Consider the following 57671-nt stretch of genomic DNA (forward strand, 5'->3'; position numbering starts at 1 on the left):
ATCGTCGTAACGTTGTCGATATCTGCTGTGAGTTTCACGAACTCGCCCTCATAGTTGTAACCCTCGTTAACAATCTCGGCAAACTTATTCCAGTCAGCAGTGGTAGCAATGGTGTAAGGCTCAGCCTCGGTACCTGCACCACTCAGCTGAAGACCCACACGGAAACTGTGGGTCAGTGTGCCGCTGTAGCCGTTGGCATTACCTGTCACCATCATGGTGTAATTGCCAGAAGCCTGTACGGGGCTGGGCGAGAAAACTACACCATAGTTCTCGGCAGCAACAGTGTTGCCTTCCGCATCCTTAACGATAGGTGTCACTGCAATCTCTGAGCCGGTGTAAGGATAGAAATTAGGACATTCAATGCTGCCTGTAGTGAGGTTCCTGATGTCAATGATGGGCACAACCTTGTTGCCACTGATTTCCCAGTTACTTCCAAGAGCAGCCTGCAATTGGGTATTGGTCATATCGCCAACGGCTGTACCCTGAACAGTACCGTAGGCTTTTACATAATAGCTGTTATTAACTATAATATTGAATCTCGCATTATTATTACTACCACGCATAAAGGTAGCGCCATTCTGGGTGTCGGTGTTGATGGTTCCTGCCATCAAACAGTTGTTGATGTTGGTAGTATAATTACCTGTCCAACCCACAAAACCTCCATTGGCATAGGTATCAGCACCAGAGATAGTACCATCGAAAAGACAATTGTTAAGGGTAAGTGTGCCACCATTGACAACACCTACGAATCCACCGTGAGTACCATCACCAGCGATTTCGCTAGTAATGGTGACGCTGCTCCAGCAGTTGCTAATAGTGGTAGTACCTTTGCTTTCACCAACAAGACCGGTGCGGTACTTGTCATCGGAAGTATTAGAACCTGCAACGACCGTTCCTGTAGTGTGGAGGCGCTTAATGGTTGCACCATCGACATAACGGAATGGAGCACAGAACTCGCCAGAAGAAGATAAGTTGTCGAGTGTCATCGTATGGCCACAGCCATCGAAGGTACCCATAAACTTGTAAGAGCTGGTTCCCGCCATCGAAGAGATGGTGATGTCGGCACCCAGTTTGTAGCACTTACTGCCATAAGTGCCATTACTGTTGTTAATCCAGCCAACGAAGGTTGTCCAGTCGTCGGCATCAGCAATCACATAGGGGTCGCTGCTAGTTCCACTACCAGCAGGCGTACCTCCTGTTGCCCACGTCCCCACGGACGCGAGCAATGCGAGCAGGAATGTCATCACTACTCGCATTGAAGCTTTTGTTTGTAAATAATTAAACATCTGAATATATATATTTAAAAAATTAAGGTCGTGGTCGTAGCTCTACCAAAAAGGGTTAAGGTTTATGGTTGCTCATTCACGGGTGCAAAAGTACGATGAATTGGGGAAAAAAAAGGTATCAAATGATACAAATACCTATCAAATTGTACACTGTACCGAAAAATTTGGTGTTAAATTTTCGTGAAAGTGTTTGATTTTCCGTAATTTTGCACTCTGATATGATGTGTACAGATAATTTCTACTGGTATGGCGTGTCGGCAACGGCCTATTTGGTGACTTGCTGGGTGTTTGCTGGTGTGAGATGGTTTCACACTTGCAGGGCACCAAAGGAGCGTCATAGTTATATTTGGCCAGACAGGAAGATGCAAGTTTTTTTCTATCTGCTGGGCACCTGTTTGCTACCCTATGTGCTGAATCCCGGGAGCGAGTCGGCATGGATGCTGTGGAAGTCGTACTTCCCCTGTACCTATTATTTCTATTGCGGCGCACTGCTGTTTTGTTTCTTCGGTTCGGTGAAGCAATGGAATGAATGGAAGAAGGTCAGCACGCTTGCCGGTGCTATCACCATGGTGGCCATGGTGCCGCTGGTACTGGATGCATGGATTCCGGGGGGTATGCTGAAAGGAAGCTGTGCTAAGATATGGGGCAGTGTCATCGTGGCGGTGAGCATCCTGATGATGGGATATGCCGTCATGGCCATGGTCCAGATATGGAAATGGATGAAGGAGACGCGCGACCAGAACTACTCTAACCCTGAGGACTTCCCTGCAGACTATGCCCATCGTGTGTGGCTGGCCCCGGTACTGTTCACACCATGGCTCTGGGTGAGCTTTATCACAGACTCGCCCGATGTGATGATTGTGGCGAACCTGGTGCTGGCAGTCCTGAATATCATCCTGCTGATTAATGTGATGCCTGCATGGCGACGTGTAGTGATCCTGTCGCTCTCAGAGGAGGACGAGGAGCATGATGAGGAGCACGACGAGCTGGTAGAGGAGCGTACGAGGAAGATAGCCGAGGAGATAGTGCAGTTCGTGGAGAAGGACAAGGGCTATATGGATGCGCACCTGAAGCTGGAGCATGTGGTGGAGCATTGCAGCTACGGCCGTTCGTATGTTTCCGGGGTGCTGTCGGATCGTTTCGGTGGCTTCTCGGACTATGTGAACACGCTGCGCCTGAAGCAGTATGACGCGTATATGAAGGAGAACCCGCTGGCCACGACGGAGGCGGCAGCGGAAGCCAGTGGCTTCACGTCGTACCTGGCCTACCACAGGGCTAAGGAGAGACTGGAGAAAAAGAAATAAAAAACTCCGCAGATCGTCTTGGTCTGCGGAGTTTCTTTTTTCTTAGGATTCTATTTGGTCTACGGACTTAAAGGACCTTTTGGACTATAAAGCCCTTTGCGTTATCGGGTCATCTTCTGTACGAAGGTCTGACCGTTCTGGAAGAGGCGTGTGCCTGAATGCCACACAAAAGCAGTGGCAGACAGGCAAGCAACACACGGAAGGTAAAGAATCTGTTTTGTTTCATCATTATTATTGTTTATTCTTTATTCATAGCTTCTCGGCATCTTCTGTGGCATAGGTGGCCGCATCGATCACATTGCCATACTCCGACAGGGAGTAGAATATATAGCAATAGACCGCGATGCCCATGCAGAGCAACACGGTATAGGGGGTTATTTGGTGAGGGAATACGGCGGTGACCACTATCCCGCCAAGCCCAAAAAGTACGATGAGATGGCAGGATATCACAAACGAGTGGTGACCGCTGAGTACGGTACGCTTGGCTTCGGGTGTCCACCATTTTGGCGCCATTTCATCGGCTGGCATGCTTATCAGGTTGCGCCGTACAAGGAAATAGGTGCGGTAGAAAATGAAAGCAATATAACTGGCATGAGCGAAGAAAATGATAAAGGAAAAGTGGATAACGAAAAGTGAATAATTTGCTACCGCTGTCCAATAGGATGCGAGACCGACCAGGAGGATGGTGAGGTCGCGAAGGACGACTTTCTTCTTGAGATAGTCGGGACGCATCAGTGAGGTGTGGCTCCATCCGAAGAGGACACCGCCGATATGGAAATAACTGACTGAAAGGGCAGAGGCAGCTGCCGGCCATGAGGTGCGCCACTCGAAATAGGCATGCATGGCAAAACCGATGGCAAAGATGACGTAGCAAAGGGCTACCAGCATACGCGCACGACAGTAAACACCATAATTGCGGTACCAGATATTATTATACAGCAGCACGAAGGCTATCAGGAAATTGATGCCGGCTGCCATCAGAAGAACAATATGGTATAACTCGTGTGCCATTAAAGTTTATGGTTGACTAATTCCATTTTTCGGCTGCAAAAGTAATGTTTTTATATAAAAGAAGGTGTTAAAAATTCCACAATGGTGTTAGAAATTCCACAATAAGGTGTTTAAATTCCGCGAATTTTAACACCTAAATCGTCGTTTTTCCGCATTTTTTCGTAATTTTGCACTCCGAAATGGAATTGATGCAATTTTCTGCCGTCGTATTGCTGACGCTACTTGCGCTGAAGCTGCTGCTCCTGCCAAAGAAGGTGGGAGTGAATCCTGTGGTGGGAAATGCACGCTGGCTGATGACTGCCGGTATCGTTTTACTGGATATTCAGTTCCTGTTGCAATATACATTAGGATTGCGCGCCATGGGTGTGACCCAGGCAGTGATGGTCAACCTGTTATTGTTCATCCCCTGCAGTTGGAATATCTCACTGTCAATACTCTTCCTGCAGCGCAGAGGTCATGTCAGCACACTGGATAGATGGCTGGGAGGCATCGTATGGCTCATCGCACTGCTGCTGATAGGCACTGCCGCCTATATTGACGGACAGCCGCTATTCAGCGACACACCGGAACTGCACTGGGCGGAGGTAGCGTCATCCGTGCTATACCTGTTGCTACAGGGCCATTACAGTTGGCGACACCTGAAGAACCTGCGCTCTATGCGCAATACCTTGCAGAACTACTACGACCGCGATATGGACGGCATGCTGCTATGGATGCAGCTCAGCATCCTGGTGCTGATGGTACTGGCCTTGATGGTGCCACTGCTCATCTTTGTGGAGAGTAAAGGACTGGCCATATTCGGCATCCTGTTCTTTGCGGGAATATTCTACCTGGTAGACAGTTTCTCGAACTATGTGGTCAGTTCGGCTCCTAAACGAATGCTGGAGGCTGAGGAGAGTGAAGATGAAAAGGAGGAGGACACCGACCAAGCCGACTTCAGTGCCCAACTAATCACGAAATGGATTAATAATGGCGGATACCTGCAGATAGGAATGAAGTTGCCTACTACCGCCGAAGCCATCGGTATACCGCAATACCAGCTCTCTGCATGGGTCAAACAGCAGGGACTCACCTATGCCGGTTGGATAACCAGCCTGCGCATCGAAGAGGCCAAGCGTATGCTATGCGAGCATCCTGACTGGAACAATGAGACGGTGGCACAGCATTGCGGATTCAGTGACCGCAGCTATTTCCAGACGGTGTTTAAAAAGGAGACTGGCATGACACCTTCTGATTTCCAGGAAATGAAGAATCAATAAAAACGAACTACATACCATATACAAGAAAAGGCTCCCAAGACGAATCTTCGGGAGCCTTTATCATTTATATACGAAAAACAATGTGTATTAATTCTTGTTGGCCTTCTTGCGCTGGTCGTGGTCGAGGATGGCCTTACGGATACGCATAGACTTGGGCGTAACCTCTACCAGCTCGTCTTCCTTGATATACTCAAGGCACTCCTCAAGCGACATGATGACCTTAGGAATGATACGGGCCTTGTCATCGGTACCAGAGGCACGCACGTTGGTAAGCTGCTTAGCTTTGCAGACATTGACCACGAGGTCGTTGTCGTGGACATGTTCACCTACGACCTGACCCATATAGACATCTTCACCTGGATCGATGAAGAACTTACCACGGTCCTGCAACTTATCAATAGCGTAGGCAAAGGCATTACCGGTCTCAAGGGCAATCATAGAACCGTTGGCACGGCGCTCGATATCTCCCTTATAGGGCTGATACTCCTTGAAACGGTGGGCCATGATAGCCTCACCCTGAGAAGCGGTCAGCACATTGGTGCGCAGACCGATGATACCACGTGAGGGGATATCGAACTCGATATTGGTGCGCTCGCCCTGAGCCTCCATAGAGGTCATCTCACCCTTACGGCGGGTAACCATATCAATCATCTTGGAAGCGAACTCCTCGGGCACGTTGATGGTGAGTTCCTCGATAGGCTCGTTCTTCACACCGTCAATCTCCTTATAGATAACCTGGGGCTGGCCAACCTGCAGCTCGTAGCCCTCGCGACGCATGGTCTCGATAAGCACAGAGAGATGGAGCACACCACGGCCACTGACAATCCACTTGTCGGTAGAGTCCTCGAACTGCTCTACATGGAGGGCGAGGTTCTTCTCAAGCTCTTTCTGCAGACGGTCGTTGATATGACGAGAGGTAACGAACTTACCCTCCTTACCGAAGAAGGGAGAGTCGTTGATCTGGAAGAGCATAGACATGGTAGGCTCATCGATAGCAATAGGAGGCAGGGGCTCGGGATTCTCGAGGTCGCAGATAGTGTCGCCAATCTCGAACTTCTCCAGGCCGATTACTGCACAGATATCACCGCACTCAACCTCGTCAGTGCGCTGGTGACCCATACCATCAAAGGTGTGGAGCTCCCTAATCTTGGTCTTCTCCATAGAACCATCACGATGGGCAATGGTGACCTGCATACCGTCCTTGAGGGTGCCGCGATGTACGCGACCCACGGCGATACGGCCTGTGTAAGAGCTATAGTCGAGAGAGGTGATCAGCATCTGAGGGGTACCCTCGAGCTTCTGAGGAGCAGGAATCACCTCTACAATCTTATCAAGAAGATAGGTAATGTCAGTGGTGGGGTTGTTGTAGTCCTCACCCATCCATCCGTTCTTGGCAGAGCCATAGACAACGGGGAAGTCGAGCTGGTCCTCGGTAGCATTCAGCGAGAACATCAGGTCGAATACCATCTCGTAGACCTCCTCAGGACGGCAGTTGGGCTTATCTACCTTATTAACTACCACGATAGGCTTCAGACCAATCTGGAGTGCCTTCTGCAGCACGAAACGGGTCTGAGGCATGGGGCCCTCAAAAGCGTCGACGAGCAACAGACAGCCGTCGGCCATATTAAGTACACGCTCTACCTCGCCACCGAAGTCGCTGTGTCCCGGAGTATCGATGATATTGATTTTGGTGCCTTTCCAATTGATAGAAACGTTCTTGGAAAGAATGGTGATACCGCGCTCGCGCTCCAGGTCATTGGCGTCAAGTACCTGGTTGCTCAGGTTCTGTCCCTCACGGAAAAGATTTCCTGCCAGCATCATTTTGTCGACCAGTGTTGTCTTACCGTGGTCTACGTGTGCAATAATTGCAATGTTCCTAATGTCTTGCATAATACTAATACCTTAAAAAAAAATGCCGAGAAAGTATCCTCGGCACAATCCAGCATTTCGCCTCTTTCAGTAGCGGGAGCCGGGATTGAACCGGCGACCTCATGATTATGAATCATGCGCTCTAACCAGCTGAGCTATCCCGCCATCTGCTTGTAAGCGGGTGCAAAGGTACTGCTAAAAATTAAGAATTAAGAATTAAGAATTAAGAATTTTCTTCTACTTAACATTTTTTATGAAACAACACGTATTTTTTCCGTATCTATGGCGGTTTTTTCCGTCTTTTTTTGTACTTTTGTACCCGAATAACTAATCTTGTGATAAAGTAAAAACTTACCAGTAACGATATGCTGAAACAACGATTAAACTTGGAATATCCCCTTGCCGCAGGAAAACCCGACCTGCTTTGGCAGTTACTGAGCACAGATCATGGATTGGAGCGTTGGTTGGCCGACCGCGTTGTAGAAGACAACGGCGTGATGCAGCTGACGTGGGGCAGTCCTTACGGTGAACATCACACACTAAGTGCCAACATAGTAGAGCGACAGAAAAACAGTCATATACGTCTGCAATGGGTAGACGAAGAAGAACCGGAAGCTTATTGGGAAATGAGAATTGGCAAGAGCGAACTGACGGAAGAACTTTGTCTGTGCGTAGTGGACTTTGCCCCAGCAGAAGATATTGAAGACCTGCACGAACTGTGGGACGACAATCTGGACCGACTGCATCAGTCGAGCGGATTTTAAGATTCAAGGATTAAGGTTTGAGGTTTAAGGTTTTTGTATCCCTCCGGTAACAAGCGAGCGGAGGTTTATTGTTAAAAAATAACAAGGTACACGAGAAATCTCAAACCTCAAACCCCAAACCTCAAAAAAAATGAGTACCTTTGCAGCCTGAATTATGTTTAGGATAAAGAAATTAGATATATTTATCGCGAAACAGTTTGGACTGCTTTTCGTAGGAACCTTCTTCATTTGCCTCTTTGTGCTGATGATGCAGTTCCTATGGCGTTATGTTGACGAACTTATCGGAAAGGGACTGTCCATGGAAATCCTGGCACAGTTCTTTTGGTATATGGCCCTGGGACTGATGCCGCAGGCCTTCCCCCTGGCTATCCTGCTGTCATCACTGATTGCCTACGGAAACCTGGGCGAAAGCAGTGAGCTGACTGCCATTAAGGCGGCAGGCATCTCGCTGATGCAGTCTATGCGTTCACTCATTTTCATTGTACTCTGCATCGCAGGTATCTCATTCTACTTCCAAAACGTCGTGGTGCCCAGTGCTAACATGCAGCTGAAGCAACTGCTGGTATCCATGAAACAGAAGAGTCCGGAACTGGAGATTCCTGAAGGTACATTCTACGACGGAATTCCCAATTCAAACCTATACGTTGAGAAGAAGGACCTGAAAACCGGTCACCTGTACGGCATCATGATTTACCGTCAGACAGGCTCGTATGAGGATCAGACCATTATCCTTGCCGACTCAGGCATGTTGCAGTCTACAGCGGAGAAAAAGCACCTGCTGCTGACGCTATGGAATGGCGAATGGTTTGAGAACATGCGCTCACAGGATATGGGTGGCACGGCCGAGGTGCCTTATCGCCGCGAGTCATTCGGACATAAACAGATTCTGCTGGACTTTGACGGTGATTTCAATCTGGCCGATGCCAGCAACTTCACAAATGATGCCAGTGCGAAGAGTGTCATGCGCATCCTGCACGACCTGGACTCTATCAAGTTATCCAACGATTCTATAGGACGTTCCTTCTTCGAGGAGGCCAGGAACTATACCTTCAGGACAGAGGAGCTGACCCCGCAGGACTCGGTTAAGCTCCAGTCACTGACCGCCGAGGACATCCCCGTCATGGACAGCGTCTATGCGAAGATGAACCAGGACAAGCAACGCGAAGTGGCACGACAGGCCGCACGTCAGGCACAAAACGCACTGAGCGATGTGGAGATGAAGAGCGACTACGCAAAATACCAGAACCGCCTGGAGCGTGTGCACCTGCTGGAGGCCATCGGGAAATTCACCCTGGCACTTTCATGTATCATCTTCTTCTTTATCGGTGCACCACTGGGAGCTATTATCCGAAAAGGCGGACTGGGTGTGCCTGTCATCGTGTCGGTCATTGTGTTCCTGGTATTCTACCTATTGGATATGACAGGCATGCGTATGGCCCGTGATGACAACTGGACCGTATGGTTCGGGCGCAGCATATCCACGGTAGTACTGGCACCGCTGGCAGTCTTCTTCACGTATAAGGCCAACCGCGACTCTACGGTCTTCAACATTGACGCCTACCGCCTCTTCCTCATGCGCATACTGGGTCTGCGCATGAAGCGCAACATCACACGCAAGGAGGTGATTATCGAGGAGCCGAAATACCGCATGGATGCCAATATGCTCCAGACTATCAACGAGGATATCGCCATCTATTCGGAAACACACAAGCTATTACGCTGGCCGTCCCCCATCAAGGTATTCTTCCGTGCCGGTGACGATCATGAGATAGAACATATCAACGAGGTGCTGGAGACGACTATCGAGGACCTGGGATACGCACGCGACAAGCATGTACTATATACACTCAACGAGTATCCTATCATAGCCACGCATGCACACACGCGTCCGTTTGAAAAGAAATGGCTGAATATCGTCAGCGGTCTGTTCCTGCCCCTGGGTATCTTCTTCTATTGCCGCATGATACGCTTCCGCCTGCGCCTGTACCGCGACCTGCGCGACATCAGCAATACTAGCAACAAGTTGATGCCAATTATCCAGGAGCTGGCCGACAAGCAAAAGGACAAGTTGCTGGACGAGACTTATAAAGATTATACAAAACTTGAAATACAACAAAATGATGGAGACATTCAAGCTGAACAAGATAAGTGAGGCCATCGATGATTTTCGTGATGGTAAGTTTGTAATCGTGGTAGACGACGAAGACCGCGAGAACGAGGGTGACCTGATCTGTGCCGCAGAGAAGATTACACCTGAGATGGTGAACTTCATGCTGAAATATGCACGTGGCGTATTGTGCGCACCTATCACAATCAGTCGCAGTGAGGAACTGGACCTGCCCCATCAGGTCAGTGAGAACACCTCTGTGCTGGGTACGCCCTTCACAGTGACGGTGGACAAGCTGGAAGGATGTACCACCGGTGTGTCGGCTCACGACCGCGCCGCTACCATCCAGGCATTGGCCGACCCTGCATCAACCCCTCAGACGTTTGGACGTCCAGGTCATATCAACCCGCTTTATGCACAGGACAACGGCGTACTGCGCAGGAGTGGACACACGGAGGCTGCAGTAGACCTGTGCCGTCTGGCAGGACTCTACCCCGCAGGTGCACTGATGGAAATCATGAATGATGATGGTACGATGGCCCGTATGCCGGAGCTGCAGGCCTTTGCCCAGGAGCACAACCTGAAGATTATCACCATCAAGGACCTGATTGCCTACCGCCTGCAGCAGGAGTCACTGATTGAGGTGGGCGAAGAGGTGGATATGCCTACAGAATACGGTCATTTCCGTATCATCCCCTTCCGTCAGAAGAGCAACGGACAGGAGCACTTCGCCCTGATAAAGGGTGAATGGAAAGAGGATGAACCCATCCTCGTACGCGTACATTCTTCATGTATGACGGGCGACATCCTGGGAAGCCGACGCTGCGATTGTGGCGAACAGCTCCACAAGGCCATGCAGAAGATAGAGAAAGAGGGCAAGGGTGTCATCGTATATATGCAGCAGGAAGGCCGCGGCATAGGACTGATGAATAAGTTGGCCGCCTACAAACTGCAGGAGGAAGGCTACGACACGGTAGATGCCAACCTCTGTCTGGGATTCAAGGCTGATGAGCGCGACTATGGTTGCGGTGCACAGATGTTGCGCCACATAGGCGTACACAAGATGCGTCTGATGACCAACAACCCCGTGAAACGCGTAGGACTGGAGGCCTACGGACTGGAAATCACGGAGAATGTGCCCATCGAGGTAACACCGAACGAATACAACCTCCGCTATCTGAGAACAAAACAAGAGCGCATGGGACACACACTACACCTGTAGTCCACCACGCTGACGAAAACCTAAGACCAAACACCAATAACACTAACCCAAATGAAAAAAATTATACCGATAGCACTATGGCTGGGCGCACTATCACTGATAGCTTGCGCCCTGCTGTGTTTTGAGTCCGACCTGCTTTGGAAGGTACAGCAACAGAACCTGTTCCTCTGTTCATCACTGTTCTTTAAGCAAATGATGGTGACGTCAGGTGGTATGCTCTCCTATCTTGGCACATTCTTTACACAGTTTTTCTACCATCCATGGATAGGCGTCGTGATGCTATGCGGCTGGTGGTGGCTGCTTATGTGGCTGGTGAAACGAGCGTTCCAGATACCCGACAGGTGGATGCTGCTGACGCTCATACCGGTGGGGTTCCTGCTGATAGCCGACACGAGTCTGGACTACTGGATTTACATCCTGAAGCTGAAGGGGTATTTTTTCTCGGCAACCATCGGCACCACAGTTGGCGTGGCATTATTATGGCTGTTCCGCATCCTGCCACATAACATTTGGTTACGCATGGGGCTTGTCGTGCTGACCGTGGCAACAGGCTATCCCCTGATGGGTGCCTATGCCCTGGCCACAGCCTTGCTGATGGGGATTTGGACATGGCGGCTGACAAACGCAAGAAAAGAAAACATCTGCGTGTCTGTCATTGCCCTACTGAGCATCATCGTCATCCCCCTGGCCTGTTATCGCTATGTGTACTATCAGACTCACATCAGCGATATCTACCTGACGGCACTTCCCGTCTTCACAGAAACAGAGACGCTATACGCCTACTATATCCCGTACTATCTGTTGGCGTTGTACTTTCTCGTCATGGCGGTTGTCCGCCTGAACCCCACAAAACCCATTAAGCCCACTAAGCCCATTAAACCCATCCTCCTCCAAGCCCTGCTCCTAGTCGCCCTCATCGCCTGCATCTGGCATTTCTGGTATAAGGACGACAACTACCACCACGAGCTACGCATGCAGCGCTGCATAGAACAGGCCGACTGGCAAGGCGTGATTGACGAGGGAAAGAAGCAGGAAGGGGAGCCCACACGTGCTATTGTGATGATGCACAACCTGGCGCTGAGCCGGTTGGGACTACAGTGCGACATGATGTACAGCTTTCCTAAAGGATCGAAAAAGCCCAACACACCTTTGCATGTATTCATGTATAACACGGCCGGACGGCTGATATACTATCATTACGGCATGATGAACGAGTGCCACCGTATATGCATGGAAGAAGGCGTAGAGTATGGATGGAGCGTAGAACGGTTGCAATATATGGCAAGGAATGCGCTGTTCAACAATGAAGCACGGGCCACGATGAAGTTCCTGAACCTGCTCAGGCAGACCTGTTATTATGGCGACTGGGCCGACCACTTTGAGGGTCTTATCAACCGGCCTGACCTGATGGCCAGTGATACGGAGACGGGGCCCATCACACACATGATGCATTATCCTGATGTGCAAAGCGCTGGTGACGGTTTCGTAGAGAAGAACCTCATGGAGGTGCTCTCAAAGACAGACGCCAACGAACCTTATTTCCAGGAACAGGCTGTGCTGGCTGCGATGTGGACCAGGAACACAGCTGATTTCTGGGCACGCTTTGAACATTATGTCAACATGCATCCCAACAGGCCTGTGCCACGTATCTTCCAGGAGGCAGCCTACCTCTTTGGCAATATGGAGAACCTGTCATTCACAGAAGAACTGCCTGTCAACAAGGACGTGAAGGAAAATCTCCACGGCTTCATACAGGTCATGCAGCAATGCAACTGGAAACCTAATGCGCAGGTACGCAACTATCTGTACCAGAGATACGGTACAACCTATTATTTTGAATTCTTCTTCCTAAAGGATATTACTTATTTTTGATATGAAGAAACTGTTTGCTATCATTATCGTCGCACTGTCACTGACGGCCTGCGGCAACCAGATACCCACCACATACGCCGAGTCAGAGGAGTCGCCGGCCATCTATCCCGACTACACCGGTGTCACGGTACCCATCAACATCGCACCTTTAACCTTCGAACCTGACGGGAAAAGCGATGGCATCGTGGCACGACTGACTGCTGGTGACAAGGAGATTATCTGCGGAGGCACAAAGGTACAACCGGACTTCGACGACTGGCACCGTCTTACAGAATGTGCGAAAGGACAGGCCATCAAGGTGGAGGTTTATATCCAGAAGGATGGTCAGTGGACTAAGTTCAAGCCATTTGACATCTATGTATCTCCCGACTCCATCGACCCGTATATCAGTTACCGACTGATAGCGCCATCGTATATTACCTACGAGGAGCTAACCATCAACCAACGGTGCCTGGAGAACTATGACGAGGAGGTGATCTACGATAACATGCTCTGTCAGAATCCCGCAGACGGACAGTGTGTCAACTGCCATAGCTATCAGCAGTACAACCCTGAGCGGATGCAGTTTCATGCGCGTCAGTATCAGGGAGGAACCGTCATCGCCTACGACGGAAAGATACGTAAGATTAACATGACGTCCGACTCTATCCTTTCGGCCGGTGTCTATCCTGCCTGGCATCCATGGCTGCCGCTGATAGTCTATTCCACGAACAAGACGATGCAGACCTTCCACATCACCAATCCAGACAAGATTGAAGTGTTTGACACGGAGAGCGACTTGATAGCCTACGACGTGGAACGCAACGAGGTGACGAATATTGAAAAGGAAGCAACAGAGTTTGAGGTGTTCCCGACCTGGGCTCCTGACGGCAAGGCACTCTACTACTGCAGTGCACATTTCGAGTTCAAGGATACGGTGTCACCTGGCGTAGAACTCATTCAGCGCTTCAAGGAGGTGAAATATAATATCTACAGGAAGCGTTTTGACCTGGGAACCAAGACATTCGGGCCGCGCGAACTGGTGTTCCGTGCAGATACCCTAGACATGAGCACCACCCTGCCCCGTGTCTCACCCGATGGCCGTTATCTGATGTTTACAATGGGCAAATATGGAGTATTCCATATCTGGCATAAGGACGCTGACCTGTATATGCTGGATCTTGCCAATGGAAAGGTTCGCTGCATGGACGAAATCAACTCGCCCGACGTGGAGAGCTATCACTCATGGTCAAGCAACGGTCGCTGGGTGGTCTTCAGCAGCCGTCGTGACGATGGGAATTTCACGCGTCCGTTCATTGCTCACATCGATAAAAACGGGCATGGAGGAAAACCGTTCGAATTGCCCTGTGCCGATCCCGATTATCACCGCCAGTTCATGAAGAGTTACAATATCCCTGAATTGATGAAAGGTGCAGTCAAAATCACCCCACAGTCATTTGCCGACGCACTCAAGAAAGACGGAGAACAGGTGAAGTATGTACAACATCTTAACAAATAGCAGGAGATAGTGCATAAAAAACAAAAATTAGAAATTTTTTCTTTGCGAAGAGAAACTTTTTGATTAATTTTGCACGCCGAAAGAAACATTTTGAAAACATATGGCACAATTATCTAACCGTTTGCAGCGACTTGCACCTTCAGCTACACTGGCTATGTCGCAAAAGAGCTCTGAGATGAAGGCTCAGGGTATTGACGTGATTAACTTGAGCGTCGGAGAACCCGACTTCAACACGCCCGACCACATAAAGGAGGCTGCCAAACGAGCCGTAGACGAAAACTTTTCGCGCTACTCGCCCGTACCAGGCTATCCCGAACTGCGTAAGGCTATCGTAGAGAAGTTGAAGCGTGAGAACGGACTGGACTATCAGATGAGCGAGATTCTGGTAAGTAATGGTGCCAAGCAGAGTGTCTGCAACACCGTAATGGCATTGGTGAACCCCGGCGAAGAGGTCATCATACCCGCTCCCTACTGGGTCAGCTATCCACAGATGGCTCTGCTGGCTGGTGGTACCCCTGTATTTGTAGAGGCAACCTTCGAGCAGAACTTCAAGATGACTCCCGAACAGCTGGAGGCTGCCATCACCCCAAAGACCAGACTGCTGATTCTCTGTTCACCCAGCAACCCAACTGGTTCGGTTTATAATAAAGAGGAATTGCGTGCGCTCGCGAACATTATATTAAAACACGAGGATCTGTACGTCCTGGCTGACGAGATCTATGAGCATATCAACTACGTGGGTCATCATGAGTCTATCGCTCAGTTCCCTGGTATGAAGGAGCGCACCATCATCGTCAACGGTGTCAGCAAGGCATATGCCATGACCGGCTGGCGCATTGGCTACATCGCCGGTCCTGAGTGGATTGTAAAGGGTTGTAACAAACTGCAAGGCCAGTACACCAGTGGTCCCTGCTCTGTAAGCCAGAAGGCTGCAGAGTTTGCCTACACACAGAGTCAGCAGTGCGTGGAAGAGATGCGTCAGGCCTTTGAGCGTCGTCGCAACCTCATCGTGGAACTTGCCAAGCAGATTCCCGGACTGGAAGTGAATGTTCCCGAGGGCGCGTTCTATCTGTTCCCCAAATGCTCAAGTTTCTATGGCAAGACAACGCCCGACGGCCAGAAAATTGAGAACAGTACAGATTTGGCCATGTATCTGCTCGAAGTAGGACATGTGGCTACCGTGGGAGGTGATGCCTTCGGTGACCCCGACTGCTTCCGCATGAGTTATGCCACCAGCGACGACAATATCCGTGAGGCAATGCGCCGTATAGGAGAGGCACTAAAATCCTTAAAATAAGCGTTAAATGTAGTTAATTAAAGCGGAAGTACGCATTTATTTGCTACCTTTGCGAGGTGATTGCGCCCAGAGGCTAATAGCCTATGGGCATTCGTCGGCTAAATAATACTTAATCGAACAATTACAATTTAATAAATTCTTATAACTTAAAAACAAAACAAAACAATTATGGCAACAACACAGAAAGCCGCTGCTCCTGCAGCAAAAAAAACTAGTAGCGTCGGTATCAAGGATGCTATCTGGGTAATCGTACTTTGTGCAGCTATTGCATTCTGCAACTTCTTCTTCAACTTCGGTCAGGCCGCTAACTTCGAAGGTGGTGACGCCGCTGGTGCTCCTCTGAACATCTGGGGTACTATCTATAAAGGTGGTGTTATCGTGCCTGTGATCCACACACTGTTGCTTACTGTGCTCTTCATGGCTATCGAGCGCGTATTCGCTCTGAGCAAGTGTATCGGTAAGGAGAAGCTCGCTACATTCCTGGCTAAGATCAAGGCTGACCTGAAGGCTCTGAACTTCGACGCTGCTCTGCAGCACTGCGCACAGCAGGGTGGTTCTGTAGCTAACGTGGTTCGCGCTACTATCACTGCCTACAAAGAGGCTGACGCCGCTCAGGGTGTTAAGAAGGAAGTGAAGATCGCTCGCATCCAGGCTGCTCACGAGGAGGCTATCGCAGTAGAGATGCCTACTCTGACAATGAACCTTCCTCTGATTGCAACCATCGTTACTCTGGGTACTCTGACTGGTCTGCTCGGTACTGTGGTTGGTATGATCAAGTCATTCCAGGCTCTGGCACAAGGTGGTGGCGGTGACTCTGTTGAGCTGTCAACCGGTATTTCTGAGGCTCTGATCAACACCGCATTCGGTATCGGTACATCATGGCTCGCCGTTGTATCTTATAACTTCTTCACCAACCGCATCGATAAGATTTCGTTTGCATTGGACGAGATTGGTTATTCACTTGCTCAGACCTACAACGCTACACACGCAGACGAGGCTTAATTTTGTCTAACCCTTTAATCAATTTACTACTATGGGTAAGATAAAAATTAAGAAAAACGATGTCTGGATCGACATGACGCCTATGTCGGACGTGATGGTGCTGCTGCTGACATTCTTTATGTTGTCAGTAAACTTCACGAAGAACGAGGTGGTGAAGGTCATAACGCCAGGTTCTACAACCATGGCCAAGGTATCTTCATCAGCCATTCTTGATATCACGATCGACCCCGAAGGCCGCGTGTTGATGAGCACTGACAAGACGGTGACGATGCAGAAGGCACTCGATCAGATGCTCAAGGACCGTGAGACCAATCTCACGCCAGACCAGAAGCAAGAGATTATCAACTTCAATCAGATTGGTATTCCCGTGAAGAGCATGCCCGAATTCCTGAGCAAGAGCCACGAGGATCAGATCAAACTGATGAAGGTGACAGGTATTCCAACCGATAGTCTGCAGAATCGCGAAGACAAGATGAGTGAATTCCAGCTTTGGGTAAAAGCTATGAAGAATGGCTACAAAGAGTGGTACAACGATCTGTCTGACGCAGAGAAGACCGAGGTTTCAAGCGCTAAGCTCGAAATCAATATCAAGGCCGACAAGGATACTCCTTACAGTGCTGTCAAATTGGTCATCGCTGAATTGCAGGACATCAATGAGAGCCGCTACAAGTTGGTTACACAAGCTAAGAAATTGGAGGAATAAGATATGGCTAAGAAAAAAGAAAGCAAGCAGAAGAAAATGACCACCCGCGTGGACTTCACGCCTATGGTGGATATGATGATGCTTCTTATTACCTTCTTCATGCTGGTGGGTTCACTGCAGAAGCCTCAGGCCATGCACCTTACCATGCCTGCAAAGGATGATAACATGACCGCTGAGGATAAGGATAAGTCAAAGACAGAGAACACGATCACACTGTATCTGGCTGCAGACAACAAGCTCTATTACTACATCGTGGACAAGAAGGAAGATTTCGGTAAACCCGAATACCTGAAAGAGACCACATGGGGGAAGGAAGGTATCCGTGAAGTACTGCGCAACCACCGTCACGCTCCTACCAAGGTGCTGATGGATGCCAAGAAGCAGCTTGACACTTGGTTCAACACACTGCCAAAGTCTCAGCAGGAGACTAACGACTCTATCTACAACCGTGCTTTGATTATGATTAAGAAAGGTCACGTGGATATTGTTGAAAATGGTCAGCTGAACAAGGCCAGGTATGATAAGGTTGACAAGGACATGAGGAATTACGAAGAGACAAACATGGTACCCACGCTGGCCGTGAATATCAAGCCTCTGGACAATTCTAATTATGACAACCTGGTAACAATACTGGACGAAATGCAGATTTGTTGTATCGGTAAGTACGTAATCGATAAGGTTAACGAAAAAGATATGCCAATTCTGGAAGAGAATGGTATTAAACTCCAATAACCCATTAAAACGAAAGAACTATGTCAAAGATAGATCTGTTAGACCAAAAATGGATTGACCTCGTATTCGAAGGTAAAAACGAGGCATATGGTGCTTATACTATTCGTCAGGACACCAGCAGACGTAACCTTTATGCCATGTTGGCATTGGTTGGCGGTCTTGCCTTTATCGTTATCGCATTCCTGGGTGTTAACGTAGCACAGAATGCTATCGCAGCTGCTCAGGCAGAGCACGAAACCGAAGTTGCTCTTGAGGCAATTGAGGAAGAGCTGGAGGAAGATAAGGACGATGAAGAGATCGTTTACGAACTTGAAGAATTGGAACAGCTCGTTGCTGAGGAGACTGTGATGAACTCTGAGAAGTTTACCGCCTATGAAATGGAAGACGATGCTCCCGAGCAGGTTACCAAGACACAGGATGAGGTTGCCCAGAGTGATGTTGCAATCGGTGCTATCGACTACGATCAGGGTAGCAACGAGGCTGAGCACGTTCTGAAGGTAAATGAGAAGGTTGTGGACGAGGTTCCACCAAAGGTAGAAGAAACAAAGGTCTTCGATGTTGTAGAACAGATGCCTCAGTTCAAAGGCGGTGATGCTGCCCTGATGGCTTACCTGAACAGCCACATCAAGTACCCCGTTATTGCTGAGGAGAACGGTATTCAGGGCCGTGTTGTTACCACATTCGTGGTTGAGCGCGACGGTTCTATCACCGATGTCAAGATTATCAAATCTGTTGACCCCTCACTCGACAAGGAAGCCGTTCGCGTTGTGAAGTCAATGCCGAAGTGGAATCCTGGTAAGCAGAACGGTTCTGCCGTACGTGTGAAGTTCACACTCCCTGTAACCTTCCGTTTGCAGTAAGCACATTTTCAACATGAAACGAACTCAATTCAACAATTTTATTATTGGATTGGCACTCTCAATAGGCTTGTTCCCCTCTTGTGGGGACAAGCCTTCTGATAATGCATACAAGGAGCAAGCCCGCTACTTTGCTGCCGATGAAAGTCTGAGTCCCGTCATTGACGAGGAACTGGACATCTTCAATATGAAGAATAAACGTGACTCTATCTACCCACTCTATATCAATGAGCAGGAGGCAATAGAGAAACTGATGAACCGTGAGATTCTGCTCGTCTTTACAACCAGAGCGCTCACCCCCAAAGAAGAAAATTTCCTCAAAGAACAACAATATAAGCCACGCTGCATACCCTTGGCCTATGATGCATTGGCACTCATTGTAAACAAGGCCAATCCGGACTCATTAATGACAGTGGAGAATTTCCGCAAGATTATGGCCGGAGAGATTACTACATGGAAAGAACTGAACCCCGACTCTAAACTAGGCAAGATAAAAGTCGCTTTCGATAATCCAAAGTCAGGCACCCTGCGTTTCGTTGTCGACTCTATCATGAAAGACAAGAAGGTAAAGACAGACGGTAACGTGAAAGCAGTTATGACCAGTGCTGAAGTGGTAGAGTATGTGGAGAACCACGAGAATGCCATTGGTGTGGTGGGCAGCATCTGGCTGAACGACCAACGTGACACCACCAATCTGATTTATAACCGCACCATTAAGGTGATGCGCGTCAGTAAGGCTGCAGAGGCTACGCGGGCTAATAGTTATACACCAGACCAGTACAACATCGCCTACGCCTATTACCCCTTCATCCGCACGCTCTATGCCATCTGCATTGACCCACGCTCAACAGGTGTGCCTCGTGCTTTTTCAAACTTCTGCTGGCTGCCTAACCCTGGTCAGCTCATCTTCTTCAACGCAGGACTGTTCCCTGCCCGTGCCGACTACTCCGTACGTGACGTCGTTATAGACTGATTAAACCAACATGGAAAAGAAACATCAAATAAACAACAGAAGTTTAACACTATAATGAGAATGATTATGAAAACTATGAAATATTTTATGATGGGTGCCCTGCTGTTTGGATGCAGCCTTGGCACAATGGCCCAGGACGGCACACCTGCCGATGTGGAGGCCGCAAGAAACTTAGTGAAGAACAAGCCTGCCGACTATGAGAAACAGATGAAGAACTTCATCAAGGCTAACAAGAAGAATGCCGACAATCTCGTAGCCATTGGTCGTGCTCTCTTTGAGGAGGGTGACACGGCTCAGGCTGCAGTATTTGCCAATCAGGCACTGAGCATTAAGAAATACAGTTTCGCTCCTGCTTACATCCTGCTGGGCGACATCGCTTCAAAGATGGATAATGGTGGTGCTGCTGCATCAAACTACGAGCAGGCTATCTTTGCCAATCCCAAGGATCCAGAGCCCTACCGTAAGTATGCTATCGTGTATAGCCGCATCTCTCCGGAGGGTGCTACCCAGAAACTTGAAGAGCTTCGCAACGAGCGTCCTGACTACCCCGTAGATGCCCTGATTGGTAATATCAACTACAACGTACAGCGTTATAGCACCGCCATCGAGGCTTATAGCAAGGTGCCCCTCGACAAGATGGAGCGTATCGACTACATCAACTATGCGCGTGCCCTGCAGCTCGGCAGAAAGTTCGAGGAGTCACAGCGTGTTGTAGAAGCTGGTCTGGCTAAAGAGCCCCTGAACGGTACACTGAACCGTTTTGCCCTGATGAACAATAACGATATGAAGAAGTTCCCCGAAGCCATCAAATACGCTGAGGTGCTGTTCACCAAAGTTGACAAGGATAGCGTCAAACTGAAGGATATCGACTACCAGAACTATGGTAATGCACTCGCAGGCAACAACCAGTTCGAGGAGGCTATTGCCAAGTTCAAAGAGGCACTGGCACTGCCCGCAGAAGACAACACACTTCACGCCGACCTTTATAAGAGCATCTCTGATGCCTATAAGGGCATGAAGGACTATCCCAAGGCTATTGACAGCTACAAGCAGTTCCTGGAGGCTAACGCCAATGCTGATGCTACCGACTGGGCTGGACTGGGTATTCTCCAGAACGCCTACGCACGTACCCTCGAGGGTGAAGCAAAGGTAGAAGCCCTGAAGACAGCCGATCAGACCTACGCTTCACTTACAGAGAAATTTGCTGATGCCGAGGAGTATGCACTGTGGCAGCGTGGACGTATCAACGCCCAGATTGACGGTGACCTCTCAAAGGGTCTTGCAAAGCCCTATTTCGAACGCCTGGCAGAGCTCATCAACGCACACGAGACCATCGACGACACCGACAAGGCCCGTCTCTTCGATGCCTACTCTTTCCTGATGCGTTACTACGTCAAGCAGAAGACTCACAAGATAGCCTACGACTATGCAAAGAAATTGCAGGAGTTACAGCCTGAGGATGCAGAAATCCGCAAAGTGGTAGAAGCCCTGGCTAAGGCTGCCAACTAATAAAGAAGAAGGTTAATACCAAAATAAATCCTCATACTCTGCATAGGGTATGAGGATTTATTTTATTCGAAGTATAATGTAAAGAGGAACATCTTCGTACGGCAATCGTTGATACTCGTAGCAAAAGGCCGCTTATTCACATCATCAAGGTCATTGACATGATTATTGTCCAGCGCATTTGTCAGGCCATAGCAAAACTTTATCTCGGGTATCAACTTAAAAAACCGGAGATAGAAATCACAACCCATGCCGACGTTAATCATGCTGTCGAAACGTTTCAGTCGTACATATTCCTGATCCTTTCCTGCAAGATTGATAATAGGACTCACTCCAGCCACCACATAAGGACGATAGTTATTGAATCGGGGGGCAGAGAACTTTAAGTCAACAGGTACGGCCATATAGGAACTCTTCAAATCCTGAGTGCTGTGAACAGGCAGTCCGGCATCATTCAGGTTATCAAAATCCAGGAATGTAAGACGACGTGAGCCAAAATGCATCGTAGGTGATACGCGAAGGTTAAAGTTATCGCTGAGACGCATATCCCCCACTACACCGACACTAAAGCCAGGGTTCCAATTATCCACATCGCAGGCAATCGTACGAGTCATGCCTTCCTCCAGAACCTGTGTTCCCACATTGGTAAATTCTGCGTCCATCAGATTCAGCCCCAGACTAATACCAAAATGGAGTGGTCGCAAGTCTATATAAGGCTTGTTCTGCACCTTGCGCATCTGTGCCGACGACACCAATGCTACAAGAACCATTACAACTGTTATGGTGAATCTTTTCATCTACTATGAATAATAACGGCAAATTACGCAGGATATTATATCGGAATCTATTTCGATAATGTATAAATTAGAAAAATAAATACCAAAAAGTTGGTAGGACAGAAAAAAGTTGTTACCTTTGCATCACAATAAATTATTAACAATTTAAATTTATATCATTATGGCATATGTAATTGGTGACGATTGTATCTCTTGCGGTACATGTCAGGGTGAGTGCCCCGTAGAGGCTATCTCAGAGGGTGCAGATAAGTATGTAATCGATGCTGATGCTTGCACAGAGTGTGGTACTTGCGCTAGCGTTTGTCCTTCAGAGGCTATCAGCTTGGGCTAATATCCTATTAGCTTCATAAACCCATAAGCGGGTGAGTCAAATTGTTGACTCACCCGCTTTTCTTTCAGCAGCATTGAGTTCAAAAATGTCAAGATGAAGCTCTGTTTTTGTAACCTCATTTAATATTACTTTAACCAATAACTCTATGAGAAAAATAAGCTGTAATCAGCAAATGGATGCGGGGCTAACTGTTTATTGGTGCAAGGTAGAAAACAGCATGGCTTCTACTTGTCTAACGTTATCTCTATTTTGCCCACATAGACCCCACTCTTTCCTTCATGGTCTACAGGCACCATGTGTCCGGACTTGTCCTTTACATAAGAGAGCCGTTCCATATAGGTATGTGTATGGCCACCCAGAACCAGATCTATACCAGAGGTATTCTGGATAACCTGGTTGTCTGTATAGTCAGAGATTTCCCAACCTAAGTGAGACAGACAGATGACAACGTCACATTTCTTTTTATTCCGCAAGAAAGGAACCATCTTTTCCGTTACTTCTATAGGATCCAGGAAACGGAGAGGTTCGTAGTTTTTGGGAGAGACAAGTCCCTTCATCTCAGGACAGAGGGCAAAGACGCCAATCTTCACACCCTTACGCTTCAGAACCAGGTAAGGCTTCACGATATCTTTCAGTTCTGTGTCACCGAAATCATAGTTTGAGCAGACAACAGGAAAATTAGCCATCTTGAAAAGACGCGCCATATTATCCAGGCCGAAGTCAAACTCATGGTTGCCGATGGTCACAGCATCATAGTGCATCTGATTCATCAGCCCCACTTCCACATCACCTTTAAACATCGTATAATAGCTGGAGCCTTGCGAGAAGTCGCCACAATCAAAGAGCAGCAAATCTGGATTCTGTAGGCGCTCCTGCTGAAGCATCGAGATACGACGCACAAAACCGCCACGACCCGCTATCCGCTTATCTTCCAGATTACTCTTTAGAGGCAGAATACACGAATGTGTGTCACTGGTATGAAGCACGGTAATCTTCTTAGGTTCTTTCGCACCGGCAACCGTAGCCAGCATCAACACTATAATAATCAATACATTTTTCATATACTTCATTGCAGTAGCATGTTTCATATTCCACTTCATCTTACCACGATACGCCCCTCAACCTTAGCATCTACCGTTTCTCCCTTCATCAGCATCTCATGAAAGTAGTCGCGGATTATAAAACGGGCATTATTCTTCTTGTCCTTAGGAGTATTCAGATTAAAGCCACTTGCAAGAGCCGGCATACCATCATTACCCTGTATCAGATAATCAATGGTAGCTATACGATAGTCGGCCTGGGGATCTATCTCCTTGCCATGCAGGCGAGCCGACACGAGTTCACCTTCACGGGTAATCACCAATTGTACACCCCTGCTCACACCTTCGCCACCACGTTTCGCTATCTGAGAAAACAGTTCCATCACCTTCTCACCCGTCAAGGTCAGAAAGCAGATCTTATTCTCAAAAGGAGCCACATCCAGCACATCACCATAGGTCACTTCACCCTTGGTCAGAGCAGCACGAATACCGCCCATGTTATACACAGAGAAATCTGGTGTCTCCTGATAGTATTTCGCCATATAGACAAAGATATCAGGAAGCAGGTTTGACAGATTACCCTCCGGACGATTAGCCGCCATATCACAAGCCGCTATTCCTACTACAGGTCCCATCACAGAATCCACCTGATGCTTATAAGGAGCCAGGAAAGCAACTGCAGTCTCGTCGGGATGAGCATCATAAACAGTATCGACCAAAATCCTTGTAAGGCTCACGCCAGTCACCTGATAATGGAATGCACAAGCCGAGAATAACATGGTTGTTACTATAACAAAAAAGAGTAGAAACTTTCTCATACTTAGATTTATTTGGTGCAAAATTAGGAAAAATCCTTCATTCTCTGCGACTTACGCGCCCACTTTTATCCTAAAAAAAGTTAATTAAAGTCACAATTATCAATTATCAACTATCAGTTATCAATTAATTATCGTACCTTTGCACCCGCTTTCCGCGTAATCGCTGGCAGGAAGATAGGAGAGTTGCCTGTTATGTTGCGTAGGAACGATACAACAAATTTAATTATCAAAAGAAAAATGGATTTAATTAAAGTTGCTGAAGAAGCATTTGCAACCGGCAAGCAGCATCCCACCTTCAAGGCTGGTGATACTGTTACTGTCGCTTACAAAATTATCGAGGGTACCAAGGAGCGTATTCAGCTCTATCGTGGCGTAGTGATCAAGATCGTAGGTCATGGTGAGAAGAAGCGTTTCACTGTTCGCAAAATGTCTGGCACCGTAGGTGTTGAGCGTATCTTCCCCATTGAGTCGCCCAATATCGACAGCATTGAAGTGAACAAGGTTGGTAAGGTTCGCCGCGCTAAGCTGTACTACCTGCGCAAACTCACTGGTAAGGCAGCCCGCATCAAGGAGAAGCGTTCGGCTATCATCGCTAACAACGAGGATTAAGAATCACCTTCAACAAAAGAATAAAGCACCGCTATTCCACAAAGGGACAGCGGTGCTTTTTTATGCTTGAGCGTCTCATTTCCTATCATTCTGGATAAGCGACAACAGGTGGTCAACAGCCTCCTCTTCGGGGATATTCTTCTCAACACACTGTTTGCCTTTATACAGACTAATCTTTCCGCGACCAGCACCTACATAACCATAGTCGGCATCAGCCATCTCACCAGGACCATTGACGATACATCCCATGATACCAATTTTCAGACCAACCAAGTGACTGGTTGCCGCCTTAATCCTGGCAATCGTTTCCTGCAGGTTATAGAGCGTACGTCCGCAACCAGGGCACGAGATATACTCCGTCTTGGTAAATTTGATGCGAGCAGCCTGAAGAATGCTGTCTGCAAGACTCGTCAGACTGTCAGGACTGGTATAACCAGCAGAACTGGTTATCACCAGCTTCGTGGCCTTCCTGTCAATGAGCAGAGCTCCCACAGCCATTGCAGCTTTCAGCTGGAAGGTTTCCCAATCAGGAGCATCAAGGTTTAGCGTAATCGTATCATCCTTGATACTGGTCTCAGCCTCAGCACGCAAGCGACTACATTCAGGAATAAGGTCCACCAGTTTGCGGGCTACAGGAATCTCACACTCAGGCTCTTCAGAAAGTGACACACGGATGGTATCACCAATACCTTCAGTGAGCAGAGCGCCAATACCCAAGGCCGACTTAATACGTCCGTCTTCACCCTCACCGGCTTCGGTCACACCCAGATGCAAGGGATAATGCATATCCTCCGCATCCATCGTCTTCACCAGGAGACGTACCGTTGTTACCATCACCACGGTGTTTGAAGCCTTGATACTGATAACCACATCATTGAAGTTCTCGCGACGGAAAATACGGAGGAACTCCATACAACTCTCTACGATACCCTCGGGCGTGTCGCCATAGCGGCTCATGATACGGTCAGACAGGGAACCGTGGTTCACGCCAATACGTACAGCCGTATGATGCTCCTTACATATATTAATAAAAGGTACGAGCTTAGCATCGATCTTCTTCAGCTCCTCAGCATACTCCTCATCGGTATATTCCAGATGCTTAAAGGTACGTCCTGGGTCCACATAGTTACCAGGATTGATACGTACCTTCTCGCAATACTGTGCAGCCACATCAGCCGTATGTGCTGTAAAGTGGACGTCAGCCACGAGGGGAGTATCATAACCATCAGCCTTCAGACGTGCTGAGATATTCTTCATATTCTCAGCCTCACGAATACCCTGAGTGGTAAAACGCACCAGTTCGCCACCAGCATCAATGATACGCTTCGCCTGGGCCACACTACCCTCGGTATCATTCGTATCCGTGGTTGCCATTGACTGGACACGGATGGGGTTGTCGCCACCAATGGCAACTTTACCCACGTGGGTCACACTACTAATTCGTCTTGTACTCATATTTCACCTCAGCCAATTCCTTGTTAGCCTTCTCAATCTTAGTCTTCAGACCACTCTTATAGTCACTCAGACGCTGCGCCAATGCCTCATCACTCAAAGCCAGCATCTCAACAGCAAGGATGGCAGCATTCTGTGCTCCATTCACGCCCACGGTAGCTACAGGGATGCCTGGGGGCATCTGGATGATAGAAAGCATGGCATCAAGACCATCGAGCATACCCTTGATAGGCACACCAATTACAGGCAGTGTAGTACTGGCAGCAATCACCCCAGGCAAGGCTGCTGCCATACCAGCACCAGCAATAATCACCTTCAGGCCGCGGTCCTTTGCCGTACGGGCAAACTCTTCCACAGCATCAGGCGTACGATGAGCCGAGAGGGCATTCACTTCAAACGGTACCTGCATCTCATCAAGCAGCTTGCAGGCTTTTTCCATAACGGGCAGATCACTGGTACTGCCCATGATAATACTGACAATAGGTTTCATATTATGATATTTTTCAATACTTACAAAAAGATAATACCGAGGGTGGCGCAAACGAAACCGACACCAAAACCGCCTACGACCTGCGACAGACTATGCTGACGCAGAATCATACGCGCAGACCCCAGCACACCAGCCACGGCAAAAACCAGGCAAAACCACCATACGGGATTGAAACCAAAGATGTCGGCAAAGACAAACAAGGCTCCAGCCACGCCACCGATAGCAGCTGTATGGGTTGATATCTTCCACCATATATTAATAAAGGCACACATCACCTGAACGACCAGCGCACCAATAACAATACTCGAAACGAAATGATAGATATGCAGTGACTCCAATACATACAGACATGTCAGATAACACACGATACTCAACACATAAGGTATGATACGACGACGCTTGTGTCCCAGCTCCATTCGTGTCCAACCCTGCACCCGTCGATACAGATGTATCAGAAACGTAGGCAATAAAATGGTAAAGAAATAGACCAGTGTCAAAACCATCAGCCGATACTCCCATGGAAGCAGGTTCATGTAGCTGAACAGGAACATGATGACAAGACCCACAAGAGGCAAATAGAACGGGGTGAATATCAAACTGACGACCCTGGCGGTATAGATAATACTTTTCTCTCTGCTTATCATGATTATTTCACTTTCTCAACCTTGCAATAGGTATTCCCAACTGCTCACGATATTTTGCCACCGTACGACGGGCTATGGGATAACCTTTCTCCTTTAATGCCTCACTCAGAGCATCATCGCTCATGGGTCTCCGCTTATCCTCTGCGTCAATAAGCTCACGCAACGTAGCTTTTATCTCGCGAGTAGACAACTCTTCCCCACTCTCTGTGACATAACCGTCACTAAAGAAATATTTCAGGGGGAAGATACCCCATCGTGTCTGTACGTATTTGGAATTTGACACACGCGATACCGTGCTCAGATCCAACCCGGTTCGCTCGGCCACATCCTTCAGTATCATTGGACGCAGCAAGGCTTCGTCACCTTCCTCAAAGAAACGGTGTTGCAATTGAATAATAGCCTTCATGGTCAGGGTCAACGTGCGACGACGAACCTGTACTGCATCAATAAAACTCTGAGCTGCATCAACCTTCTGTTTGGTATAAAGGAGAGCCTCCTTCATCTGACGACTCAGGCCATCCTTGTTAGACTGATACTCCTTGAGCAGGTCAGCAAACGATTGTGACACTTGCAACTGGGGCACATCCCCATTATTCAGTGAGAAGGTCACAGTGCCATCATCCTGAGTGTCAACCACAAAATCGGGCGTTATCTGCTGCATGGAGCGTCCTATCGTCTCGCCCATGGCCGCACCAGGCTTCGGATTCAGTCTTCGTAATTCATGGAATACTGTCTCTGCCTGCAGCTCATCCATCGTCATCTGCTGGGCAATCTTTTCCCAGTGCTTTTTGGTGAACTCATCAAAATAGTCGGTCAGCACCTTCTCCATCGACAGAGTTATCGCAGATTTCTCCCTGCGGTTTACTTGTAGCAACAGACATTCCTGTAATGTACGCGCACCAATACCTGGCGGATCCAAACGCTGTAACTTCTTCAGCACAGTTTCCAACTGCCCTGTCGACAAGTCAATGTTATGATAGATAGCCAGTTCATCGGCTATATTCTCAAGAGGCGTACGGAGGAAACCGTCATCATCCAGGGAACGGATAAGGTATTCCATCACATAACGTTCCTGATCAGAGAGTTCCATTTCACCCACCTGTTCCAGCAACTCATCATAGAAAGATACCGACTGTCCATAGACCATCTCCTCGCGCTCTTCCACCGATGACTGTCCTCCATGATAGACAGGCAGGTCTTCATCGTCGCGTCCAATATTCTCCAAGGCGGCATCAAGAGCATCACTGCGCTCCTCACGCTCACGCTGGACATCAAAGTCGTCAGTTGCCTCAGGACTGTCCGGATAGTCAGGATATTCCTGTAAATCGGGATTCTCCGAATCACTCTCCAGTGCAGGATTATCGTGCATCTCAGTCTCTATGCGCTCAGCAAACTGCTGGATAGGCAATTCGATAAGATGCGACTGTAACAACTGCTGCTGCGATACGGCCTGCTGCAACCGTTGTTCCTGTTTCTGTTCCTGTATCTGACTCTGTGCCACCTTAACTCTTAATTCTTCGCTCGGCTTCGCCGCTTGGCTCCGCCAAGAACTCTTAACTCCTAATTCTTAACTCTTAACTCCTAAAGTACTCTTTCAACTCCTCCGCATAAGCTGCCAGCACATGCGGTTCCATATTACCATAACGCTGCCATATCTGCTGACACGGAAGCAACAGGGCAGAATCGACCGATGCCTCACGATTCAGATATGGATCACATGTCTGGAAGACATCGAGTACCATCACGATATCAGATGATTTCAGCTTCAGCAGTTTGGCCAACTCCTGTACTTCCGGTGTCTCCTCAACCATTGTGATTGTAGACAGGCAAAAATAAAGATCAAGTATCAGGATGAGCATTACAGGCGTAAAACGTTCATCCTCTGCTAACGGACGGAAATCCTTCTCGAAGGTTTCCTGTATCTCTACACCCTGGAAGAAGTCGCCGGCAGAGCCAAAGCCCTTCATCTCGCGCAACAGTTTCACAGCACGTGCCAGTTTCCGGGGATTATCCGCATACGTACGCCATATACGCTCTATACGAGGTGTCTCAAGCGTAGCTATCTGTTGCATACGCGAGCGTAATATCTGCGGAGCGATGTGCAACTCCACGCTCAAATCAATCATCTCACGACTATACAGTGGCTTCACACCAACAGGCTTGTGCAGATAAATCTGCATCAGCATCAGCCAATAGTCATCTTGCCAAACAGTACTCTTTGCCATGTCCTCATATATTTTGTCGCAAAATTACAAAAAAATCTGAAATATCGCTCTTCTATCAGAATCTTTTTGTAACTTTGGCGCACGATTTTGACATGAATTCTATGAAACGTATTATTTCTATACTATGGATAGCCTGTCTGAGCATGATGATGACAGCGCAGACACCTAAGCAGGATATCAAAAACGACTTCAGGTTTTCAGGTGGTTCTTTTCTGAACTATCCTGGGCCAAAACAGCATAAACTGACACCAGCACCAAAGGGCAAGAAACCTTTCTACATCAGCCACTATGGTCGCCACGGCTCGCGCAACATCACCAAGCCAGAGGTATTCCAGAACCTGCTGCAGATCATGGCGCAGGCAGAAGAGCAGAAAGCTCTGACGCCATTAGGTATCGACGTCATGAAGCGCATCATGATGATAGAAGCCGATGCCCATGAGCGTATGGGCGAACTGACAGCAATTGGTGCCCGGCAACATATGGATATCATGCGTCGCATGGTAGAGCGCTTTCCAGAGGTCTTTAATGGTAAGGTAACCATCACAGCCAGAAGCACCACATCCATACGCAGCATCCTGTCTATGTGTAACGCGATGGCACAACTGAAGGCGATGCGTCCTAACCTCGTCATCAACCAGGATGCCAGCCTGCGTGATATGCACCACTTGTTTCATATTGACACGGTACTTACGGCCAGGTCCCTGTCTGAGGAGAACAAGGCCTATTATGATGCCTTCTGCCAGAAATACCCTACGGCAGACAGACTTATCACATCCCTTTTCTCAGACACAGCTTTCATTAGCAAGCACGTCAACAAGGAGCGCATTGTAGGCAACCTGTTTCAACTGGCTTCTGACTTACAAGATACGGATATCAGCAACAAGCTGACACTCTACGACATATTTACAGAAGAAGAACTCTACCTGAACTGGAAGAAAAAGAACACAGAATGGTATCTTGGCTGGAGTTTCTGCCCTACCAACGGTGGAAAAATGCCATACTCCCAGCGTTTCCTGCTCAGCAATATCATAGAGCGTGCAGACAGCTGCATCCAATTAGCTCATCCTGGTGCCAACCTGCGTTATGGTCACGACACCGCCCTCCTGCCATTAATCTGTCTGCTGGGCGTCAATGGCTATGACCTTAACACAACCGACTTGGAACAGTTAGAACGGCGGGGGTGGGTTGACTACCATATGATTCCGATGGCCGGCAACCTGCAGATTGTATTCTATCGCAAGAACCCTGCCGACAAAGACGTGCTTATCAAGGTACTGCTCAACGAAAACGAGGCCACCCTGCCCTTGCAGACAGATGTAGCCCCGTATTACCATTGGAATGATTTCCGGAATTACTACTTACAACGCATCAACAATTACAAAGAGTGATCTTAACGCTGGGAGAAAGCCAGCGCATACATGCGTATCTGTTTCACCATGGCCAGCAGACCATTGCTGCGTGTTGGCGACAGATGTTCCTTCAAGCCAATCTGCTCAATAAAATAGAGGTCGGCATCCAGAATCTCCTGAGGTGTCGAATCATTGAGCACGCGGATAAGCAGTGCCACAATACCCTTCACGATAAGAGCATCACTCTCTGCCTGGAAATGAATTTTTCCGTCCTCATAGTCGGCCTGCAGCCATACTCGGCTCTGACAACCGTCAATCAGGTTGCTCTCCACTTTATATTTCTCATCAAGAGGCGCCTGTTCATTGCCCAGATCGATAAGTAACTGATACTTATCCATCCAGTCATCAAACCCCTGGAATTCCTCTATAACCTCGTCTTGTCGTTCGTTAATTGTCATTGTTCTTTATTATCTTAAATAGTTTATCGCTTGGGCGCACCTTCTCGGGCACCTTGATGCTGACACGTGTGCCCTGTTGGGCTGTCTGCACACTGCTGGTATCATCATGAATCTCATCAACGGTGACGTAAAGCGCTCCCGTCGTAGGACCAGTGATAAGCATTTTGTCACCCACGCTGAAGGTGCCAGCCTCTACAGCAAACTCAGCCACGCCCAGTTTTGAGAAATATTTCACGCCCTTGCCAATATACTTCTTGCGCTCCGTAGCATTAGAACCGTAGTTTGAGTTCCACTCACCCAGCGTCTGTCCCTGGTAGTAACCATCCCAGAAACCACGGTTGAAGACGGTTGCCAGACGCTCATCCCAGGCATCTTTCTTCTCCTCTGTGAAAGTGCCGTCGAGCACACTCTGGATAGCCTCCTTATAGCATTGCACCACAGTAAGCACATATTCAGGACCACGGGCACGGCCCTCTATCTTAAAGACACGCACGCCGCTCTTCATCATCTTATCGATGAAACGAACGGTTTTCAGGTCCTTAGGACTCATGATATACTTATTGTCTATCTCAAGTTCGGTACCGGTCTCCCTGTCTGTGACGATGTACGAGCGGCGACATATCTGCATACAAGCACCACGGTTAGCCGAACGCCCTGTATTGTCAAGACTCATATAGCACTTACCACTCACGGCCATGCACAACGCACCGTGACAGAACATCTCTATGCGTACCAGTTCACCACTGGGACCACAGATATGCTGCTCTTCTATCTGACGGTAGATTTCTGCCACCTGGTCCATACGAAGCTCGCGAGCCAGCACCACCACATCAGCAAACTGGGCATAGAACTTCAGGGCTTCCACATTAGAGATATTCAATTGTGTGCTAAGATGCACCTCCATCCCCTTCTGACGACAGTAGGTCATCACCGCGATATCGCAGGCAATGACGGCAGATATCTTTGCCTCAACGGCCGCATCCACAATCTGATGCATCGTCTCGATATCCTCACCATAGATAATCGTATTCACGGTGAGATAAGTCTTCACGCCAGCCTCATTACAAGTGGCAGCGATTTCACGTAAATCATCAATCGTAAAGTGGTTGGCAGAATGCGAGCGCATGTTCAACTGCTCCACGCCAAAATATACCGAATCAGCTCCAGCCTTCAGGGCTGCAGCCAAAGAATCGCGGCTCCCCACGGGCGCCATGATTTCAAAATCCTTTAATGTCTCATTCATTCTGCCTGCAAAGGTACGAATAAGTCAGCGAATAGCAAAAAGAAAGAATATCTTTCTTTGTATGGCAAGTCATTTCTTAACCTAGAATAATCCTTACCGATACACATCCTCTTTCCTCAGTTCCACCACTTTGCCATATCGGGCAAGAGCCTTCATATCAGTAAGTTTCCTGTCACCGATAACAATCCATATCCGGTTCTTATTTGAAGTGACATGCTTTTGATGGAACTGCATGATATCCTGTGACGTGACAGAAGGAATCCCACGGGCAATACCGGTATTGGGATCCGACACATACCCATCCCTTAGTTGGTTGGCCACATATTTGCCCAATGTACGGAAGGTGGGATAGTTATTCTGGATATCATTCAGCACACTCTGACGCGCCGCCTCAAGATTGTTCTCCTTCATGGGCAACTGACGCAGCAGGGAGTCAACGGTAGAGAGAGCCTCCAGCGTCTTGTCGGCCTGCGTGCCAGTAACAGTGACATAACCTTGAGACGCATCGGAATGCTGCGCAAGACTTGTAGTAAAAGCACTTCCTCCTGTAGCATAAGCCAACGAGCGGAACTCACGCACATTCTGGAAAAGCACAGACGACATGCCACCTCCGAAATACTCATCCCACAGCTTGAACTTCACGCGTTCTTCCTGTGTAGGCAACGCCCCGATGGCATCATAGCTGACAATATAGTTCTGGCGCGACTTTGGGACATGATAGAAATAGACCACAGGCTCGTCATACTGCAGGAAAGGACGGAAGGTGTCAGCCTGGGGTTTCGTGCACTGACTCAAGGGAAGCGCCTGTTGTGCCTGAGCAGCAACATACTCAATAGGCTGGCGTCCGCAGTAAAAGAGCTCACAGTCATACTGCTGCAACTCACGGAAAAGGGCCATCAGGTCCTCGTTCTTCAGAGCCTTCACCTCTTTCCTGCTCAACTGCTTGAGGTAAGACGACCTTTCTCCGTAAGCGATACGATGTATTGCTGGTCGCAACACGTCGTCTTTCTGTTTACCAAAACTCTTACGGTCTATCCTATCCTCATCCTTCGCATCTTTGAGGGCCTTTTGATCTCCCTTTGCCGAACGCAGGAAATGAGCCAATAACCGCAGGGCAGGCACCAGTTGCTTATCAGGACCAGTAAGGTTGATACTGAAGGCCACATCGCCAGGCACCACCTCCATCGTGGCACCGATACGCTGCCAGGCCTGACCCAGCTGCTGTCTGTTCAAGGAATCTGTGCCCAACTGTGACAGACAGGAGCCCAACACGCTAAGCGCTGGGGTATGGAGTTCACCATCCTTATAACGTAAAGTGAATGTGAACACATCATTGACGGGGTTATCCTTGTAATATAGCGTCACATGATTATTGAGTGGCTTTATCTCGATATCCTGTCCGAAATCAACCGTGCGCACAGCCATATCCTTGACAGGTATCTGTTCCAACTGTAGGGCGAAAGCCGACTTCGCATCCAGGTTCTTCGGACTGACCGGCTTATAGCCTGGCTGTTTCAGAGTCTCCTTTTTGGGCGTACCGTATTTCTTGGACAATGTGATATAGTTGCCACCATAGTATTTCCTTGCCGCAGCCACCACATCAGCCTTCGTCAGTCGGCGTATGCCCTCTATTTTATCCAGCACATCCTGCCAGGAGCGTCCCTTTGAGAAAGTCATCACCATGCGCTGAGACCTGCTGCTGATGGTCTCCAGCTCCCGCTGTGCATCCATCAGCATCTGCTGTTTCAGGATTTCCACCTGCTCTTCACTGAAGTTACCGTCCATCACCTGCTGAACCTGTTCCAACACACGTCCCTCAGCCTTCTTCATCTTGCCAAAGAGATTGGGAATGACGATAATAGCCGAACCAGCTGCATCATCCAGTCCTGCGGTCATTGCCGCAGACACCAGCACCTTATGCTCATTGGTCAAGGAATCAAGAAGTCCTGCCTTGCCATTATATAACAGCATATTAGCCAAATCCAGGGCGTTGGCATCAGCCTCATATTCCGTGGGAGCCTTAAACACCAAAGCCTCAGCACCGATAAGCGGAATGGGCAGTTTTATCTGCTGACGGTCGCCCGCCTCAATCGCAGGCATCGGACTCTTACGACGCTCTGGCACAGGACCTGTCTGTACGCGTCCGAAGGTCTTTTCCAGTAACGTCACCAACGCTGCGTCAGGTCTGACATCACCACAAAGAATCAGACACATATTCGAAGCCACATAATATTTTTTGAAGAATGCCGCCATATCCGACAGGCGTGGATTCTTCAGGTTCTCCGTAGAGCCCAGGACCGGATACGCATAGGGTTGTGTCTTAAACACAGCCTTGAAAATCTTATCCTGCACATCGCCCATGTCATCGGCGGCACGGTTTTTCTCTTCATACACATTCTCCAGTTCACCCTGAAAACCACGGAATACGGGTGTCATGAGACGTTCTGAGTTAAGCCAGCACCACTGTTCCATGAACTGAGGCAGGAACGAGTTATGATAATAGGTCAGGTCCTGACCAGTACCAGCATTCAGCGAACTGCCACCATATTTTGAAATCAAACGGCTGTACTCATTCGGAATGATATAGTCGGCCGCCTTGATACTCAGTTCATTAATATGTTTCTGAATACGTGTACGAATAGCCTCATCCTTCGTCTGACTGAGAAGATCGTATTGCGCGGAGATACTGTCAAGCCAAGGCTTCTCTGCAGCATAGCCGGTCGTGCCGATACGGTCGGTGCCCTTGAACATGATATGTTCGAAATAATGGGCAATACCCGTGTTGGGGCAATCCTTGGCACCCGCCTTCACCACAACGGCACCAAAGACCTTTGGCTGAGAGTGATCCTCATTCAGCCAAACGGTCATGCCGTTACTCAGTTTCAGTTCCTTGACTTCCAGTTGTGCATAAGCAGCAACACTGGTTATAACAGTAACCAGAACAAATGCAACACGTCTCATAAGATATTCCTCCTTTCTTTTCTCCTACTTATTCAGTCGCCAGGTGGCACCGTCCTTGGTATCCTTTACCTCAAAGCCGGCAGCAGCAAGGGCGTCACGAATCTGGTCGGAAGTGGCCCAGTCTTTATTGGCCTTAGCCTTGGCACGCAGGTCGAGCACCATGTCAACCACCTTTCCGAAGGCCTCCTCACGACTATCATTTGAGCCACTCTTCTCAGCCTTCAAACCCAGGATATCCTCAGTAAAGAGATGCATCGTCTCCTTGAGTTCCTTCAGGCAGTCAGCACAGATGGTAGCCTTGTGGTCAATCAGTTTATTGATAACGGTGCAAGCCTCAAACAGGTTACTGATTACCTGAGGTGTGGCAAGGTCGTCATTCATCGCATCATAGCACTTCTGGCGCAAAGCCTTGACAACCTTCTCCGTCTCGGCATCACACTTGTCGCTCACCTGTACGCGCTCCAGGTCGCTGATAGCATTCATCAGTTTCTCCAATCCCTTCTCGGCAGCAACAAGAGCCTCGTTTGAGAAGTCCACCGTGCCACGATAATGGGCAGAGAGCACGAAGAAACGGATGGTCATGGGCGAGTAGGCTTTTTCCAACAACGGATGATTACCAGTGAAGAACTGCTCCAAGGTAATGAAGTTGTTGTACGACTTACCCATCTTCTGACCATTAATCGTCAGCATATTGTTGTGCATCCAGTATTTCACAGCGGGATGTCCCATAGAGGCCTGTGCCTGGGCAATCTCACACTCGTGATGAGGGAAGATCAGATCCATGCCACCACCGTGAATATCAAACTCCTCGCCCAGATACTTCCTGCCCATAGCCGTGCACTCACAGTGCCAACCGGGGAAACCATCGCTCCAGGGTGAAGGCCAGCGCATGATATGCTCGGGCTGTGCTTTCTTCCACAGGGCAAAGTCAGCCTGGTTGCGCTTCTCGCCTACGCCAGCCAGCTCACGACTCTCGTCCTTGATATTCTCCAGTGAGCGACCAGAGAGGATGCCATACTTGAACTTCTTGTTATAAGCCTCAATATCGAAATAGATGGAGCCATTGCTCTCGTAGGCAAATCCATTATCCAGGATCTGCTGTACCAACTCCTGCTGCTCAATGATATGACCAGTAGCATGAGGTTCAATAGAGGGACGCAGCACATTCAGCGCATCCATATACTGATGATAGCGGTTGGTGTAGTACTGGGCAATCTCCATAGGCTCCAACTGTTCCAGACGAGCCTTCTTGGCAATCTTGTCCTCGCCCTCGTCAGCATCGTGCTCCAAGTGGCCTACGTCGGTGATATTTCTCACATATCTCACCTTGTATCCCAGGTGCTTCAGATAACGGAACACCAGGTCAAATGTGATAGCAGGACGGGCATGTCCCAGATGAGGATCACCATAAACAGTAGGACCACAGACATACATACCCACATTGGGAGCATGAAGTGGTTCGAAACGTTCCTTCTGACGCGTCAGCGTATTGTAGATTACCAATTTTGATTCCATTTTGCTTTCTCCTTATAATAATGGGTACAAAGGTACAAAAAAAATCTCTCTCCCTTGCCAATACAATCCTTATTTTTAATAAATGCGCTATTTTTTTTATGCTTTTTCATAGAAAAAGAGACAATTCATATCTAAAATCAAACATTTTTTACGTCAAAAAGAAAAATAATCCGCGTAACATTTGGTACTTTCATTAAAATTATTTAAATTTGCAAAATAATCCAAAGAATCAACTATCCTGATTTCACAAATAATTAAAAACTTAAGAATATGGAACTAAAAAAGATGCAGATTAAGATGCTATCATGCTGCTTCTTAGCAGGCGGCTTGACGTTGGCAGGATGTTCTACCGACGACAGCATTGACGTAGGCGAAGTAGACACCACTATCGGTGTGAAGCTCAACAATTTCACCGTTCCCCTTGGCCAGGCAGAAAAGATTACCCTTGGTGACGTGCTTGACTTGAAGGATGACGATTGTATCAGCACCACAGCCAATGGCGACTATGAGTTCTTCAAGCAGGGCGATGCCGCTGATCCTGCCCATCCACAGGTTGACATCATCAATGTGTCAGAGAAGACATCTAAGGACGAGGATCCTTTTATCGGTCCTTCTGAGAAACCTGCCGGTTTTGACCTCTTACCTGTAGGAACAACATTGACTGGCACAGCCGGTAGCATCTCCAAAGCACTTAACACGTTTAACTATAGTGCAGCCAAACCCGACGACGTTTTAGACCTGACAACTGCGGAGGTTGAGGGAGAAGCAACTATTATCGTTAACTTCAATACCCATCTTCAGGGATTCATTGACAAGTTTACCTCGTTCGACATTGAGTTCCCTGCTTATATGACACTAGAGGAACCTACCCAAGGCACATTGGTTGGCAACAAACTGAGATTTGGCGAAGTTGCCACAAACTCGACCATCTACTCCAAGGTAAAGCTTAAGAGTCTGAAATTCCAGGAGATTGACGCAGCCAACAAGCTTGTCATCCAAAATGGAAACATCACGATGCTTGGTGATGTCAAGGTAGACGTGACATACCCAGACCTGGTAAAGAAGAACAGCTCAAGCGACATTACCAAGATGCAGATCAACGGTATCACATCTATTACTACCGTGAAGATTACCAGCGCCACGGGTAAGTTCGACCCCAAAATCGACTTAGACGATATTGGCGACATTAAGATTAACAGTAAGGATGTGCCTGACTTCCTGGACGATCCACAGGTCAACATCACCCTTACCGACCCACAGATCACACTGAACATCAATAGCGACGTGGACCTCGATGCTGTTGTCGACGGTACGCTCACCTCTACTTTCAACAACGGAACCACCAGCGAGGTTAAGATTAGCAATATCGAGATCCCACGCAAGAAGAACTCCAAGATTCTGATTTGCCGTCAGCCCAAGAATGAGCCTTATCAAGACTACACGAAGGTGTACGTCGTAGAAAACCTGTCAGACCTGATGACAAAGATTCCTGAGAAGGTGACGTTTAAGGCTAATGCCCGTGTAGACAAGACCAAGGCCGGCACCATCAAACTGGGAACTCCTTACACCATCTCTACCAGCTATAGCTTCAAGGCTCCGTTGTCTCTGGAAGCAGGTTCTACAATTGTTTATGATGACAAGACAGATGGTTTCTACGAGGACATTGACGAGAACGATATTGACCTGCGTGGAGAAGCAGAACTGGTTATTACCGGTAAGGTAACCAACAACAGTCCGCTGGAGTTGACCCTCGACCCCACAGCCATTGACGTCGACGGCAATGCCCTGAAAGGTATCAAGCTGGTTTCTGCCAATACCATCAAGTCTAACCTGACCGACAAGACACCAAGCGACCTGAAGATCACACTGACAAAGGACGCTAATGTCAACCTGAAGGATGTGAAGTTCGACGGCATCAAGTTCAAGGCTACGGCTGTCTCCAAGGATGCTACCACGCTCAACAAGGACAACCACTACATCAATATCAACGACTTGAAGATCAGCGTCAACAGTGAGATCTCTATCGATGCTGACAAGAAGAAAGACGACAAGAAATAAGTCTTGACATATTAGTGAAAGCGAAAAGAATTTATTCACCATATATTATATAGGATATGAAAACATCATTCAAAAGATATATCATGGCCGCAGTACTGACTGCAACGGCTGGCACTATGATGGCGCAAGACTTGACTTCGGCCTACTTCACAGACGACTTCAAGTATCGTCACGATATGAACCCTGCCTATGGCAATGACCAGGGCTATGTAGCTATCCCTGTCCTGGGTAACTTCAACTTCAAGTTGCAAGGCTCGTTTGGCGTAGGCGACGTGCTCTTCAAGAACCCCGACTACGGCAAGAAGCCCGGTGCCAAGAAGACCACCACATTCCTGCATCCTGACATCTCCTACGATGAAGCCATGAAGGGATTCGACAAGGACGGTAACAACCTGATTTTCGACATGGACATCCCCATTGTATCAGTAGGCTTCAAGGGTATGGGCGGTTACAATACCGTTGAACTCAAGGAGCGCAACCACTTCGCTATGTCAATGCCCTACTCTTTCTTCGATTTCGCCAAGAGCATGAGCAACAAGGACTACTACTTCGACGATATGGGTGCCCGCGCCTGGGGTTATGCCGAATTAGGATTAGGCCACTCTCGTCAGATCTTCGACAACCTGCGCGTTGGTGCCAAGGTAAAGATCCTGCTTGGTGCAGCCTATGCCGACCTGTCTATGGAAGGCATGCATGCCCAGCTCAACGACAACAACCAGTGGATTCTTGAAGGTAAGGCCAAGGGTGAGATCAATATGAAAGGCGGTAAGTTCAAGACCAAGCACAAGGAGTACAAGTCCGTTCCAGGCAAGTACTATGATGAAGTAACAGGTATTGATACCGACGGTGCCGGCATCGGCGGATGGGGTCTCGGTTTTGACCTTGGTGGTATCTACGAGTTCAAGGATTGTTCTGTTGACTGGCTCGACGGTCTGAAGGTAAGCCTTGCGCTGACCGACCTTGGCTTCATCAGCTGGAGCAACACCATGGTGGCAGAGTCATCTGGCAACCCATTCGTATTCGAAGGTTTCCAAATGAAGTATAAGGATGGTAAGTTTGATAATGGTGGCGATGATATCAGCGACGACCTGGCCGACTTTGCCAACTTGGAAGAAAAGCCCGACAAGGGTGGCAAGACCACTGGCCTGGCATCTACCGTACGCGTAGGTCTGGAATACCCCATGCCTTTCTACGACAAGCTGAGTGCTGGTGCCCTGTACACCCACCACTTCGATGGTATCTATAACTGGAATGACTGGCGCCTCAGTGCCAACGTAGCTCCTCTGAACTGGCTCAATGGTGGTATCAACTTAGGCATGACCTCTTTCTGCACCACCATGGGTTGGGTACTCAACGTGCATCCTTCTGGCTTCAACTTCTTCCTTGGTATGGACCATATCATCGGCAAGACCGGTGCCAACATGGTTCCCCTCAACAGCAATGTCAGCTTCAATATGGGTATGAACATTGCCTTTGGCAGCAAGAAAAAGAAGGACAGCAAGGGTAATCTCAACACACTGACCTTCTAAGGTAAAAGGTAATAGTGAAGAGTGAAAAATTTGCTGCCGCACATACAATTTTGTTAATAAATGTATAGCGGTAGCAAATTTTTCACTCTTCACTTTTCACTCTTCACTAAAAAGTAGTACCTTTGCCGCGCAAAAACCAATGGGCCCTGATAGTTAAATGGATATAACAAGGCTCTCCTAAAGCTTAGTTCCGAGTTCGATTCTCGGTCGGGGTACCAAGAAAAAAGATGCACAGGATTCTCTCTTGTGCATCTTTTTTTATGTCTTGTATAACCACCTTCCTATAGCGCCACCTTGCGCCAAAAGCGGTGGGTGATATCCTCAAAATCTCCGCTCTCCGTCTTCCGATAGAGACGCTGATTGGTGGTAGGACTCTTCAGCGGTCCTAGGTGACGGATATAAGGACCTATCTTGATATAGTCGAAATCGGTCTTCCTCACCTCGGGCGCCACACGCAGGCGACCACTATACCACGCCACCTTATATTCAGAATACGTCTCGTGAATATACTGCGCCAAGCGGTTGACTCCCTTCGGATCCGCATCACCTCCCATGAAGGCGAAGCAGGTGATATCCGTACCGAAGCGCTCAACAAAATCATCGAGCGCCTCGGTAGTAAGGGGAATACCTATATCGTCCCAGAGATAATGGCTGTGACAGCCCGGACACCGACAGGGACAGTTGCTGATATTGATAGCCAGCGTCACCTCGTCGGGTATCTCCTGAAAAACAACTCCAGTATTTACGTACTTCAGCATTTTTAATGATAAGCATTAAATATTACTCCGCATGTGCGTAGAAACGACGTGAAGCCTCTTCCTGGCGAGCCTGTGAGAAATTGCTCACACGCTTCAGATAGCCAATGATACGCGTCATGTAGTCCACGTTCTTAGAGTGACACTTCGGACACTCGTGCAGGTAGCGCTTGTCGATATATCCACACTCGTTACATACGGTGTTGGGGATATTGAATGTGAAGTAGTTACATCCCTCCTTAGCAGCCACCTTCAGCAGCTTCAGATACTGCTCCTTCGACAGGTGCTCATCCAGGTTCATATGCAGGGCAGAACCACCTGTGAGGTGCTCGATATAAGGAGCGCCGTGCAACTTGAACTTATCGATAACGCTCAGTGAGTCGTCCTCTACCACGTAGAAGTAAGAGTTGTAGCAGTCGCGTGGCACGAAATAACCATCCTCACGGTCCCACTTAGCATGCTTCACACCTACGTTTTCTGCAGGAATCATCTCACAGTTGAACATCAGTTCCTTGGTGCGATACTGCTTGTTATACTTCTCAATCAGCCCCAGGATACCCTGAACAAACTTCTGATACTCATCGTTTGGCGTAATCTTCAGACCCATGAACTCGGCAGCCTCTACCAGGCCGTTGATACCGATGGTGAGATACTGGCGATTGATGTTGATATAACCGGCATCAAACAGAGGCAGCATGCCGTGGCTCTGCAACTCCTTCAGGTTCTCGTTGTAGGCCGTCTGCACCTTGTGGCAGAGGTCGATAACGCCACCCAGGAACTCCAGATAGTCAATCTTATTGTTTACCGCATACTGGATACAACGGTTCAGGTTGATGGTCAGCACAGACTTAGAACCCGTAGAAACGCCACCGGCACCCAGTGTGTAGCTGAAGCCATTGTCCGTAATCTCATTGCGCAGACGACAGCAAGAGCTCAGAGAGTCAGCATTGTCACTCATATAGGTGAAGAACGAGTGACCCTCGCTATACATTTCGGCAGTAAACTCGCCCCACTCCTTATCGCGGCACTCACCATTCTCGTCAACCAGCAGCGCCATGGTCTCTACAGGGAAGGTCAACAAGGTCTTCGTGCGCTCCTTGTTGAACCACTTCATGAAGCGTTTCTGCAGCCAAGACAGACCGTCCCAGTCGGGCTGAGAGCCATCGGGGAAGTAGAACTCACCGAAGATGCTCTGGAAATAATACTTATCATAGTAAGCCACGTTCCAGAACACAGCCTGATAGTTGCGTGCACCTGTGGGCTGGTTCAGCGAATATACAATCTGCTCAAAGTAGTCCGTAATCACCTTGTCGAGCGTACGACGCTTCAGTGAGAGGTCAACCACCTCGTCGGCACGTTTCCAGTAGTCCAGACCAAACTCCTTGCCAATGAAGTAGTTCATGTACATCAAGAACTCAGGCGTGGCACAGGCGCCACTCAACATAGAGCTGACCATAAACACCATGTTCACGAAGCCACCGCAGTAAGACTTCAGGTTCGTAGGAGCCGTAGAGTTACCGCCGATAGCCAGTGTGCCACCGATAAGCCAGGGGTACATCGTAATAGAGGCACAGTAGTTAGCCAGCGATGTCTCGTCGTTCTTATATATAAAGTGGTGTGTCAGCTTGTCGATATACTCATCAGCCAACTGCTTGCCATACATTTTCTTGATGCGGTCAACCAGCAGACGACGGTTCAGACGGATGAAGTTTGACTTAGGCAGTTCACCAATCAAAGTTGCAATATTTTTGTGCTCCACGTTTGCATTGGCGTCATACTTTGAACCAGTTGCTGCATTCTTCGACTCCTCCATATATTCAGAGAGGAACATCATCTTCTCCAGCGTCTCACGATCCTCCGTATGCTCCTGACGGTACAGGATAAAAGACTTTGCCACCTTGAAGTAACCCTCACGCATCAGCGCCTCCTCGACCTGGTTCTGGATATCCTCCACCTTGATATCATCATGAATATCTAAGTGACTGATAATCTTAGAAATAGCACCCAAATCAGCAGGTTCTTCAACACTCTCGAACGCCTTCGTAATAGCGTTCATAATCTTGTCAAGAGAGAAGCGATCCTTAGAGCCATCTCGCTTCGTGATGGTAAAGTTCTTGATTTCCATTATTATATTATTTAATCATTATTTTTTAGGTTCTTGGTCTTCAGCAAGTTATCCGTTTTGGACAACTTTTTGATTTTTCGATTCCAAAAAGTTTCCCGAAATTGGTAACCGAAATCGTTTGCAAAGATACAAAAAAAGAATAATATAACAATGGATTTTGACGTAAAAAAATCCGAATTTTTTCAATCCGGATTTTCTTTACGTTGCATTTTCCTTTATTTAGGCTGTTTTCCGATGTAGGCCAGAATACCACCATCCACATAGAGCACATGACCGTTCACTGCATCTGATGCATGAGAGGCCAGGAAGACTGCAGGTCCACCCAACTCTGAAGGATCGAGCCAACGGCCTGCAGGAGTCTTAGCGCAGATGAATGAATCAAACGGATGACGACTGCCGTCGGGCTGACGCTCGCGCAGAGGTGCTGTCTGAGGTGTTGCGATGTAACCCGGGCCAATGCCGTTACACTGGATGTTGTACTCACCATACTCTGAGCAGATATTACGGGTCAGCATCTTCAAGCCACCCTTAGCAGCAGCGTAGGCGCTCACAGTTTCACGACCCAGTTCACTCATCATAGAGCAGATATTGATAATCTTACCCTCGCGACGCTCCATCATCTCAGGAATCACAGCACTTGCACAGATATAAGGAGCAACCAGGTCCACATCGATAACCTGCTGGAACTCCTCGCGCTTCATCTCGTGCATAGGAATACGCTTGATGATACCGGCATTGTTCACCAGAATATCAATCTGACCTACCTCAGCGTGAATCTTCTCAACGAGAGCCTTCACAGCTTTCTCGTCGGTCACGTCACACACATAACCCTTCACGTTCTCGATGCCAGCCTCCTTGTAGTTGTCCAAACCACGCTGCAGGGCAGCCTCGTTGATGTCGTTAAAGACAATGGTCTTAGCACCTGCAGCCACGAAAGCCTTTGCGATGTTGAAACCGATACCGTAAGATGCGCCAGTGATCCACGCATTCTTACCCTCTAATGAAAACAAATTTGCCATTTTACTTGATTTATTATATGTTAAACAGTATTATTTTTAAAACCTTATTTCAGATCCTTTATGTCAAAAAAGTCTTGGTCTCCGTAGTCCAGGTTCTCACCACCCATACCCCATATAAAGGTATAGTTATGCGTGGCAGCGGCAGAGTGGATGCTCCATTCAGGCGAGAGCACCGCCTGCTGGTTATGCATCCAGATATGGCGCGTCTCCTGCGGTTCACCCATAAAGTGGCAGACGGCCTGGTCCTCGGGCAACTCGAAATAGAAGTAAGCCTCCATCCTACGACTGTGCACATGTGCCGGCATCGTGTTCCACACGCTACCAGTAGCCAATTCCGTCATACCCATCTGCAACTGACAGGTGGGCAGCACCTGGTTCACCAGCATCTTGTTGATGTTACGCTCGTTGCTCGTCTCCAGGGCACCCATATGAGCCACCACAGCATCCGCCTTCGTCACCTTCTTACAGGGATATGCGGCATGCGCTGTTGTGGAGTTGAAGTAAAAGAGGGCAGGCTTCTGCGCATCTTTCGACGCAAAAGTCACCTCACGGTCACCTCGTCCTATATAGAGAGCCTCCTTATAGCCCAGTTCGAAGCTCTCGTCACCAACTTTCACGACACCCGTTCCACCTATATTATATATACCCACCTCACGACGGGTGGTGAAGAACGGTGCCTTCAACGGGTCGATAGCCTCCAGGGGCAACACCTCGTTCACAGGCATAGCACCCCCCACCACCATACGGTCGTACATAGAATACACCATGTTCACCTCGTCCCCAACAAACAGGTGTTCTATGAGGAAATCGCGGCGCAGACGTGCAGTGTCATAATGGCGGGCATCCTCAGGATGAGCAGCATAACGTATTTCGTAGTTAGTTTTCATTTGCCGTTTTGATTAGTTTGTGTGCAAAGTTACAAAAAAGCGAGTGAAATGCAAAAGGAAATCATTTATTTTTTATGGCTAGTGTCAGAAGTTCCTTGAGCAAAGCGAAAAACTTCACCACCTTGATGATTCTTTGACAATAAACACCAGTTCTTTCCGTTATTATGACAGAACTAGAATTAATCACCATGCATATGAAGAAGTTGATAGCAACCATGTTTATCCTTGGGCTGACAATAGGAGCACAGGGACAGGAACTCGATGGAGTGGACGCCATCATGGCTTCGATAACCACAGTAAAAATCCACCAAGACAGCATTGACACATCGAGACTCGTGGCCGTGTACGACTATGAGTGCAGGACACAGGACGCAGAGGGCAAGGCCGTAACAGACCGAATGAAGCTCTGCGTACAGGTGGGACAGCATTGCACACGAAGTTTCCCCTATCGGAAATATCGTATGGAAAGACAATGGGCCGCAGGCAACACGGACATGCGTAGCCGCAAGGGTACCGATGGGAAACTAGAGTTTCTGGAAGGTTGGGACTTCATCGGCGACGATGAGTTTCCACAGTTCAAGGCAGAATCGTATTGCTTCATGCCAGAGGTTTGGGCGAACTATCCCGATGGCAAGGTAACCGTGCGCGATGCCATCGTGCCTACTATCTATGAGACCAAGGAGGAACGCATCCCCATCAAATGGGAATTGGCAGACAACTCACAGGCCACCTGCTTGTTGCACGGGCAGCGTTGGACGGTGCGATACGACGAGGATATACCCACAACGGCAGGCCCTTGGAAACTCTGCGGACTGCCAGGCCTTATTGTCGAGGCCGTGAGTGTGGACAGCATCCACCACTTCACACTCACTGATGTCCAGCACATTGCAGCCCCCATCTACTACGAGACCAGCGCCATCACCATAAAAACCTCTGAGGCGAAACTTATCAAGAACCGCCTCAAAGTATTCGGCAACAAGAACTACGCAAAGAATCCTTTATACTATGTCACCAACAGGAACTCGGCAGATGAAATATATACCGACGACGGCAGCCTCATCAACGGCTACTTTGTGCATTACAATTCTGAGCGCAAAGCCAACGAAGCACATGTGTATCAACCATTAGAATTGTCAGAACAATGAGAAAAATCTTAGTGACCTGCCTTACCCTCGCGCTGACGATAGGAGCGCAGGGACAAACAGAGACAATTGATACGGCGCAGTTTGTGGCTTTGTACGACTATGAGTGCAGAACGCAGAACGACGAGGGCACACCCGTCACGGACAAGATGCAGCTCGTGGTGCAGGTGGGACGGACGGTGACGAAGTCGATGCCGCGCTCGGCCTACATGAAGACAAACGAGACAATAGAGGAGGAAGACCTGATCATGGCAGAACATCAGGAGACGCTGATGCACATGCCGACGGTATGGACAGGCTTGCCCAACGGACAGACCACCGTGCGCGACAGGATTTTCCCACATGAGTTTGAGGGCATTGAGCCGACACCCGACATTGCGTGGACGCTCACCGACGATACTGTAACCATTAACGGATACTTCTGTCAGCAGGCCACAGCAACGTTCCGAGGCGTCACCTGGACAGTATGCTATACCGAGGAGATTCCGTCATCTGCAGGACCATGGCGACTGCGCGGACTGCCAGGATTGATTATCAAGGCGGAGAATGAGGCACACACGTTCTGCCTTGCGGAGTTAAGACAGAACCATACGCCCATCACGGCACCTGAGAAGAGTCCCAACGTACAGCGCATGACATACGCCAAATTACTGAAGCATCGCAGCGATGTGTTTGGCAATCGCCAATATGCTAAGAATCCCCTCTTCCACGTGCCCAACCTTAACGGTGGCACCCTGTCCTTAGGCGGGAGCATCCATCACATGACCGTCATCAACTTAGGTAGCCAACAGTTTGCGTATGCTGACGGCTTTCCCTTACTGACAAAGGCTCATGTGTACCAGCCGTTGGAAATAGAATAAGACCCTTATGAAACGACTCCTCTACATTATATTATATATAGCACTGGCCATCAATGTCTCGGCGCAGGTGCGAGTGACGGGACGGGTGACCGACCTGCACAGCAAACCCGTGAGCGATGTCATCGTGAAGCTGACGAGCGGCACGAAGACATTGGCATTTACCAGCACCAACGTGAAGGGCGAGTATGTGATAGGATTGAAGAGTGCGCCCAGCGGGGAGGTCATACTTCAGTTCAACCACGTCAGCTATGAGAAGGAGTCGAAAAAACTAACGCTCAAGGAGAAAGCTATCAAGGTGGACATGACGCTGACGCCGAAGGAAGTTTCGCTGAAAGAGGTGATGGTGAAGCCAGACCCGCTGAAGATGAGGGGCGACACGCTCTCCTACAACCTTGCCTCCTTCCTCAAGAAAGGTGACGTAACACTTGAAGACGGTTTAAAGAACCTGCCAGGCATCAGCATTGCGGATAATGGTGCCATCAGCTACATGGGCAAGGGTATTTCCGATTTTTACATTGGTGGGCTCAACATGCTTGGCGGTCGTTATAACCTTGCCACGAAGAATATTCCTGCTGAGTTTGCCACCCAGGTGGATATCATGAAACACCACAAGCATCGCAAGATAGATGCCGACGAGGAGAGCGATGCCGTAGCAATCAATATAAAGCTGAGCAAAAAGGCACAGTTCAAGCCATTTGGGCAACCAGAGTTGGGCGTTGGTATCAGGGAGGACAAGCTTTTATATGCAGCAGGTGCCACGGAGATGATGTTCACCGACAACTTCCAGTTGCTTGCTTCTGGAAAATACAGCAACAACGGCAACTTTGGTCTCTACGATATGGTTAATCACAATGGCGGCGACAGTTTCGGCTCACTGGCTACCAACAAGCTCCCTGGATGGGGACAGGCAGGTAGTGGCGTGGGCGAGTCCATCTATCGCACAAACGGCTATGGCAGCCTCAACGCCATACAGAAGATTGACAGCGTGCGACAGGTCAGGGTCAATGCCGACTACACTTACGAACGCATGAACAGTAGCGCCAGTTCTGAGGCCTACTATTTTGCAGGTGGTGAGAACATTTATATCGCGGAGTCCATCGCTCCCCTTTCCAAGTCTCATCGGCCTATGTTCAGCGTGAGGTTTGAAGACAATGCCAGCAATCATTATTTCTCTGACACCTTCAGCGCAAAGGCACAGTTTCTCACGAACGAGAACCCTTCCCTGACACACTCAGAAGGAGACAATGACATTGTGTTGAATAGTCAGCACAGAGATGCCACCTCAATCAATCTGCACAACAGCCTTTGGGCAACCATACGCCTTGGCAAGCGAAAACTGTCGTTTACCAGCAATATTGAATTCATCCGCACACCCGAGGTATTGATGCTGATGAACGAAAGTGCACAGAGAGGTCAGAGTTCCCAGCTCAACACACGTCATGGCACGTCACTACAAATAAAACTGGGTCGCAAGTGGAAGATTGATATGCCTGTGGACCTCACAGCCAACTACAATTTCATTGAGACCGGACTCACAAAACCAGACGTCGCTAACCAGAGTCAGCGGATGAGCGGATGGAAACTCGTGCCCAGCATTAATCCCTCTGTTTCGTGGACATCGGCCGACAAGAAGCTCTATTCATCTCTGGGTCTCAACATGAAACTGTTGAACCTGAATTATCTTTCCCAATACGACGACAAGCGCACCACATTGTCAGAGGTGTTTGCAGAGCCCCATGTATTCCTGCGCTACACCTTCAACGGCACCTCCGAACTGACCTTCTCCAGTGGTTTTAGTAATGCTGCTGGCGACATCCTGGATCTACTTACCACACCTGTCCAGATAAACTATCGCAGCACTTCCGCAGCATCGGGCGTGATTGGCAAGAGTCAGTCGTGGAGCAGCGATATCCGATACACCAAGCAGATACCCTTCAGCTACTTCACCTTCGGTGCCAATGCCAGCTACAGTCAGGGCAAGCGCAATGTGCTCTCATCCCGAATGGTGAGCCAGACGGCAACAGAAAGTACAGCTATCTTCCGCGACAGCCATTCGCGCTCAGCAAGTGGAGGCATCAATGCGTCGAAGAATATACTATCCCTTTTCACCAAACTCTCTGCCAATGCCGATGTGTCGTGGGGCAGTAGTGAGTATATGATGCAGAGTCGTTTTGTCACTTCTTACCATACGGGCTACAGCATGCGGCTGCAGGCCGACGTCACACCAGTTCCCTGGCTTGAGGCCAATATCAAGGGCGACTATGGAAAGAACTTCCTGCGCACCAGTTCCTCTAACCAGTCGTCAGACAATCTGCGCTGTACAGGTTCGTTGGCCGTGTTCCCCATACCCACTATCGAGATACGCAGCACCTGCAACTTCATGCACGACATGATAGAGCCAGGCAAGTACAAGGATGCCTCCATGCTCTCCGCATCTGTTCAGTACAAGACAAAGGGGGCGATATGGAAACTCACAGGCGAGAACCTCCTTGACATTCGCCATTACACACGCACCTCGTTTGTGGATACCGACCGCTTCGTGCATACCACCAACCTCGTAGGTCGCACCATCATGCTGACGTGCAAACTACTTGTAGCGAGTAAGAAATAAAATCAGATTAATACTCTTCCAGTATTTCTTTCAGCCTCTTCTTCCGCTGCGCCTTCTTATAGCTTGAACGCCATTTCTTAGGAATCAGGGCCGAGATAACCTTGCCGAGGTCGAAACTGGCGGCTGTACTGGGATTCGCCCCTACCAACTGCGCCTCTGTCTTATCCAACTGAAAACCCTTGTTCAGTTCCCTGTAGTCAGGCTGTTTACCTTTTCCAAGCACCAGCACCTCCTGCAGGTTCAGCAGTTTCGACAGCATATAGATGGTATCGCCGTCCTCCTTATTCAGGTTCAGGATAAGACTCTCGTAGTTCACATGCGAGATGGTGATGGTCTTACTGTCCTTAGCCACATAGACCACACCCATCGAGTCGGTAGTCTGTACGCCCTGCCTGCTCACCACATTGGCGCCAGCCACAGGCACCAGCAGGTCCATATCAACCACCACCAGCCGCCGTTGAGCCAGCGAGTCGATGCAGCAGAGCACCAGAAGCAAACAAAGATAGAGTCGAGCCATCACTTCGGTTTGTTGGTTATCGCCTGCAAAAATACCAATTATTTCGCCAACACGAATCGTCCCTACCCTTAGAAAAACTTACAGATATAAAAATTAAATCAAGATTAAGTCTTTTTTGCGTAAACCACAAGAGCTCGCACATATCCTCATTCTCATATTATCCATATCATATTATGCAAATCGCAAAATTCATAACTTTAAGATTCCGTGATCTCACATTATATCAGTTCGGGTATAATTTGATTAGAGTCATTAAATATTATACCCGAACTGATATATTATCAAATCCATATTGCTAATCCACAACTCAATGAGTTTGGGGTAAATACAAGTCGTACATTTCACGGTCAGCAAAGTTTGAGGGCAAGAGCGTGAAAAGATGTTTATGCTGACTATGTATTTGTGTCATAAGGTCAGACTCCACAAAAGGACACTTACCAATAACAGCATCGTGAATCTGATTCAATAGCCTCATCAACTGCGAAGCCTCGTTGCCCCCATTAGCACTCCCCTTTGCACGTGTCTTTGAAGAATGATATATCTGGGAATAGGACAAGAAATAAGTCGTAGTGCCATCAGTCATTCTGTTGGTTTCATAAGCATCAGAAGTCAAAGATCCCAAGTCTATCAGATTACAAAGATCTATAACAAAACGTTTACTTACAGACAATGTCTTTTGACTAATCTTTGGCTTTTTCTCCAACTTCTTATCACGCAAATACGAATAGATCATCTTGTCTAGCGTCACGATAGTCAGAGTTGAATCACCGATAAGAAGACAAGACTCTGGCTCAGACGAAGGGCACGTAATACAAGCATAACGATAATGATGCTCTTTCATAAAATACTGATGCAAGCTTTCCCAATAAGCAGATCCATCCATCATTTGGGTATAGAACTGCAACTGTTTAAAACCTGTCTGTGCAAATACCATAGAAACAGTAATACACATAAACAAAGACAATAATATACGTTTCATAATAATACTATTTTTTTTGTAGAATTGATATATAGATCTTTAATAAGTTATTTCCCTGGATTCACATTAAAACTCCATGCAAGTGAGAGCATCACATAACGTGGTATGGAGTTATGCCATGTTTCCGTGCGTCCTTGGGCATTAACAGCATATTGCGTGTTGGAAAGCTGATGAAGGATATCGAAGCCTGTGAGTTTTGATACGAGTCTACCATTGAGGAAACTGCGTGTTATCTGCGCATTCCACACCCAATCCGTTGTGTTCATATCTGACGACTGGTATCCTCTACGGGCATACATAGTCATGTCTGTTGTCAGATTGAACTTCCATGGAAGAGCCACCTGAGCATTCATACCTATGCGGTAGTCTCCAGCCTTGATGTCTTCGAAGCCAGAACGCTCACCTTTTATAATATAGTAGGTACCACCGGCATGGAGACATATCTCATTCCTGTCATCAGGCCGGAAATTTACCTTGATATTATCATCCAATCGATAATTATGAACAATGCTGCTCCGACTATCCGTGTACCCTTCTACAGTTGCAAGATCCACATTGTGGTTATATCCTGCCGACAGCTGATTATCTACAGACCACTTATGTGCGTTGTCTATAGCCTGTGTATAGCCCATGCTGAAGTTCATCCTCCAGTTGCCGTTCACACTCTGCGGCTTGATGATGGACACGCCCGTGTTCTTGTCAAACGTAAGCCCGTAGGCTACGGCATTATCCGTTTGCTGGTAACCGATGTTGATGTTGCCCATTCTCTGCCTACTGCCTCTATACTCAACTGATACACTTGTGTTATAATAATGGATATTGCGCAGCGTACTGTTACCATGACGTATATTGAGGGGATCGCTGTCATCCTGATAGTTCACCATGTTAGTCAGGTCGGGCAGTTCAGAACCCATACTGGCATCAAAAGTCCATGTCCAATGTTCTTTCCATCGCCTGATGTTAAGTGACGGATTAAAGAAGGCTTCCGCTTTTCCCACATGATGCCTGCCCATACGGTCATAGTAAAGGTTGGCATTTACAAAATGGATTGGCATTTCAAACTTTGCCGTGGCTGCAAGAAACTTAACAGGTATCTCATTCCCCCTGAGTTTTATGGTGTGCTCATTCCTATATTCGTGAAAAAGATAGCTGTTGCCACCATCTTTTACCTGTGCCAGTGCATCTGTGGCAGAGGGCAGTAAATCAAATTGGCTTGAATCCCTGCCAGATAGTTTGTCAAGTCGATAGAGCATATTGTCCGACTTATTAAATGTGTATTTGTAATTGTATTCTAATACTATACTTGCATACCTAAGACCATAGTTGTATGAAGCATCACCAAAAGCCGTGAAGTTCTGATGTGTCTGATCACGGAAATTGTTACGATAGTCACGTGGTAATGCTCCTGAAGGATACTGTACATCGTCCAACGTAAAAGTCTTCTGGGTATTGCGGTTATACGAAAAGCCAACACCTGCTCTTATCATGTCTGCAATAACCTTCAGTCCTTCTTTATTGTAGAAATACAAGTCAAGATTCTTGGATTCTATACTATTTGAAGATAAAAGATTGTTGAGCACAGACGACTTATCGGATATTTCTGACTGATTACTGCCAAATCCCCTATTATGATGATAAGAGAGATTAAGGTCGGTATCTGCATACATCCGTTTATTGAGCAAGCTCTGAAAATAGAATTGATTATTTGATGTCAGGCGATCAGAACTGCTTGTAGAATAGGAGCTGCTGCGATTAAATGAATCGCCTGTTGGCAGGAAAGTCTGACCATTAGTCTTTACCTCCAAATCACTTCCTGTATGGCAGTAGTTATTACTAGTGCTAATAAAATTGAGTATATTATCGTCAAAGCACCTATATGCCTGCAAGCCAAACTCTTTTTTGGCTATACGACCATCAAGATTACTTTGAGGAGAAGTTTCCTCCCCACCAAGGGCTGCACGCTGATCCAAGTTGATATTATTGATGTCGGAATAGAGATGAACCATATCTCTTTCGGAGAATCTTTGTCCAATTGCCTTCAGTTTGTATCTATCTTCAGAGCCGAGGCCACCTTCCAAGTTTCCTAAGTATCCTGTGGAATATTCCTTTTTCAATCGCACGTCCATCACATAGGACCTATCCCCCATATCACGCCCCATAATTCTTGAAGCTGCACCGTCTTTATTATACACCTTTATCTTATTAACCGTGTAAGCAGGCAGATTGTCCAATGCTACTCTTGGGTTGCCGGCAAAGAAACCATTACCATTTACAAGCAGACTTTCAATCTTCTTACCATTCACAAATATCTCGCCATCCTTTGTGAGCTTGGCTCCCGGGAGTTTCGACACAAGCGCATCGAGCATACTACCCTCAGGAAGGTTAAACGCATCCGCATTATATACGATGGTATCTCCCCTCATCACCATCTTTATTTTCGTGGAAGTTACAGTAACCTCTCTTAGCTGGTATATCTTGTCCATCCTGATACAATTCACAGCCACAAAGAATTCGCGCTGGCTTCTGAGTTCGCAATTCATATAAGATGTTTCGTATCCTTTTCGCTCTGCCTTAATAATATACTTACCAGTCTTAGATATCTCAAACATATAAGAACCTTCTTCATCACTCATACAAGTGCTAAGCATAGTACTATCGTTGGCCATTAACGTAACCAAGACGCTGTCTAATCCTTTGTTAGTGAAATTATCTACTATACTACCCTGAACGTTATGATTATAATCCGTACCAAACATGCTGATGGAATAGGTAATGGCTATCAACATGAAAAACAACTTGAAAGGTCTGAACTTGTCCATATTTGTAAACTGCAATAATTGATTATTATCTTATTGTGGAGTTTATAAAAACATTGCATGCCCAAATAGCCATGCAGAATAATATGATTAGGAGGTGATTAATTCGTTGCATGCTGCAAAGATAGGTAAAATCTTTTTATCATGCAAATAATACTGAGACTTTTTCTGACCCCCAACACTCCCACCTCACCGCATTCCGGCCACCTTGATCAGAATTGCTTTGTAACAGATTACAGCGACTTTGAGACCGGAACTCTATGAGTTAGTGGTAGTAACTCTATGGTTTCCGGTTGCTAAGTCATAGGTTTGCGACTCCTTAGTCCCTGACATAGGATGCCTTAACCTATGGTTTCTGACTGGACATGAGATTTCGTGCAAAAAAGGCAAATAAGTTTTCTTGACAAACCACTTTGACCTCATTTTCTTGCTAATAGGACTATATTGCACAAAAATGACCCTAAAATTTTCACTTAACTCATTTCATGATTTGAGTTAACTCATTTCATGATTTGAGCTAATTCAAATCATGAAATGAATTAGCTCAAAAATATTATTGATTTAGCAAGAAATCCCGACGCAATTTAAGTAGTAAAAAGAAATTACAATCTCCATTTCAGAGTATCTTGACGAGCAACTCGTCGTTTCTCTATCAGCAAAACGACGTTTCTCGACAAGAAAAACGTTTTTACCCCCAACCCTCACTCCAAACGCAGGAAACGCCCTGTGGCAAAGGCTTTGAGGCCAGTGTAGGGTGTTCTCAACCCTACACTCACCCTCACCATATCCTACACTGACCCTACACTCAGAATCTTTTGCCAAAGAACCTTTAGTCTGCCTGCGGCGCTACATAAATAATCATAAATGGACAAAAATTATTTCATGAATCAATATTTATGAGTCATTTATGGATTTTCATGGTCATTCGTGTAGCGTCGTAGACAAAAGAAAAGCACATGAAATTCATGTATAACTGTCCGTACGCAGGGGACGTACTCAGAGTACGTGGACGACGTAATCGGAGTACGTCAACGACGTATTTTTCCAAGAGGTGTGAGTGAGGGGGCAGTGTAGGGTGAGTGTAGGATTAGTGTAGGATGACGAACATCCTCAACACCCCTTAATCCCTTTGTACATCGGCATTTCAGACGGTTCGTGGTGAGGGTGATAGAAAAAACAAATTAAGACATCGTAAGTCATAGGTTTATGATGTTTTTTCATAATTTTAACATCCTTCAGCGACATATTTGCACGATTTCTCCGTATATATAATAAACAAGGTAATAACTAAATAGGAAACCAATGATTAAAAACGCCCTAACCACCCTCCTGCTTGCCCTCATTGCCCTGACGGGGCAGGCTCAGGCTATTCCACAAGATTGGTTTAAGGCCGACACCATTACAATCAAAGGTAGCATTGAAGGATACGATGCAGAGAAGTTTGGCTTTACAACGATGCAGTGCAACTATGAAGACGTATTCGAGAAAGGTCAGGCGACAGTAATTCTCGACATAGCACCTGACGGGACGTTTGAGAAAAGCTTTGTGGCAAATTACCCGTCAATGAACCGTTTTTATACGAGCAAATCAAAAGTGGAATTCTTTGAAATTCCGTTCTTCGTCCGCCCTGGTGAAACCATCGACATCTCTGTGCGTCTCAATGAACAAGGAAAATACGAATGTTTCTACAAAAATGGCAGCAGCAAGAAAGTGGAACGCTGGCTGAAGTCTAGAAAGATGATGAACGGCCAATGTAGGTCGTTGTCTTCATTCAAAGGAAGATTCATCGATGTGCAGACTGTGGCTGATAGTGTTTGGCAGAACCTGATGCAATGCGTATCGTCGGTTAGTCAGCAGTTCCACTATACACCATTTGAAGTGCAGTTAGCCCAAGCCGAAGCACAGGTACAGTTTTTATCTGCCATGATGACTTGTGCCGATAATCATGACATGCGTTCCTACAAAGAAGAGGATGGAATATACATGCCTGAGATAGTTGACAGTGCTGAATGGCTGGCAATAAGAGAAGGTAGAAACTATGCAGCTCTGCGTCATATTGACTTTGACAATCCCCTGTTACTATCTTGCGAAGATTTCCCACGAACATTGAACCATACAGAGTATTCGCCTATGATACATACACAATTGTTTGGCCCCATCAAGAATGAGAAAGGCGAATATGAAAGACCAGAACTCCTATCGACCAACAAGAAAGTATTTGAGAATGTCTGCCAAAACTTTCGCGATATGCTCAATACAGACGACAGAAACAGCCTAATGATTCAACTCTGCAATTATAAACATATGCAGGGACTATTTCCCTCATGGATACAATTTGATGAGACAAAGAAAGACACAACATTGCGAGAATCCTTCCGACAGGAGTTGGCTACAAATTGCGCAAGTCCAGAAAACATGTTTCCAATATATCTCTCCACATTTTCTCACCCTTTTATCCGACAGAAAGCGGAGGAGTTCTATGCTTCCAGAATGATGCAGGAAGGATTAACCAGCACATTGCCTCTTGATAATTCTGTGGCAGACATCATTAGAAAGGTCTCTGCTCGTTATCCAGGACGCATCCTGTTTGTTGATTTCTGGGCGATGTGGTGCGGTAATTGTAAATTCGCTATAAATAAAAGCAAGCAACTTCGTGCTGAGATGGCCAAACGCAACGATGTGAAACTCATCTTCATTGCTAACGAAGAGAATCCGGAAAATGAAGCCTACAAGCGATATGTGAACGAGTGGCTCGCTGACGAAGAAATCATCTGCGTTAACAACATAGAATTTCGCCGTTTACAGGAACTCTTCTACTTCAACAGCATTCCACACTACGAAGTTTTCACTCCCGATTGTCGCCGTGTACACGATGACCTCATTAGTCAAGGTTATAGTAGCCTTGAACACCTATTGAAACGATTAAAAGAAAAACTCAAATAACAGTTATATATGAAATCATTCATCATCACCATCCTGCTGACCCTCGTCTCAATGACGGGACATGGAGAAATAAAATGCCATGTCGTCGGGACTGTTGCTGACGGTGTGAAGCGCCAGACATTCTACGTTGCACAACAAGGCACGGCAGACGATGATGATGCAAAATGGACGGAGATAAAAGTTAAGGACGGGCATTTCGCCCTCGATATAGAAGCCGAAACGACTGAGATGTACGA

The 57671-nt window shown here is 47.7% G+C and carries 46 protein-coding genes and 2 tRNA genes (2 of these 48 cut by a window edge); 25 read left to right on the top strand and 23 right to left on the bottom strand.

The window, feature by feature from the left end; translation table 11 throughout:
* Positions 1-2, bottom strand: a 2-nt sliver of a protein-coding gene (locus L6468_RS13365; protein WP_431356565.1) for a fibronectin type III domain-containing protein. It extends 7045 nt beyond the left edge of the window; a 2-nt sliver of its 7047-nt coding sequence is all that appears in the window; the start codon is cut by the window's left edge — 2 of its three bases fall inside, at positions 1-2; its stop codon lies beyond the left edge, outside the window.
* A gap of 1502 nt (positions 3-1504) precedes the next feature.
* On the opposite strand from L6468_RS13365, the gene L6468_RS13370 reads away from it, so the two are divergent.
* Positions 1505-2590 (top strand): AraC family transcriptional regulator, encoded by a 1086-nt coding sequence (locus L6468_RS13370; RefSeq protein WP_237793588.1) that lies wholly within the window; start codon positions 1505-1507, stop codon positions 2588-2590.
* 249 nt (positions 2591-2839) lie between these two features.
* On the opposite strand, the gene L6468_RS13375 is transcribed toward L6468_RS13370, so the two are convergent.
* Positions 2840-3601 (bottom strand): hypothetical protein, encoded by a 762-nt coding sequence (locus L6468_RS13375; RefSeq protein ID WP_237793589.1) that lies wholly within the window; start codon positions 3599-3601, stop codon positions 2840-2842.
* Between the two features lie 179 nt (positions 3602-3780).
* Here L6468_RS13375 and L6468_RS13380 point away from each other — a divergent pair, with 179 nt between their 5' ends.
* On the top strand, positions 3781-4860 hold the full coding sequence (locus L6468_RS13380; protein WP_237793590.1) for an AraC family transcriptional regulator: 1080 nt from the start codon (positions 3781-3783) through the stop codon (positions 4858-4860).
* An 87-nt stretch (positions 4861-4947) separates the two neighbouring features.
* Here the strand turns inward: L6468_RS13380 and typA are convergent, their stop codons facing one another.
* Complete coding sequence (gene typA, locus L6468_RS13385; protein WP_091813734.1) at positions 4948-6750, bottom strand: translational GTPase TypA; 1803 nt, start codon at positions 6748-6750, stop codon at positions 4948-4950.
* A gap of 70 nt (positions 6751-6820) precedes the next feature.
* Positions 6821-6894 (bottom strand) — tRNA-Met (locus L6468_RS13390).
* A 200-nt stretch (positions 6895-7094) separates the two neighbouring features.
* Here L6468_RS13390 and L6468_RS13395 point away from each other — a divergent pair.
* The 12 genes from L6468_RS13395 (at position 7095) to L6468_RS13450 (ending at position 21265) form a co-directional block, all read left to right on the top strand.
* Complete coding sequence (locus tag L6468_RS13395) at positions 7095-7493, top strand: START-like domain-containing protein (RefSeq protein ID WP_237793591.1); 399 nt, start codon at positions 7095-7097, stop codon at positions 7491-7493.
* Between the two features lie 154 nt (positions 7494-7647).
* Positions 7648-9645, top strand: a complete 1998-nt coding sequence (locus L6468_RS13400) for an LptF/LptG family permease (RefSeq protein WP_091813729.1) — start codon at positions 7648-7650, stop codon at positions 9643-9645.
* Positions 9614-10822 (top strand): bifunctional 3,4-dihydroxy-2-butanone-4-phosphate synthase/GTP cyclohydrolase II, encoded by a 1209-nt coding sequence (locus L6468_RS13405; RefSeq protein WP_237796683.1) that lies wholly within the window; start codon positions 9614-9616, stop codon positions 10820-10822. The genes L6468_RS13400 and L6468_RS13405 overlap by 32 nt, the downstream gene beginning before the upstream one ends.
* A 51-nt stretch (positions 10823-10873) precedes the next feature.
* The gene (locus tag L6468_RS13410; protein WP_237793592.1) at positions 10874-12694 is read left to right on the top strand and encodes a DUF6057 family protein; all 1821 of its coding nucleotides are present in this window, start codon (positions 10874-10876) and stop codon (positions 12692-12694) included.
* 1 nt (position 12695) lies between these two features.
* A complete protein-coding gene (locus tag L6468_RS13415) occupies positions 12696-14192 on the top strand; it encodes a TolB family protein (RefSeq protein WP_237793593.1) in 1497 nt (498 codons plus the stop codon).
* A gap of 100 nt (positions 14193-14292) precedes the next feature.
* The gene (locus L6468_RS13420) at positions 14293-15489 is read left to right on the top strand and encodes a pyridoxal phosphate-dependent aminotransferase (protein ID WP_091813720.1); all 1197 of its coding nucleotides are present in this window, start codon (positions 14293-14295) and stop codon (positions 15487-15489) included.
* A gap of 168 nt (positions 15490-15657) precedes the next feature.
* Complete coding sequence (locus L6468_RS13425) at positions 15658-16491, top strand: MotA/TolQ/ExbB proton channel family protein (protein WP_091813717.1); 834 nt, start codon at positions 15658-15660, stop codon at positions 16489-16491.
* 31 nt (positions 16492-16522) lie between these two features.
* On the top strand, positions 16523-17194 hold the full coding sequence (locus tag L6468_RS13430; protein WP_091813714.1) for an ExbD/TolR family protein: 672 nt from the start codon (positions 16523-16525) through the stop codon (positions 17192-17194).
* 3 nt (positions 17195-17197) lie between these two features.
* Positions 17198-17926 (top strand): ExbD/TolR family protein, encoded by a 729-nt coding sequence (locus L6468_RS13435; protein WP_091813711.1) that lies wholly within the window; start codon positions 17198-17200, stop codon positions 17924-17926.
* A 20-nt stretch (positions 17927-17946) separates the two neighbouring features.
* The gene (locus L6468_RS13440; RefSeq protein ID WP_091813708.1) at positions 17947-18786 is read left to right on the top strand and encodes an energy transducer TonB; all 840 of its coding nucleotides are present in this window, start codon (positions 17947-17949) and stop codon (positions 18784-18786) included.
* Between the two features lie 13 nt (positions 18787-18799).
* A complete protein-coding gene (locus L6468_RS13445) occupies positions 18800-19756 on the top strand; it encodes a PstS family phosphate ABC transporter substrate-binding protein (RefSeq protein ID WP_091813705.1) in 957 nt (318 codons plus the stop codon).
* Positions 19757-19831: 75 nt separating this feature from the next.
* On the top strand, positions 19832-21265 hold the full coding sequence (locus L6468_RS13450) for a tetratricopeptide repeat protein (RefSeq protein WP_237793594.1): 1434 nt from the start codon (positions 19832-19834) through the stop codon (positions 21263-21265).
* A gap of 62 nt (positions 21266-21327) precedes the next feature.
* Here the strand turns inward: L6468_RS13450 and porT are convergent, their stop codons facing one another.
* Positions 21328-22059, bottom strand: a complete 732-nt coding sequence (porT, locus tag L6468_RS13455; RefSeq protein ID WP_237793595.1) for a type IX secretion/gliding motility protein PorT/SprT — start codon at positions 22057-22059, stop codon at positions 21328-21330.
* 160 nt (positions 22060-22219) lie between these two features.
* Between porT and fdxA the strand changes: the two genes are divergently transcribed.
* A complete protein-coding gene (fdxA, locus tag L6468_RS13460) occupies positions 22220-22390 on the top strand; it encodes a 4Fe-4S ferredoxin (RefSeq protein WP_091813699.1) in 171 nt (56 codons plus the stop codon).
* Between the two features lie 224 nt (positions 22391-22614).
* On the opposite strand, the gene L6468_RS13465 is transcribed toward fdxA, so the two are convergent.
* Positions 22615-23451, bottom strand: a complete 837-nt coding sequence (locus L6468_RS13465) for a bifunctional metallophosphatase/5'-nucleotidase (protein WP_091814212.1) — start codon at positions 23449-23451, stop codon at positions 22615-22617.
* Between the two features lie 35 nt (positions 23452-23486).
* On the bottom strand, positions 23487-24248 hold the full coding sequence (locus tag L6468_RS13470; protein WP_237793596.1) for a 5'-nucleotidase C-terminal domain-containing protein: 762 nt from the start codon (positions 24246-24248) through the stop codon (positions 23487-23489).
* A 237-nt stretch (positions 24249-24485) separates the two neighbouring features.
* Here L6468_RS13470 and rplS point away from each other — a divergent pair, with 237 nt between their 5' ends.
* Positions 24486-24857 (top strand): 50S ribosomal protein L19, encoded by a 372-nt coding sequence (gene rplS / locus L6468_RS13475; RefSeq protein ID WP_091813693.1) that lies wholly within the window; start codon positions 24486-24488, stop codon positions 24855-24857.
* 75 nt (positions 24858-24932) lie between these two features.
* Here rplS and ispG read toward each other — a convergent pair whose 3' ends face one another.
* From ispG to L6468_RS13500, 5 genes are all read right to left on the bottom strand, one after another.
* The gene (gene ispG / locus L6468_RS13480; RefSeq protein WP_237793597.1) at positions 24933-26312 is read right to left on the bottom strand and encodes a (E)-4-hydroxy-3-methylbut-2-enyl-diphosphate synthase; all 1380 of its coding nucleotides are present in this window, start codon (positions 26310-26312) and stop codon (positions 24933-24935) included.
* A complete protein-coding gene (purE, locus tag L6468_RS13485) occupies positions 26293-26799 on the bottom strand; it encodes a 5-(carboxyamino)imidazole ribonucleotide mutase (RefSeq protein ID WP_091813687.1) in 507 nt (168 codons plus the stop codon). Before purE ends, ispG begins: the two co-directional genes overlap by 20 nt.
* A 20-nt stretch (positions 26800-26819) precedes the next feature.
* Positions 26820-27443, bottom strand: a complete 624-nt coding sequence (locus L6468_RS13490) for a phosphatase PAP2 family protein (protein WP_091813684.1) — start codon at positions 27441-27443, stop codon at positions 26820-26822.
* A 7-nt stretch (positions 27444-27450) separates the two neighbouring features.
* A complete protein-coding gene (gene rpoN / locus L6468_RS13495) occupies positions 27451-28944 on the bottom strand; it encodes an RNA polymerase factor sigma-54 (RefSeq protein ID WP_237793598.1) in 1494 nt (497 codons plus the stop codon).
* 73 nt (positions 28945-29017) lie between these two features.
* On the bottom strand, positions 29018-29668 hold the full coding sequence (locus tag L6468_RS13500; protein WP_091813679.1) for a hypothetical protein: 651 nt from the start codon (positions 29666-29668) through the stop codon (positions 29018-29020).
* A 101-nt stretch (positions 29669-29769) separates the two neighbouring features.
* Here L6468_RS13500 and L6468_RS13505 point away from each other — a divergent pair, with 101 nt between their 5' ends.
* Complete coding sequence (locus tag L6468_RS13505; RefSeq protein ID WP_176757042.1) at positions 29770-31056, top strand: histidine-type phosphatase; 1287 nt, start codon at positions 29770-29772, stop codon at positions 31054-31056.
* 2 nt (positions 31057-31058) lie between these two features.
* On the opposite strand, the gene L6468_RS13510 is transcribed toward L6468_RS13505, so the two are convergent.
* The 4 genes from L6468_RS13510 to cysS all read right to left on the bottom strand — a co-directional run bounded on the left by L6468_RS13510 (position 31059) and on the right by cysS (position 37194).
* Positions 31059-31475: a SufE family protein gene (locus L6468_RS13510; RefSeq protein WP_091813673.1), complete on the bottom strand. Its 417-nt coding sequence runs from the start codon at positions 31473-31475 to the stop codon at positions 31059-31061.
* Positions 31465-32718 carry a U32 family peptidase gene (locus tag L6468_RS13515; protein ID WP_091813671.1) on the bottom strand — a complete coding sequence of 418 codons (1254 nt, stop codon included), beginning with the start codon at positions 32716-32718 and terminating at the stop codon, positions 31465-31467. Before L6468_RS13515 ends, L6468_RS13510 begins: the two co-directional genes overlap by 11 nt.
* 93 nt (positions 32719-32811) lie before the next feature.
* Positions 32812-35679: a M16 family metallopeptidase gene (locus L6468_RS13520; RefSeq protein ID WP_237793599.1), complete on the bottom strand. Its 2868-nt coding sequence runs from the start codon at positions 35677-35679 to the stop codon at positions 32812-32814.
* A gap of 24 nt (positions 35680-35703) precedes the next feature.
* Positions 35704-37194, bottom strand: a complete 1491-nt coding sequence (gene cysS, locus L6468_RS13525) for a cysteine--tRNA ligase (protein WP_091813664.1) — start codon at positions 37192-37194, stop codon at positions 35704-35706.
* Positions 37195-37464: 270 nt separating this feature from the next.
* On the opposite strand from cysS, the gene L6468_RS13530 reads away from it, so the two are divergent.
* The 3 genes from L6468_RS13530 (at position 37465) to L6468_RS13540 (ending at position 40999) form a co-directional block, all read left to right on the top strand.
* Positions 37465-39252: a hypothetical protein gene (locus L6468_RS13530; protein ID WP_237793600.1), complete on the top strand. Its 1788-nt coding sequence runs from the start codon at positions 37465-37467 to the stop codon at positions 39250-39252.
* Between the two features lie 56 nt (positions 39253-39308).
* Complete coding sequence (locus tag L6468_RS13535) at positions 39309-40781, top strand: DUF5723 family protein (RefSeq protein ID WP_237793601.1); 1473 nt, start codon at positions 39309-39311, stop codon at positions 40779-40781.
* A gap of 143 nt (positions 40782-40924) precedes the next feature.
* Positions 40925-40999 (top strand) — tRNA-Arg (locus L6468_RS13540).
* Between the two features lie 63 nt (positions 41000-41062).
* On the opposite strand, the gene nrdG is transcribed toward L6468_RS13540, so the two are convergent.
* The 4 genes from nrdG to kduI all read right to left on the bottom strand — a co-directional run bounded on the left by nrdG (position 41063) and on the right by kduI (position 45567).
* Positions 41063-41539, bottom strand: coding sequence for an anaerobic ribonucleoside-triphosphate reductase activating protein (gene nrdG / locus L6468_RS13545; RefSeq protein WP_237793602.1), 477 nt, complete (start codon positions 41537-41539; stop codon positions 41063-41065).
* A gap of 22 nt (positions 41540-41561) precedes the next feature.
* Positions 41562-43661, bottom strand: coding sequence for an anaerobic ribonucleoside-triphosphate reductase (gene nrdD / locus L6468_RS13550; RefSeq protein ID WP_237793603.1), 2100 nt, complete (start codon positions 43659-43661; stop codon positions 41562-41564).
* Between the two features lie 215 nt (positions 43662-43876).
* Positions 43877-44680: a gluconate 5-dehydrogenase gene (locus L6468_RS13555; protein WP_091813650.1), complete on the bottom strand. Its 804-nt coding sequence runs from the start codon at positions 44678-44680 to the stop codon at positions 43877-43879.
* Between the two features lie 44 nt (positions 44681-44724).
* Positions 44725-45567, bottom strand: coding sequence for a 5-dehydro-4-deoxy-D-glucuronate isomerase (gene kduI, locus L6468_RS13560; RefSeq protein ID WP_237793604.1), 843 nt, complete (start codon positions 45565-45567; stop codon positions 44725-44727).
* Between the two features lie 194 nt (positions 45568-45761).
* Between kduI and L6468_RS13565 the strand changes: the two genes are divergently transcribed.
* From L6468_RS13565 to L6468_RS13575, 3 genes are read left to right on the top strand one after another with little or no spacing between them, the layout of a single operon-like run.
* Complete coding sequence (locus L6468_RS13565; protein WP_237793605.1) at positions 45762-46712, top strand: GLPGLI family protein; 951 nt, start codon at positions 45762-45764, stop codon at positions 46710-46712.
* Positions 46709-47569, top strand: a complete 861-nt coding sequence (locus L6468_RS13570) for a GLPGLI family protein (protein ID WP_237793606.1) — start codon at positions 46709-46711, stop codon at positions 47567-47569. The genes L6468_RS13565 and L6468_RS13570 overlap by 4 nt, the downstream gene beginning before the upstream one ends.
* A 7-nt stretch (positions 47570-47576) precedes the next feature.
* Positions 47577-50180, top strand: coding sequence for a carboxypeptidase-like regulatory domain-containing protein (locus L6468_RS13575; RefSeq protein ID WP_237793607.1), 2604 nt, complete (start codon positions 47577-47579; stop codon positions 50178-50180).
* Positions 50181-50187: 7 nt separating this feature from the next.
* Here L6468_RS13575 and L6468_RS13580 read toward each other — a convergent pair whose 3' ends face one another.
* The 3 genes from L6468_RS13580 to L6468_RS13590 form a co-directional block, all read right to left on the bottom strand.
* Entirely contained in the window at positions 50188-50697 is a 510-nt protein-coding gene (locus tag L6468_RS13580; protein ID WP_237793608.1) for a peptidase associated/transthyretin-like domain-containing protein, read from the bottom strand.
* A 307-nt stretch (positions 50698-51004) separates the two neighbouring features.
* Positions 51005-51676, bottom strand: a complete 672-nt coding sequence (locus L6468_RS13585) for a hypothetical protein (protein ID WP_237793609.1) — start codon at positions 51674-51676, stop codon at positions 51005-51007.
* A 47-nt stretch (positions 51677-51723) separates the two neighbouring features.
* Positions 51724-54495 (bottom strand): TonB-dependent receptor, encoded by a 2772-nt coding sequence (locus L6468_RS13590; protein ID WP_237793610.1) that lies wholly within the window; start codon positions 54493-54495, stop codon positions 51724-51726.
* A gap of 1299 nt (positions 54496-55794) precedes the next feature.
* Between L6468_RS13590 and L6468_RS13595 the strand changes: the two genes are divergently transcribed.
* Positions 55795-57435, top strand: a complete 1641-nt coding sequence (locus L6468_RS13595; RefSeq protein WP_237793611.1) for a TlpA family protein disulfide reductase — start codon at positions 55795-55797, stop codon at positions 57433-57435.
* A gap of 9 nt (positions 57436-57444) precedes the next feature.
* Positions 57445-57671: the beginning of a TlpA disulfide reductase family protein gene (locus tag L6468_RS13600; protein ID WP_237793612.1), read on the top strand. It continues 919 nt past the right edge of the window; 227 of the gene's 1146 nt are visible here — the first part of the coding sequence; it begins with the start codon at positions 57445-57447; its stop codon lies beyond the right edge, outside the window.

Origin of the sequence: Prevotella communis, assembly GCF_022024115.1 — a bacterium.
Lineage (GTDB): Bacteria > Bacteroidota > Bacteroidia > Bacteroidales > Bacteroidaceae > Prevotella > Prevotella communis.

Coding starts and splice junctions, on each gene's coding strand:
- L6468_RS13370 (WP_237793588.1), top strand. CDS start 1,505: ATGATGTGTACAGATAATTTCTACTGGTATGGCGTGTCGGCAACGGCC.
- L6468_RS13375 (WP_237793589.1), bottom strand. CDS start 3,601: ATGGCACACGAGTTATACCATATTGTTCTTCTGATGGCAGCCGGCATC.
- L6468_RS13380 (WP_237793590.1), top strand. CDS start 3,781: ATGGAATTGATGCAATTTTCTGCCGTCGTATTGCTGACGCTACTTGCG.
- typA (WP_091813734.1), bottom strand. CDS start 6,750: ATGCAAGACATTAGGAACATTGCAATTATTGCACACGTAGACCACGGT.
- L6468_RS13395 (WP_237793591.1), top strand. CDS start 7,095: ATGCTGAAACAACGATTAAACTTGGAATATCCCCTTGCCGCAGGAAAA.
- L6468_RS13400 (WP_091813729.1), top strand. CDS start 7,648: ATGTTTAGGATAAAGAAATTAGATATATTTATCGCGAAACAGTTTGGA.
- L6468_RS13405 (WP_237796683.1), top strand. CDS start 9,614: ATGGAGACATTCAAGCTGAACAAGATAAGTGAGGCCATCGATGATTTT.
- L6468_RS13410 (WP_237793592.1), top strand. CDS start 10,874: ATGAAAAAAATTATACCGATAGCACTATGGCTGGGCGCACTATCACTG.
- L6468_RS13415 (WP_237793593.1), top strand. CDS start 12,696: ATGAAGAAACTGTTTGCTATCATTATCGTCGCACTGTCACTGACGGCC.
- L6468_RS13420 (WP_091813720.1), top strand. CDS start 14,293: ATGGCACAATTATCTAACCGTTTGCAGCGACTTGCACCTTCAGCTACA.
- L6468_RS13425 (WP_091813717.1), top strand. CDS start 15,658: ATGGCAACAACACAGAAAGCCGCTGCTCCTGCAGCAAAAAAAACTAGT.
- L6468_RS13430 (WP_091813714.1), top strand. CDS start 16,523: ATGGGTAAGATAAAAATTAAGAAAAACGATGTCTGGATCGACATGACG.
- L6468_RS13435 (WP_091813711.1), top strand. CDS start 17,198: ATGGCTAAGAAAAAAGAAAGCAAGCAGAAGAAAATGACCACCCGCGTG.
- L6468_RS13440 (WP_091813708.1), top strand. CDS start 17,947: ATGTCAAAGATAGATCTGTTAGACCAAAAATGGATTGACCTCGTATTC.
- L6468_RS13445 (WP_091813705.1), top strand. CDS start 18,800: ATGAAACGAACTCAATTCAACAATTTTATTATTGGATTGGCACTCTCA.
- L6468_RS13450 (WP_237793594.1), top strand. CDS start 19,832: ATGAAATATTTTATGATGGGTGCCCTGCTGTTTGGATGCAGCCTTGGC.
- porT (WP_237793595.1), bottom strand. CDS start 22,059: ATGAAAAGATTCACCATAACAGTTGTAATGGTTCTTGTAGCATTGGTG.
- fdxA (WP_091813699.1), top strand. CDS start 22,220: ATGGCATATGTAATTGGTGACGATTGTATCTCTTGCGGTACATGTCAG.
- L6468_RS13465 (WP_091814212.1), bottom strand. CDS start 23,451: ATGAAAAATGTATTGATTATTATAGTGTTGATGCTGGCTACGGTTGCC.
- L6468_RS13470 (WP_237793596.1), bottom strand. CDS start 24,248: ATGAGAAAGTTTCTACTCTTTTTTGTTATAGTAACAACCATGTTATTC.
- rplS (WP_091813693.1), top strand. CDS start 24,486: ATGGATTTAATTAAAGTTGCTGAAGAAGCATTTGCAACCGGCAAGCAG.
- ispG (WP_237793597.1), bottom strand. CDS start 26,312: ATGAGTACAAGACGAATTAGTAGTGTGACCCACGTGGGTAAAGTTGCC.
- purE (WP_091813687.1), bottom strand. CDS start 26,799: ATGAAACCTATTGTCAGTATTATCATGGGCAGTACCAGTGATCTGCCC.
- L6468_RS13490 (WP_091813684.1), bottom strand. CDS start 27,443: ATGATAAGCAGAGAGAAAAGTATTATCTATACCGCCAGGGTCGTCAGT.
- L6468_RS13500 (WP_091813679.1), bottom strand. CDS start 29,668: ATGGCAAAGAGTACTGTTTGGCAAGATGACTATTGGCTGATGCTGATG.
- L6468_RS13505 (WP_176757042.1), top strand. CDS start 29,770: ATGAAACGTATTATTTCTATACTATGGATAGCCTGTCTGAGCATGATG.
- L6468_RS13510 (WP_091813673.1), bottom strand. CDS start 31,475: ATGACAATTAACGAACGACAAGACGAGGTTATAGAGGAATTCCAGGGG.
- L6468_RS13515 (WP_091813671.1), bottom strand. CDS start 32,718: ATGAATGAGACATTAAAGGATTTTGAAATCATGGCGCCCGTGGGGAGC.
- L6468_RS13520 (WP_237793599.1), bottom strand. CDS start 35,679: ATGAGACGTGTTGCATTTGTTCTGGTTACTGTTATAACCAGTGTTGCT.
- cysS (WP_091813664.1), bottom strand. CDS start 37,194: ATGGAATCAAAATTGGTAATCTACAATACGCTGACGCGTCAGAAGGAA.
- L6468_RS13530 (WP_237793600.1), top strand. CDS start 37,465: ATGGAACTAAAAAAGATGCAGATTAAGATGCTATCATGCTGCTTCTTA.
- L6468_RS13535 (WP_237793601.1), top strand. CDS start 39,309: ATGAAAACATCATTCAAAAGATATATCATGGCCGCAGTACTGACTGCA.
- nrdG (WP_237793602.1), bottom strand. CDS start 41,539: ATGCTGAAGTACGTAAATACTGGAGTTGTTTTTCAGGAGATACCCGAC.
- nrdD (WP_237793603.1), bottom strand. CDS start 43,661: ATGGAAATCAAGAACTTTACCATCACGAAGCGAGATGGCTCTAAGGAT.
- L6468_RS13555 (WP_091813650.1), bottom strand. CDS start 44,680: ATGGCAAATTTGTTTTCATTAGAGGGTAAGAATGCGTGGATCACTGGC.
- kduI (WP_237793604.1), bottom strand. CDS start 45,567: ATGAAAACTAACTACGAAATACGTTATGCTGCTCATCCTGAGGATGCC.
- L6468_RS13565 (WP_237793605.1), top strand. CDS start 45,762: ATGAAGAAGTTGATAGCAACCATGTTTATCCTTGGGCTGACAATAGGA.
- L6468_RS13570 (WP_237793606.1), top strand. CDS start 46,709: ATGAGAAAAATCTTAGTGACCTGCCTTACCCTCGCGCTGACGATAGGA.
- L6468_RS13575 (WP_237793607.1), top strand. CDS start 47,577: ATGAAACGACTCCTCTACATTATATTATATATAGCACTGGCCATCAAT.
- L6468_RS13580 (WP_237793608.1), bottom strand. CDS start 50,697: ATGGCTCGACTCTATCTTTGTTTGCTTCTGGTGCTCTGCTGCATCGAC.
- L6468_RS13585 (WP_237793609.1), bottom strand. CDS start 51,676: ATGAAACGTATATTATTGTCTTTGTTTATGTGTATTACTGTTTCTATG.
- L6468_RS13590 (WP_237793610.1), bottom strand. CDS start 54,495: ATGGACAAGTTCAGACCTTTCAAGTTGTTTTTCATGTTGATAGCCATT.
- L6468_RS13595 (WP_237793611.1), top strand. CDS start 55,795: ATGATTAAAAACGCCCTAACCACCCTCCTGCTTGCCCTCATTGCCCTG.